The sequence below is a fragment of the Streptomyces lacrimifluminis genome (assembly GCF_014646095.1).
Lineage (GTDB): Bacteria > Actinomycetota > Actinomycetes > Streptomycetales > Streptomycetaceae > Streptomyces > Streptomyces lacrimifluminis.
Window position 1 is genome coordinate 1 of record NZ_BMMU01000008.1, and the last position, 57,671, is coordinate 57,671.

At 69.0% G+C, this 57,671-nt stretch carries 50 protein-coding genes and 3 tRNA genes (1 of these 53 running past the window's edge); 37 read left to right on the plus strand and 16 right to left on the minus strand.

Going from position 1 to position 57,671, the window contains the following annotated elements:
• The 4 genes from IEY89_RS14080 to IEY89_RS14095 all read right to left on the minus strand — a co-directional run.
• Positions 1-778, minus strand: a 778-nt coding sequence (locus IEY89_RS14080; protein ID WP_189147738.1) for a 2-oxoacid:acceptor oxidoreductase family protein, incomplete at its 3' end; no start/stop codon positions are given.
• A 199-nt stretch (positions 779-977) separates the two neighbouring features.
• A complete protein-coding gene (locus IEY89_RS14085) occupies positions 978-1,637 on the minus strand; it encodes a LuxR C-terminal-related transcriptional regulator (protein WP_308437437.1) in 660 nt (219 codons plus the stop codon).
• A 304-nt stretch (positions 1,638-1,941) separates the two neighbouring features.
• Positions 1,942-3,312 carry a sensor histidine kinase gene (locus IEY89_RS14090; protein ID WP_189147739.1) on the minus strand — a complete coding sequence of 457 codons (1,371 nt, stop codon included), beginning with the start codon at positions 3,310-3,312 and terminating at the stop codon, positions 1,942-1,944.
• A 113-nt stretch (positions 3,313-3,425) separates the two neighbouring features.
• Entirely contained in the window at positions 3,426-4,637 is a 1,212-nt protein-coding gene (locus tag IEY89_RS14095; RefSeq protein ID WP_189147740.1) for a sensor histidine kinase, read from the minus strand.
• A gap of 295 nt (positions 4,638-4,932) precedes the next feature.
• Between IEY89_RS14095 and IEY89_RS14100 the strand changes: the two genes are divergently transcribed.
• The 13 genes from IEY89_RS14100 (at position 4,933) to IEY89_RS14160 (ending at position 16,801) form a co-directional block, all read left to right on the plus strand.
• Positions 4,933-5,364 carry an NADH-quinone oxidoreductase subunit A gene (locus tag IEY89_RS14100; RefSeq protein ID WP_229695221.1) on the plus strand — a complete coding sequence of 144 codons (432 nt, stop codon included), beginning with the start codon at positions 4,933-4,935 and terminating at the stop codon, positions 5,362-5,364.
• Positions 5,355-6,002 (plus strand): NADH-quinone oxidoreductase subunit B, encoded by a 648-nt coding sequence (locus tag IEY89_RS14105; protein ID WP_189147741.1) that lies wholly within the window; start codon positions 5,355-5,357, stop codon positions 6,000-6,002. The genes IEY89_RS14100 and IEY89_RS14105 overlap by 10 nt, the downstream gene beginning before the upstream one ends.
• The gene (locus tag IEY89_RS14110) at positions 5,999-6,988 is read left to right on the plus strand and encodes an NADH-quinone oxidoreductase subunit C (protein ID WP_189147742.1); all 990 of its coding nucleotides are present in this window, start codon (positions 5,999-6,001) and stop codon (positions 6,986-6,988) included. The genes IEY89_RS14105 and IEY89_RS14110 overlap by 4 nt, the downstream gene beginning before the upstream one ends.
• The gene (locus IEY89_RS14115) at positions 6,985-7,953 is read left to right on the plus strand and encodes a complex I subunit 1/NuoH family protein (RefSeq protein WP_189147743.1); all 969 of its coding nucleotides are present in this window, start codon (positions 6,985-6,987) and stop codon (positions 7,951-7,953) included. Before IEY89_RS14110 ends, IEY89_RS14115 begins: the two co-directional genes overlap by 4 nt.
• 2 nt (positions 7,954-7,955) lie before the next feature.
• On the plus strand, positions 7,956-8,561 hold the full coding sequence (locus IEY89_RS14120; RefSeq protein ID WP_189147744.1) for a NuoI/complex I 23 kDa subunit family protein: 606 nt from the start codon (positions 7,956-7,958) through the stop codon (positions 8,559-8,561).
• Positions 8,558-9,187, plus strand: coding sequence for an NADH-quinone oxidoreductase subunit J family protein (locus IEY89_RS14125; RefSeq protein ID WP_229695223.1), 630 nt, complete (start codon positions 8,558-8,560; stop codon positions 9,185-9,187). The genes IEY89_RS14120 and IEY89_RS14125 overlap by 4 nt, the downstream gene beginning before the upstream one ends.
• On the plus strand, positions 9,187-9,561 hold the full coding sequence (nuoK, locus tag IEY89_RS14130; RefSeq protein ID WP_189147745.1) for an NADH-quinone oxidoreductase subunit NuoK: 375 nt from the start codon (positions 9,187-9,189) through the stop codon (positions 9,559-9,561). Before IEY89_RS14125 ends, nuoK begins: the two co-directional genes overlap by 1 nt.
• Positions 9,558-11,552, plus strand: a complete 1,995-nt coding sequence (locus IEY89_RS14135; RefSeq protein WP_189147746.1) for an NADH-quinone oxidoreductase subunit 5 family protein — start codon at positions 9,558-9,560, stop codon at positions 11,550-11,552. The genes nuoK and IEY89_RS14135 overlap by 4 nt, the downstream gene beginning before the upstream one ends.
• A gap of 6 nt (positions 11,553-11,558) precedes the next feature.
• The gene (locus IEY89_RS14140) at positions 11,559-13,136 is read left to right on the plus strand and encodes an NADH-quinone oxidoreductase subunit M (protein ID WP_189147747.1); all 1,578 of its coding nucleotides are present in this window, start codon (positions 11,559-11,561) and stop codon (positions 13,134-13,136) included.
• Positions 13,133-14,656 carry an NADH-quinone oxidoreductase subunit N gene (locus IEY89_RS14145; protein WP_189147748.1) on the plus strand — a complete coding sequence of 508 codons (1,524 nt, stop codon included), beginning with the start codon at positions 13,133-13,135 and terminating at the stop codon, positions 14,654-14,656. Before IEY89_RS14140 ends, IEY89_RS14145 begins: the two co-directional genes overlap by 4 nt.
• Positions 14,657-14,818: 162 nt before the next feature.
• Complete coding sequence (htpX, locus tag IEY89_RS14150; protein ID WP_189147749.1) at positions 14,819-15,682, plus strand: zinc metalloprotease HtpX; 864 nt, start codon at positions 14,819-14,821, stop codon at positions 15,680-15,682.
• Positions 15,679-16,074: a YccF domain-containing protein gene (locus tag IEY89_RS14155; protein ID WP_189147750.1), complete on the plus strand. Its 396-nt coding sequence runs from the start codon at positions 15,679-15,681 to the stop codon at positions 16,072-16,074. Before htpX ends, IEY89_RS14155 begins: the two co-directional genes overlap by 4 nt.
• A 139-nt stretch (positions 16,075-16,213) precedes the next feature.
• Positions 16,214-16,801 carry an SMI1/KNR4 family protein gene (locus tag IEY89_RS14160; RefSeq protein ID WP_189147751.1) on the plus strand — a complete coding sequence of 196 codons (588 nt, stop codon included), beginning with the start codon at positions 16,214-16,216 and terminating at the stop codon, positions 16,799-16,801.
• A 15-nt stretch (positions 16,802-16,816) separates the two neighbouring features.
• Here the strand turns inward: IEY89_RS14160 and IEY89_RS14165 are convergent, their stop codons facing one another.
• The gene (locus IEY89_RS14165; protein WP_189147752.1) at positions 16,817-18,097 is read right to left on the minus strand and encodes an APC family permease; all 1,281 of its coding nucleotides are present in this window, start codon (positions 18,095-18,097) and stop codon (positions 16,817-16,819) included.
• 172 nt (positions 18,098-18,269) lie between these two features.
• Between IEY89_RS14165 and IEY89_RS14170 the strand changes: the two genes are divergently transcribed.
• Complete coding sequence (locus IEY89_RS14170) at positions 18,270-18,536, plus strand: GlsB/YeaQ/YmgE family stress response membrane protein (protein WP_189147753.1); 267 nt, start codon at positions 18,270-18,272, stop codon at positions 18,534-18,536.
• Positions 18,537-18,613: 77 nt separating this feature from the next.
• Here IEY89_RS14170 and IEY89_RS14175 read toward each other — a convergent pair whose 3' ends face one another.
• The gene (locus IEY89_RS14175; protein ID WP_189147754.1) at positions 18,614-19,102 is read right to left on the minus strand and encodes a YajQ family cyclic di-GMP-binding protein; all 489 of its coding nucleotides are present in this window, start codon (positions 19,100-19,102) and stop codon (positions 18,614-18,616) included.
• Between the two features lie 375 nt (positions 19,103-19,477).
• Here IEY89_RS14175 and IEY89_RS40630 point away from each other — a divergent pair, with 375 nt between their 5' ends.
• Positions 19,478-19,720, plus strand: a complete 243-nt coding sequence (locus IEY89_RS40630; protein ID WP_164319099.1) for a hypothetical protein — start codon at positions 19,478-19,480, stop codon at positions 19,718-19,720.
• Between the two features lie 66 nt (positions 19,721-19,786).
• On the opposite strand, the gene IEY89_RS14180 is transcribed toward IEY89_RS40630, so the two are convergent.
• Positions 19,787-20,443: an SDR family oxidoreductase gene (locus IEY89_RS14180; protein WP_189147755.1), complete on the minus strand. Its 657-nt coding sequence runs from the start codon at positions 20,441-20,443 to the stop codon at positions 19,787-19,789.
• Between the two features lie 89 nt (positions 20,444-20,532).
• On the minus strand, positions 20,533-21,768 hold the full coding sequence (locus tag IEY89_RS14185; RefSeq protein ID WP_189147756.1) for an amidohydrolase family protein: 1,236 nt from the start codon (positions 21,766-21,768) through the stop codon (positions 20,533-20,535).
• 310 nt (positions 21,769-22,078) lie between these two features.
• Here IEY89_RS14185 and IEY89_RS14190 point away from each other — a divergent pair.
• From IEY89_RS14190 to IEY89_RS14215, 6 genes are all read left to right on the plus strand, one after another.
• Positions 22,079-22,151 (plus strand) — tRNA-Thr (locus IEY89_RS14190).
• 44 nt (positions 22,152-22,195) lie between these two features.
• Positions 22,196-22,268 (plus strand) — tRNA-Met (locus IEY89_RS14195).
• 88 nt (positions 22,269-22,356) lie between these two features.
• Complete coding sequence (gene rpmG / locus IEY89_RS14200; RefSeq protein WP_018834916.1) at positions 22,357-22,521, plus strand: 50S ribosomal protein L33; 165 nt, start codon at positions 22,357-22,359, stop codon at positions 22,519-22,521.
• Between the two features lie 164 nt (positions 22,522-22,685).
• Positions 22,686-23,138 carry a MaoC family dehydratase N-terminal domain-containing protein gene (locus tag IEY89_RS14205; RefSeq protein ID WP_189147757.1) on the plus strand — a complete coding sequence of 151 codons (453 nt, stop codon included), beginning with the start codon at positions 22,686-22,688 and terminating at the stop codon, positions 23,136-23,138.
• 3 nt (positions 23,139-23,141) lie between these two features.
• Positions 23,142-23,591, plus strand: coding sequence for a MaoC family dehydratase (locus IEY89_RS14210; protein ID WP_189147758.1), 450 nt, complete (start codon positions 23,142-23,144; stop codon positions 23,589-23,591).
• A 189-nt stretch (positions 23,592-23,780) separates the two neighbouring features.
• Positions 23,781-24,836 carry a UDP-N-acetylmuramate dehydrogenase gene (locus IEY89_RS14215; RefSeq protein WP_189147759.1) on the plus strand — a complete coding sequence of 352 codons (1,056 nt, stop codon included), beginning with the start codon at positions 23,781-23,783 and terminating at the stop codon, positions 24,834-24,836.
• Positions 24,837-24,849: 13 nt separating this feature from the next.
• Here IEY89_RS14215 and IEY89_RS14220 read toward each other — a convergent pair whose 3' ends face one another.
• Both IEY89_RS14220 and IEY89_RS14225 read right to left on the minus strand, forming a co-directional pair.
• Positions 24,850-25,881, minus strand: a complete 1,032-nt coding sequence (locus tag IEY89_RS14220; protein ID WP_189147760.1) for an adenosine deaminase — start codon at positions 25,879-25,881, stop codon at positions 24,850-24,852.
• Positions 25,882-26,016: 135 nt separating this feature from the next.
• On the minus strand, positions 26,017-27,243 hold the full coding sequence (locus IEY89_RS14225) for a pyridoxal phosphate-dependent aminotransferase (RefSeq protein WP_189147761.1): 1,227 nt from the start codon (positions 27,241-27,243) through the stop codon (positions 26,017-26,019).
• Between the two features lie 294 nt (positions 27,244-27,537).
• Here IEY89_RS14225 and IEY89_RS14230 point away from each other — a divergent pair.
• The 11 genes from IEY89_RS14230 to IEY89_RS14280 all read left to right on the plus strand — a co-directional run bounded on the left by IEY89_RS14230 (position 27,538) and on the right by IEY89_RS14280 (position 41,839).
• A tRNA-Trp gene (locus IEY89_RS14230) sits at positions 27,538-27,610 on the plus strand.
• A 115-nt stretch (positions 27,611-27,725) separates the two neighbouring features.
• On the plus strand, positions 27,726-28,013 hold the full coding sequence (gene secE, locus IEY89_RS14235) for a preprotein translocase subunit SecE (RefSeq protein WP_189147762.1): 288 nt from the start codon (positions 27,726-27,728) through the stop codon (positions 28,011-28,013).
• A 77-nt stretch (positions 28,014-28,090) separates the two neighbouring features.
• Entirely contained in the window at positions 28,091-28,993 is a 903-nt protein-coding gene (gene nusG, locus IEY89_RS14240) for a transcription termination/antitermination protein NusG (RefSeq protein ID WP_229695224.1), read from the plus strand.
• A gap of 167 nt (positions 28,994-29,160) precedes the next feature.
• A complete protein-coding gene (gene rplK / locus IEY89_RS14245; RefSeq protein WP_006383482.1) occupies positions 29,161-29,595 on the plus strand; it encodes a 50S ribosomal protein L11 in 435 nt (144 codons plus the stop codon).
• An 85-nt stretch (positions 29,596-29,680) separates the two neighbouring features.
• A complete protein-coding gene (rplA, locus tag IEY89_RS14250; protein WP_189147763.1) occupies positions 29,681-30,406 on the plus strand; it encodes a 50S ribosomal protein L1 in 726 nt (241 codons plus the stop codon).
• Between the two features lie 136 nt (positions 30,407-30,542).
• Positions 30,543-31,454: an SCO4651 family lipoprotein gene (locus tag IEY89_RS14255; RefSeq protein WP_229695225.1), complete on the plus strand. Its 912-nt coding sequence runs from the start codon at positions 30,543-30,545 to the stop codon at positions 31,452-31,454.
• Between the two features lie 57 nt (positions 31,455-31,511).
• Positions 31,512-32,360, plus strand: a complete 849-nt coding sequence (locus tag IEY89_RS14260; RefSeq protein WP_189147765.1) for an SCO4651 family lipoprotein — start codon at positions 31,512-31,514, stop codon at positions 32,358-32,360.
• Positions 32,361-32,737: 377 nt separating this feature from the next.
• Entirely contained in the window at positions 32,738-33,268 is a 531-nt protein-coding gene (gene rplJ / locus IEY89_RS14265; RefSeq protein WP_020132671.1) for a 50S ribosomal protein L10, read from the plus strand.
• 111 nt (positions 33,269-33,379) lie between these two features.
• Entirely contained in the window at positions 33,380-33,763 is a 384-nt protein-coding gene (gene rplL, locus IEY89_RS14270) for a 50S ribosomal protein L7/L12 (RefSeq protein WP_189147766.1), read from the plus strand.
• Between the two features lie 596 nt (positions 33,764-34,359).
• The gene (gene rpoB, locus IEY89_RS14275) at positions 34,360-37,842 is read left to right on the plus strand and encodes a DNA-directed RNA polymerase subunit beta (protein ID WP_189147767.1); all 3,483 of its coding nucleotides are present in this window, start codon (positions 34,360-34,362) and stop codon (positions 37,840-37,842) included.
• 97 nt (positions 37,843-37,939) lie between these two features.
• Complete coding sequence (locus tag IEY89_RS14280; protein WP_189147768.1) at positions 37,940-41,839, plus strand: DNA-directed RNA polymerase subunit beta'; 3,900 nt, start codon at positions 37,940-37,942, stop codon at positions 41,837-41,839.
• Between the two features lie 113 nt (positions 41,840-41,952).
• On the opposite strand, the gene IEY89_RS40635 is transcribed toward IEY89_RS14280, so the two are convergent.
• The 6 genes from IEY89_RS40635 to IEY89_RS14310 form a co-directional block, all read right to left on the minus strand.
• Positions 41,953-43,575 carry a M48 family metalloprotease gene (locus IEY89_RS40635; protein WP_229695226.1) on the minus strand — a complete coding sequence of 541 codons (1,623 nt, stop codon included), beginning with the start codon at positions 43,573-43,575 and terminating at the stop codon, positions 41,953-41,955.
• Positions 43,576-43,621: 46 nt separating this feature from the next.
• Entirely contained in the window at positions 43,622-44,170 is a 549-nt protein-coding gene (locus IEY89_RS14290) for a Pycsar system effector family protein (protein WP_189147769.1), read from the minus strand.
• Positions 44,167-45,927 carry a hypothetical protein gene (locus IEY89_RS14295; RefSeq protein ID WP_189147770.1) on the minus strand — a complete coding sequence of 587 codons (1,761 nt, stop codon included), beginning with the start codon at positions 45,925-45,927 and terminating at the stop codon, positions 44,167-44,169. Before IEY89_RS14295 ends, IEY89_RS14290 begins: the two co-directional genes overlap by 4 nt.
• Positions 45,928-45,962: 35 nt before the next feature.
• Positions 45,963-48,296, minus strand: coding sequence for a hypothetical protein (locus IEY89_RS14300; RefSeq protein ID WP_189147771.1), 2,334 nt, complete (start codon positions 48,294-48,296; stop codon positions 45,963-45,965).
• On the minus strand, positions 48,293-49,189 hold the full coding sequence (locus IEY89_RS14305; RefSeq protein ID WP_189147772.1) for a hypothetical protein: 897 nt from the start codon (positions 49,187-49,189) through the stop codon (positions 48,293-48,295). Before IEY89_RS14305 ends, IEY89_RS14300 begins: the two co-directional genes overlap by 4 nt.
• A 460-nt stretch (positions 49,190-49,649) precedes the next feature.
• Positions 49,650-50,363, minus strand: a complete 714-nt coding sequence (locus tag IEY89_RS14310) for a Crp/Fnr family transcriptional regulator (RefSeq protein ID WP_189147773.1) — start codon at positions 50,361-50,363, stop codon at positions 49,650-49,652.
• Positions 50,364-50,775: 412 nt separating this feature from the next.
• Here IEY89_RS14310 and rpsL point away from each other — a divergent pair, with 412 nt between their 5' ends.
• The 5 genes from rpsL to IEY89_RS14335 form a co-directional block, all read left to right on the plus strand.
• Complete coding sequence (gene rpsL, locus IEY89_RS14315) at positions 50,776-51,147, plus strand: 30S ribosomal protein S12 (RefSeq protein WP_003948652.1); 372 nt, start codon at positions 50,776-50,778, stop codon at positions 51,145-51,147.
• Positions 51,148-51,149: 2 nt separating this feature from the next.
• A complete protein-coding gene (gene rpsG / locus IEY89_RS14320; protein WP_005481264.1) occupies positions 51,150-51,620 on the plus strand; it encodes a 30S ribosomal protein S7 in 471 nt (156 codons plus the stop codon).
• 39 nt (positions 51,621-51,659) lie between these two features.
• On the plus strand, positions 51,660-53,786 hold the full coding sequence (fusA, locus tag IEY89_RS14325; protein ID WP_189147774.1) for an elongation factor G: 2,127 nt from the start codon (positions 51,660-51,662) through the stop codon (positions 53,784-53,786).
• Between the two features lie 142 nt (positions 53,787-53,928).
• Positions 53,929-55,122 (plus strand): elongation factor Tu, encoded by a 1,194-nt coding sequence (tuf, locus tag IEY89_RS14330; RefSeq protein WP_189147775.1) that lies wholly within the window; start codon positions 53,929-53,931, stop codon positions 55,120-55,122.
• Between the two features lie 205 nt (positions 55,123-55,327).
• A protein-coding gene (locus IEY89_RS14335) for a glycosyl hydrolase 115 family protein (protein WP_189147776.1) crosses the window boundary here: on the plus strand, positions 55,328-57,671 show its 5' portion. It continues 755 nt past the right edge of the window; only the first 2,344 of its 3,099 coding nucleotides appear in the window; it begins with the start codon at positions 55,328-55,330; the stop codon falls past the right edge of the window.

Genomic DNA, 57,671 nt, shown 5'->3' on the forward strand with positions numbered 1-57,671 from the left:
CCGGCGCGACCTCATAGCTGACGGCGAAGTCCTCCGTGGTCTCCCCGAAGTTCCAACCGGCTCTGAACGCGGCGATGTTGGCCGCCGCGATGTCGGGCTTCTTGGCGAACTTGGCCTTCAGGAACTTCTCGGTGCCCTCCGTCGGCCGGTGGTACATCCAGCTCAACAGGCCCAGCGCGAACATGTTCTTGCTGCGCTCGGCCTCCTTGCGGGAGAGCGCGAACTCCTTGAGTGCCTCGACGGTCAGGGTGGTCAGCGGCACCGGGTGGAGGCTGTATCCGTCGAGCGAGCCGTCCTCCAAGGGCGAGGCCGCGTACCCCACCTTCTGCATGGCCCGCTTGGTGAACTCGTCGGTGTTGACGATGATCTCCGCACCGCGCGGCACATCCGCGATGTTCGCCTTCAACGCGGCCGGATTCATCGCGACGAGCACATTGGGCGCGTCCCCGGGCGTGAGGATGTCGTGGTCGGCGAAATGCAGCTGGAACGAGGAAACGCCCGGCAGGGTTCCTGCGGGCGCTCGGATCTCGGCGGGGAAGTTCGGCAGAGTGGACAGATCGTTCCCGAAGGACGCGGTCTCGGAGGTGAAGCGGTCACCGGTGAGCTGCATACCGTCACCGGAGTCTCCCGCGAACCGAATAATCACCCGATCGAGGCGGCGTACGTCCTTCACGCCCGCCGGGTTGCGCTGCTCTCCGACGACGGCTCCGACGGCTCCGACGTCTGAGCCGGCCTTCTCCGCTGGACTCTCCGCTGGACTGCTGACCTGGCTGGTCACTGAACTGGACCTCCTTCGAGGCGGCGGCTGGGACCGGCCCTCCCGGGGGCCCTCCCACGTTCAACAGTACGTCGGTAAGGGTGGCCTTCCCGGGACCGATCGCATGATGGACGCCATTTTGAGACGGTACGGCGCCCCGACTTGTCATGATTTCCTGCCCTCGAACCTGACAGGATGTCAGGTGCCAGATGTCGAACGGTCAGGTGTTGAGGTAGGTCAGAACAGCCAGTACGCGCCTGTGATCACCGTCGCTTGGTGAAAGCCCCAACTTCAGGAATATGTTGCTGACGTGCTTCTCGACGGCACCGTCACTCACGACGAGCTGCCGCGCGATGGCCGAATTCGTCCGGCCCTCCGCCATGAGCCCCAGCACCTCGCGCTCCCGGGGGGTGAGCCCGGCGAGCACGTCCTGCTTACGGCTGCGGCCCAGCAACTGGGCCACGACCTCCGGGTCGAGCGCGGTACCCCCCTGCGCCACCCGCACCACCGCGTCCACGAACTCCCGCACCTCGGCGACCCGGTCCTTCAGCAGATACCCGACACCCCGGCTGGACCCGGCGAGCAGTTCGGTCGCGTACCGCTCCTCGACGTACTGTGACAGCACGAGCACGCCCAGTCCCGGATGCGATTTCCGCAGCTGTACGGCGGCCCGGACCCCTTCGTCGGTATGGGTGGGCGGCATCCGCACATCCGCGACGACGACGTCCGGGAGCTCGTCCTGCGCGGCGAGCTCGGTAATGGTCTTGATCAGCGCGACCCCGTCACCCACACCGGCGACGACATCATGCCCACGGTCGGTCAACAACCGGGTCAGGCCCTCTCTCAGCAGCACTGAATCCTCGGCGATGACCACCCGCACCCTGTCCTCCACGATTCCCGGCTCCCCACCCCGTCCGAACACCAGGCTCAAGCATCCCAGTATTCGGACGAGGAGGGGGTTGTTGTCGACGGGTTTTCCCACCCGGGGGTCACAAGCGTGAGGCTGCTGCCGCCCAGTCCCCTCCAGCGCCGCCCGGCATTTCCAGCCTGTCCGGGGCCCCCTCTGGGGGAGTTTGAGGACAAGGCCCGTTCAGGGCCGGAGGGGGTCTGGGGGCGCAGCCACCAGGAACAGGACGGGACGGGTAGGTGCGGTGGGGGCGAAACGAGCCCGCCCCCACCGCACCTCACCCCCGCCAAGGCAACTCCGCAGTCACCCGGGTAGGCCCACCCACCGGCGAATCCACCACCAGAATCCCGTCCACCGCATCGAGCCGCCCCGCCAGCCCCGCCAACCCGGACCCGCCGGAGGCATCCGCACCCCCCACCCCGTCATCCACCACCTGCAGCATCAACCGGTTCTCCACCCGCCACACGTCCACCGACGCCTCCGTCGCCCGCGCATGCTTGCTGATGTTCTGCAGCAGCTCCGAGACCGTGAAGTACGCGATCCCCTCGATCGCCGCGGCCGGCCGTTCCACCAGGTCCACCTCGACCCGTACCGGCACCACACACCGAGAAGCCACCGCGGACAACGCCGCGTCCAGCCCCCGGTCCGTCAGCACCGCCGGATGGATCCCGCGCGCCAGGTCCCGCAGCTCCTGCAACGCCGTCTTCACCTCACCGTGCGCCTCGTCCACCATCCGCGCCGCGGCCTGCGGATCCTCCGTGAGCTTCTCCTTCGCGAGCCCCAGATCCATGGCGAGGGCCACCAGCCGCGCCTGGGCCCCGTCATGCAGGTCCCGCTCGATACGCCTCAGGTCGGCCGCCGCGGTGTCGACGACGACCCCCCGGTCGGACTCCAGCTCGACGACCCGCGTCGCCAGCCGCGTCGGCCCGAGCAGCCCCTTGACCATCACCCGGTCCACGAGGGTCAGTGCCCGCACGATCCAGGGCGTGGCCATGGTGAACAACAGCCCGACCAGTGCGGTCATCGTGATCTCGAACGGGTTGTCGAGATAGACGCTGTGGGTCTCGTCGCCGTACAGCTGGAGGCCGTCCTGTCCGCCGTACATGGGGAAGAGCCAGAACCACACCGGATACGTGAGCAGCGCCCACCCGTACACCCAGAAGATCACCGACACCACGAACGAGAACATCGCCCACGGCAGATGCAGCACCGAGTACAGCAGATGCCGCCACGAGGTCCCGCTCTTGAGCACGGCCCCCATCCAGGCCGCCGCCCCGGGCTTCCGTCCCCGCGCCGGCTCCGGTTCGGCGACGTCGAGCCCGAGCAGCCCGCGCGCCATCTTCCGCTCCAGCACACCGAACCCCCGGCAGCCCGCCAGACACACGGCCAGCACCGGAATCCCGAGGAAGGTGATGAGCAGAAGCGAGCCGGTGAAGGCCAGGGTCACGGCGTACGTGAACACCAGCACGCTGACCGGCAGGCTCAGCAACACATACCCGAACTCCCGCCAACTGCGCGCCTCGACGGGCGCCCGCAACGCGGCCGGCAGCCGAGGCCGCCGCTCCCCGGCGCCCCCGCCGGCCGTCCCGTGGAATCCGGCCCCGGGGCCGCCCCGCTGCCCGTACCCCTGTCCGTACTCCATGGCCATCGATCCCGTCCGTTCCTGTCGCAGGTGTCCTGCTCGTCTGGCATCAGCCTGCTCGCACCGGACGCCACGGACCATGGAGCACGTAGGCGTCTTCCCCCGGGGGTTTTCCCTACCTACGCGTCAACCCGTTCCCGCCAGGGCAGTTCGGCCGTGACCGTCGTGGGGCCGCCCTCGGGCGAGTCGATGACGAACAGCCCGTCCACCGCGCCCAGCCGGTCCGCGAGCCCCGCCATCCCCGTACCACCGTCGAGCCGCGCACCGCCGCGCCCGTCGTCCCAGACCTGGATCAGCAGCCGGTCGTCGGTGCGCCAGACGTCGACGGAGGCGTTCCGGGCCCCGCTGTGCTTGCTGATGTTCTGGAGCAGCTCGGAGACCGTGAAGTAGGCGATGCCCTCGATGGCGGCGGCAGGCCTGGCCGGCAGATCGGCGCTCACCTTCACCGGCACGGTGCACCGCGAGGCCACCGAGGACAGCGCCGCGTCCAGCCCGCGGTCGGTCAGCACGGCCGGATGGATCCCGCGCGCCAGGTCGCGCAGCTCCTGAAGCGCGAGCTTCACCTCGCCGTGCGCCTCCTCGACCATCGCCGCCACGTGTTCGTCGGCCCGGCCCTCCAGAAGCTTCTCCTTGGCCAGCCCGAGTCCCATCGCGAGGTTCACGAGCCGGGCCTGCGCCCCGTCGTGCAGATCGCGCTCGATGCGCCGCAGGTCGGCGGCGGCCGTGTCGACCACGACCCCCCGGTCGGACTCCAGTTCGGCGATACGGCGTTCCAGCTCGTCGGAGGGCGACAGCAGCCCGCGCACCATCGCCCGGTCCACGTTCGTGAGCCCCCGTGCCAGGAACGGCAGTACGGGCCACAGTACGAAGAGCGACACGAGCATGAGGGTGAAGGTGAGGATGCCCCAGGGCAGCCTGATGAAGTCGTACAGGATGGTGCGCCAGCCGACCGGGTCCTTCAGCGCCAACATCATCTGCCCGAAGAACCCGAGCTGCCGGCCGCGGGTGCCCCGACCGCCACCCAGCGGCAGCGGACTCGGCTCGTCCACCCGCACCCCGAGCAGCGCCCTGGCCCGCGCCCGCTCGAACCGGCCCAGCAGGCGCGCGCCCATCAGCCCGGCGGCGAGCATCGGAAGGCCGATCACCGTGAGCGCGAGGAAGGAACCCACGCTCACCACGGTCACCACGTAGACGAAACCGAACAGTGCCATCGGCAGGTTGGCCAGGAGATGGGCGATCTCCTTCCAGGTGCGCGGATCGAGGGCGAAACGGACAGGGGGCAGTCGGTCGCCCTCGGCTTCCGCGCGGGTGGCGGTGATACGTGCGGTCATGCCCGCCAGCCTGCCCGCCGCCGCGCCACGGCGCCATGAGGCGGACCGCCCGGCGACCCGGGGGAAAACCCCACCTTGCACACCAGTCGGGCATGGCCATGTGTGACGGGCTGCTTACGGTCTCTTTAGCAGGCCCTAGACTCCCGTCCGTACGGATCTCCGACAGGCCAGGGAGCGAGGGACGGACATGCCGGTACCGACCGCCGTAGCCACGACGGAGCACATCGCGGCGTCACACCACATCGCGGCACCGCACCACATGGCAACGTTGAACGACATGGCAACGTTGAACGACATGGCAACGTTGAACGACATGGCGGCGTCGCATCACACGGCGGTGCCGCAGTACATCGCGGCGTCGGAGTACTTCCGGTCCTACTCCGTCGTCGGACTGCTCGCCGCCGTCGGCGTGCTCTTCGTCGCGGTCGCCTTCGGAGCCGGACGCCTGCTGCGTCCCGTCGTCCCGACCCCCGAGAAGCTCCTGACGTACGAGTGCGGTGTCGACCCCGTCGGCGAGGGCTGGGCCCACACGCAGGTCCGCTACTACGTCTACGCCTTCCTCTACGTCATCTTCGCCGTCGACTCGATCTTCCTGTTCCCCTGGGCGACCGTCTTCGCGGCTCCCGGCTACGGCGCCGCCACCCTCGTCGAGATGTTCATCTTCCTCGGCTTCCTGGCCGTGGGCCTGCTCTACGCATACAAGAAGGGCGTCCTGACATGGACGTGATGCCCGAAGCGAATTCGTCGGCGCCGGTACCTGGTCCTGTGTCAGCGCCGGTGCCCGTGCCCGTGCTGCTGCCGGAGCCCAAGCGGCTGGGCGCCCTCGCCCGGCTGGCCCCCGAGCCGATGAAGGTGGTCCTGAACTGGGGCCGCCGCTACTCGCTCTGGGTCTTCAACTTCGGCCTCGCCTGCTGCGCGATCGAGTTCATCGCCGCGTCCATGGCCCGCCACGACTTCATCCGCCTCGGCGTGATCCCCTTCGCCCCGGGGCCGCGCCAGGCCGACCTGATGGTGGTCTCGGGCACGGTCACGGACAAGATGGCCCCGGCGGTACGGCGCCTGTACGAACAGATGCCCGAGCCGAAGTACGTCATCTCCTTCGGCGCGTGCAGCAACTGCGGCGGCCCCTACTGGGACTCCTACTCCGTGACGAAGGGCGTCGACCAGATCATCCCGGTCGACGTCTACGTCCCCGGCTGTCCGCCCCGGCCCGAGGCGCTGCTCCAGGGCATCCTCAAGCTCCAGGAGAAGATCGCCCGGGAGTCCCTGGGCGAGCGGTACGCGTCCGGCCGGGCGACGCGCCCCTCACCGGCCGCGCTCCAGAGCCCCCTGGTGCAGCCGCCGACTCCGGGGGAGAAGAAATGACGGCGACCGGCTGGCTGCCCGCCCCCACCGAGGAACTCTTCGGTACGGAGGCCACGGCCGAGGAGTCGTACGACGTCCTGACCGTCGACGTACCCCCGACATCCTGGACCGCCGCGCTGGAGACAGCACGCGACCGTCTCTCCTGCACCTACTTCGACTGGCTCAGCGCGGTCGACGAACCGGGCACGGGCTTCCGCGTCGCCGCCCACGTGGTCGCCCTCTCCCCGGTCCGTCGCCTCCTCGTACGGACGACGGTCCCGCACGATTCCGCCGTACTCCCCTCCCTCGTCCACGTCTACGCGGGCGCCGCCTGGCACGAGCGCGAGACGCACGAGATGTTCGGCGTACGTTTCGAGGGCCACCCGGGACTGGACCACCTCCTGCTCCCGGAGACCTTCGAGGGCCACCCCCTCCGCAAGGACTTCGTGCTGGCGGCCCGCGTCGCCAAGGCCTGGCCGGGCGCGAAGGAACCGGGGGAGTCGGAACACGGCGGGCCCAAGCGCCGCCAGATGCTCCCGCCAGGCGTCCCCGACCCCAACGAATGGGGCCCCCTGAAGGGCCAGCTCCCTCCGGCCCCGGCCCGCCCGGCCCGCGCCGCCGTCGGCCGCGCGACCGGCGACCGCCCGGTACGCCGCACCCGCACGGCATCGGAGGGCTCCGCAACCCAGTCCCCGGCAGACGAGTCCCGGGCAGGTCGGCCCACGGCACCGGAGGACACCTCCACGGAGACCCCGCCGGCCACGCAGCCCCCGACGGCCGCACCCCGCCGAGCGCGCAGCGCGAGCCAGGGCTCCGCCTCGCAGCGCCCACAGACACCGGCGACCGAGACCCCCGAGCCACCACCTACGGCGGACGCCCCCTGGCACCACGCCCGCCCGGCCTTCGACGAACCCACGAAGACCCCCGAGCCGACCGAACCCCCCACCTCCGAGAAACCCACCTCCGACAGCCCCGCGCCCGAGAACCCCTCAGGAGGCTCGCAGTGAACGACGCGCTCGACGTCGCCCTGCGACTCCTGATCGTCTTCGTCGTCTTCCTCACCTTCCCCCTGATCGTCGGTCAGGCCGAGCACAAGGTGATGGCCCACATGCAGGGCCGCCTCGGCCCGATGTACGCCGGCGGCTTCCACGGCTGGGCCCAACTGGTCGCCGACGGCGTGAAGTTCGCGCAGAAGGAAGACATCGTGCCCGCGGGCGCGGACCGCCGTATCTTCCAGCTCGCCCCCGCCGTGGCACTTCTCCCGTACCTCCTCGTCCTCCTCGCCATCCCGATCGGCCCGGGCGAGGGCGCCGTCGGTGAGGTCGTCGACGCGGGCATCTTCTTCGTCCTCGCCGTCATGGGTGTCGGCGTCCTCGGCTCGCTCATGGCCGGCTGGGCGTCGGCCAACAAGTTCTCCCTCCTCGGCGGTCTGCGCACCGCCGCACAACTCCTCGCCTACGAACTCCCGATGCTCCTCACCGCCGCCTCGGTCGCGATGGCCGCGGGCACGGTGTCGCTCCCCGGCATCCTCGACGCCTTCGAGTGGTGGTGGCTGCCCTGGCAGATCGTCGGCGCGGTCGTCTTCTTCGTGGCCGGCCTCGCCGAACTCCAACGGCCGCCCTTCGACATGCCGGTGGCCGACTCGGAGATCATCTTCGGCGCCTACACCGAGTACACCGGCCTCCGCTTCGCCCTCTTCCTCCTCGCCGAGTACGCCGGGATCGTCGTCCTGTGCGGCCTGACCACCGTCCTCTTCCTGGGTGGCTGGCACGGCCCCTGGGCAACCGACGGTCTCGGCTGGGTCTGGACCCTCCTGAAGACGGCGGTGCTGGCCTTCGTCGTGATCTGGCTGCGCGTCACCTACCCCCGCCTGCGCGAGGACCAGCTCCAGAAGCTCTCCTGGACCCTCCTCGTCCCCCTCTCCCTCGCCCAGATCGCCCTCACCGGCATCGTGAAGGTGGTGATCCAGTAACCATGGCTCCGATTTTCGGCAGTGGCCTGGCCAAGGGCCTGGCCGTCACCCTCCGCACGATGACGAAGAAGACCGTCACCGCGCAGTACCCGGACGCCCAGCCCGACCTCCCGCCCCGCTCTCGTGGAGTCATCGGCCTCTTCGAGGAGAACTGCACGGTCTGCATGCTGTGCGCCCGCGAGTGCCCGGACTGGTGCATCTACATCGACTCCCACAAGGAGACCGTCCCGGCCGCCGCCCCCGGTGGCCGCGAGCGCAGCCGCAACGTCCTCGACCGCTTCGCCATCGACTTCTCCCTCTGCATGTACTGCGGTATCTGCATCGAGGTGTGCCCCTTCGACGCCCTCTTCTGGTCCCCTGAGTTCGAGTACGCCGAGACCGACATCCACGAACTCACCCACGAACGCGACAAGCTCCGCGAGTGGATGTGGACGGTCCCGGCCCCGCCCGCCCTCGACCCAGCCGCCGAGGAGCCGAAGGAAATCACCACGGCTCGCAAGACGGCGGAGAAACTGGCAGCCACCCAGGCCACCCAGGCCGAGCCGAAGGCACCGACCGAGCCCACCGAGCCCACCGAGCCCACCGAGCCTCAGGAGGGAACGTCGTGACCCTCGCCGCCGCAACCCACGGCTTCCTCTCCCCGACCGGCGTCGAGATCGCCTTCCTCCTCGTCGGCCTCGTCACCTTCGGCGCCGCGCTGGTCACCGTCACCACCCGGCAACTGGTGCACGCCGCCCTGTGGCTGGTGGTGACCCTCGGCGGCCTCGCCGTCGAATACCTCCTCCTCACCGCCGAGTTCATCGCCTGGGTACAGGTCCTCATCTACGTCGGTTCCGTCGTCGTCCTCCTCCTCTTCGGCCTGATGCTCACCAGGGCCCCCATCGGCCGCTCCCCGGACGCCGACTCCGGCAACCGCTGGGCAGCTCTCGCCGTGGCCCTCGCCTCGGCAGCCGCCCTGGTCTGGGTCGTCGTCGACGCCTTCCGCACGACCTGGATCGACCTGGACGGCGCCGCCGCGGGCTCCACCGCCGTCACCGGCGCGAGCCTCTTCCAGAACTGGGTCCTCCCCTTCGAGGCCCTCTCCGTTCTCCTCCTCGCCGCCCTGGTCGGCGCGATCGTCCTCTCCCGCAAGGCGAAGGCGAAGGCGAACGCGGCCACGGCCGCCGAGACCGCTGCCGAGGCCGCCGTCAAGGACACCAAGGACGCCAAAGCCGGCAAGGAAGGTGCCCTCTGATGCACCTCGCCTATCCCGCCGTACTCTCCGCCCTCCTCTTCTCCACCGGCCTCTACGGCGTCCTGGCCCGCCGCAACGCGATCCTGGTCCTGATGTCGGTCGAGCTGATGCTCAACGCCGTCAACCTCAACCTCGTCGCCTTCGACGTCTGGCTCAGCAGGACCACCCGGGAGACCCTGCACTCCGGCCAGGCCCTCACCCTGTTCACCATCGCCATCGCCGCCGCCGAGATCGGCATCGGCCTGGCGATCGTGCTCGCCGTCCACCGCAACCGAGGCACCGCGGACATCGACAAACTCCGCGACACCGCCGAGCCGAACGGCCCCGACGAAGCCACCCTCACGGAAGACGAGAAGGCTGAGGCCACCGCGTGACCACGACCACCCTCGCCGTCCTCGTCCCCCTCCTCCCGTTCCTGGGCGCCGCCGCCGGCCTGCTCCTGGGCCGCACGGCCCCCGGCTTCGTACGCCCCCTCGCCGTACTGCCGCCCCTCACGGCGCTCGTCCTCGCCGTGGTCGTCGCCGTGCGCCAGGGTGGCGACCGGGCCGTCGACGCCGCTACCGAGCTCACGCCCACCGGCTCGGTCCCCGTCGAACTCGCCCTGCACATCGACGGCTTCGCCGCCCTCGTCGCCGTCCTGGTCGCCCTGGTCGCGACCTGTGTGCAGATCTACTCGACGGGCTATCTGCGCGACGACCCGCGCTACCCCTCGTACGCCGCTCTCGTCTCCCTCTTCACCTCCGCGATGCTGCTCGTCGTCTACTCCGGCGACCTGATGGTGCTGTTGGTCGGCTGGGAGATCATGGGCATCTGCTCCTACTTCCTGGTCGGCCACTACTGGGAGACCCCGGAGGCCCGCGCCGCCTCCCTCAAGGCCTTCCTCGTCACCAAACTCGGTGACGTCCCCTTCCTGATCGGCCTGTTCGCGCTCGCCACCGACGCCGGGTCCTTCCGGATCACGAAGATCCTCGGCACCGTCGCGAGCGGCGGACTCGACCATCCGACGCTGGTCGCCCTGCTGCTCCTGGCCGGCGTGGCGGGCAAGTCGGCGCAGTTCCCGCTGCACACCTGGCTCCCCGACGCGATGGCGGGCCCCACTCCCGTCTCCGCGCTGATCCACGCCGCGACGATGGTCGCCGCCGGTGTCTACTTCATCGCCCGGCTCCTCCCGGTCTTCGCGGCCTCCTCGGCCGCACTGGTCGTCCTCGCCGTCATGGCCGCCGTGACGATGGCCGGCTCCGCCCTCGCCGCGCTCGCGCAGGACGACATCAAGCGCGTCCTCGCCTACTCGACGATCGGCCAGCTCGGCTACATGACCGGCGCCCTCGCCGTCGGCGACCGCGGTGCCGCCGTCTTCCACCTCCTCACCCACGGTGCCTTCAAGGCGCTGCTCTTCCTCGCGGCGGGCGTGATCATCCACGCCTCCGGCACCAACTCGCTGGCCGCCATGTCCCGCATGGGCAACCTGCGTGCCCGCATCCCCGACGCCTACTGGACGATGACCGTGGCGCTCCTCGCGCTCGCCGCGATCCCGCCCTTCAGCGGCTTCTTCTCCAAGGAGTCCGCCCTCGGCGCCGCCGAACACGTCGTCACCGGCCACGCCGAGGGCATCCCCGGCGCCGCCGGCTGGATCGTCCTCGTCGCCGGCCTGGTCTCGGCCCTGCTCACCGCCGCCTACGCGACCCGCCTGTGGGTGCTCGCCTTCCGGGGCCGGGGTGCCGACGCCCCCGACCACGGCAGGCAGCCCATCGCGATGACCGCGGTGCTCTGGGTGCTCGCGGTCCCCTCCCTCGCCCTCGGCGGGCTGGCCTACGGCAGGCTGCCCGACTGGTTCGACGGCCACGACCTGACCCCGACCCTCACCACCTCAGTCCTCGGCACGGGAATGGCTTTGGTCGGCGGCCTCGTCACCTATGGAGCCTGGCGCCAGACCACCGCCCTGGCGGCCCGCGTCCCCCTGGGCGCGGTCGCGGCCCACCCGGACGCGGACGGCGGTCTCGTCGAGGCCGAGGCCATCGCCACCCACACCCCCGCCTACGGAGACATGGCCGGCGCACCCGACCCGGCGGACCCCGGACGCCTGCTGCTCGGCCCGCTGCACCGTCACGCGGCCGTCGGTTTCCACCTGGACGCCCTGTACACGACCCTGTTCGTCCGCCCGGTCCAAGCCGGCGCCACCCTCGTCCGGTTCCTCGACCGAGAGGTCGTCGACACCTACGTACGCGGCGCTGGCGCCGTGCCCCGACTGCTGGGTTCCGCCGTACGGCGCGCCCAGACCGGCAACGTACAGACCTATGTGAGCGCGTTGCTCGCCGGCACCGTCGTCCTGGTGGTCGCCGTCCTCCTCGTCGCCGCGGGAGCGTGAGCAGCCGTGATCGATATCAACGAGTCAGTGATGCAGTTCCTTCTGGCATTCCTCGTCGTAGGTCCGCTGATCGGCGCTGTCGCCGCTCTCCTGCCGGCCCCGCCCGGGCTGAAGGGGAAGTCGCCCGAGCAGGCCGTGCTGCGGCACGGCGTGACCGTCACCGGAGCGGTGCTCATCGCCGCGATCGTCCTGGCGCTCGGCTTCGACCACCGCCACCCCTCGAAGATGCAGGCCACGACCGACATCAGCTGGATTCCCGCACTCGACGTGCGGATCCACCTCGGCGTCGACGGCATTTCCCTCCCCCTTCTGGTTCTGAGCGCGCTCCTGACCTTCCTCTGCGCGCTCTACTCCTCCTTCAAGCTCCCCGCCGGCCCCTCCCCGAAGGCCTTCGTCGCACTCCTCCTCGTCCTGGAGTCCGGCACCCTCGCGACCTTCGCCGTCCTCGACCTGCTGCTGTTCTTCCTCGCCTTCGAGATGGTGCTCATCCCGATGTACTTCCTCATCGCCCGCTGGGGCGGTGAGCAACGGACCCGGGCGGCCTGGAAGTTCATCCTCTACACCCTGCTCGGATCCGTGGTCATGCTGCTGGGCCTGCTTCTGATCGGGATCAAAGCGGGCACGTTCGACATCTTGGCACTCGCCACTGACAACGGCTCGGGGCTGACCACATCCGTGCAGGTCACGGCCGCTTTGGCGATCGGGATCGGGCTCGCGGTCAAGACGCCGATGTGGCCGCTGCACAGCTGGCTGCCGGACGCCCACACCGCCGCCCCGACCGTCGGCTCGGTGCTGCTGGCGGGCGTCCTGCTCAAGATGGGCACGTACGGGTTCGTGCGCATCCTGCTGCCGGTCACGCCCGACGGATTCCGGACGTTCGCGCCCTATCTCGGCGCGTTCGCCGTCGTCGGGATCATCTACGGCTCCCTGGCCTGCCTGGCCCTCGCGCGGCACGGCGCGAAGGGTGACCTCAAGCGGCTCATCGCCTACTCCTCCGTCGGCCACATGGGCTTCGTCCTGCTCGGCATCTCCACCATGACCCCGACCGGCGTGAACGGCGCGCTGTTCGCCAACATCGCCCACGGCCTCATCACCGGCCTCCTCTTCTTCCTGGTCGGCGCGCTGAAGGACCGCACGGGCACCACCGACCTCGACACCCTCGCCGACCGCACCGGCGCCGCCCTCTACGGCCGCGCCCCGCGCCTCGGCGGCCTCGTGGCCTTCGCCGCCGTCGCCTCGCTCGGACTGCCCGGCCTCGCCGGGTTCTGGGGCGAGATGCTGACCCTGTTCGGCGCGTTCGATCCCGCAGACGACCTCAACCGCCCCGCCTTCCTCACCTACACGGCGATCGCCGCCTTCGGCACCCTGCTCACCGCCGCGTACATGCTCGTCGTCGTACGCCGCGTCTGCATGGGCGCCGCCCCGCAGCCGGACGCCCCCCAGCTCGCCGACGTACAGACGTACGAACTCGCGGCCTGGACCCCGCTTGTCGTCCTCACCGTCGTCGCCGGCCTCTGGCCGAAGATCCTCCTCGGTCTGACCGACCCGGCCGTGCAGCAGCTCCTCCCAGGAGGCCCCCGATGAGCTCCGTGGCCCAGTCCGCAGCTCAGTCCGTCGTCCAGTCCGTCGACTGGCTCGCCATCGCGCCGCCCACCGTCGCGGCCCTCGTGGGGCTCGCCGTGCTGGTCGCAGACCTGTTCATCGGCGACAACAGGAAGGCACTCCTCGGCTGGATCTCGGTCGCCGGCCTCGCCGCGTCCGCACTCCTCCTGCTGCCCCTCCTGGACGGCGACCGTTCCACCTTCTGCCTCACCGGCAGCACGGACGTCTGCAGCTACACGGCAGACCGCTTCACCCTCGTCATCCAGTTCCTGGTGCTCGGCGGCGCGCTGCTCGCCGCCCTCCTCTCGGTCACCGCCCTCAAGGACGCCGACCGGGGACTCCCCGAAGGGGAGTACTGGTTCCTGCTGCTGTCCTCAGCCGCCGGCGCGGCCCTCCTGCCCGCCTCCCGCGACCTCGCGACCCTGATCGTCGCCCTGGAGGTCGCCTCTCTGCCCGCCTTCGCCCTTGTCGGGATCCGGCACGGCGACAGGAAGTCCTCCGAAGCGGCCTTGAAGTTCTTCCTGTCCTCCGTCACGGCGACCGCGGTCAGCCTCATGGGCATCAGCTTCGTGTACGCGTCCACGGGCACCCTCCATCTCACCGAGATCGCCGATCGCATCCAGCACGTCGACCCGCAGCTCCACACCCTCACCCAGGCAGGCGTCGTCCTCACCCTCATCGGCTTCGCCTTCAAAACGGCGGCCGTGCCCTTCCACTTCTGGGTACCCGACACCTACGTGGGGGCGCCTCTGCCGATCGCCGCCTATCTGTCGGTCGTCGGCAAGGCCGTCGGCTTCTCCGGCCTGATCCTCGTCACCGTCGTCGCCTTCCCGTCGTACGCCGACGTCTGGGGCCCGGCGCTGGCAGCCCTGGCCGCGCTCACCATGACCGTCGGCAACGTCGGTGCCCTGCGCCAGCAGGCCACGCGCGCGTACAGCGCGGTACGCCTGCTCGCCTGGTCCTCTGTCGGCCAGGCCGGCTACCTCCTCGTACCGATCGCCGCCGCCGCGTACTCCGACGACGCCCAGAAGTCGATCGGCTCCACCGTCGCGTACGCCCTCATGTACGCGGCCGTGAACCTCGGCGCCTTCGCGGTGGCGGCTCTGGTGGCCCGTACGAAGCCCCTGAACCGCGTCAGCGACTACCGCGGCCTCTACGCCACCCGCCCCCTGGCAGCGCTCGTCCTGGGCTTCTTCCTGCTGTGCCTCGCCGGACTGCCGCCAGGCATCATCGGCCTCTTCGCGAAGGTCACCGTCTTCTCCGCGGCCGTCGACGCCGGACTCGGCTGGCTGGCCGTGATCATGGCCTTCAACGTGGTGATCGCCCTCTACTACTACCTCCAGTGGACGGCCCTGCTCTTCCGCGCCCCCGAGGGAGCCGAGGAGCACCACCGCGCCCCGGCCCCCCTCACGGCCGCGATCGCCCTGACCGCCGTCCTCGGCGTCGTCCTGTCCGGCGCACCCCAACTGGTCCTGCGCTTCGCCGGCACCGGACTCTTCTGACCCCCGACGACCGCACGCGCGCGTGGCCCTCACCCGGACGGCTCACGTGCGCCTCCGCGTGCGCAAGGGAACTGCGAATCCCCGCCTGGCGTTGACCAGTACAGAAGGGTCCACTGGACCTGACACCAGGGTTCCCCTGCCGCACCACTAGGAGGGCGTACCGTGCACCGCCGGCACAACGGGCTCAGGACAGCCCTGCTCCTCGGGGGACTGTCCGCACTCATCATCGTCATCGGCAGCTTCTTCGGCCGTACGGGCCTCGTGATCGCGCTCGTCATCGCGATCGGCACCAACGCGTACGCGTACTGGAACAGCGACAAGCTGGCTCTACGCGCGATGCGTGCCCGCCCGGTGAGCGAATTCGAGGCCCCGGCCCTGTACCGCATGGTCCGAGACCTCTCCACCCAGGCCCGCCAGCCCATGCCACGCCTGTACATCTCGCCCACCGAAGCACCGAACGCGTTCGCGACGGGCCGTAACCCGCGCAACGCGGCCGTGTGCTGCACCGAAGGCATCCTGCGCATCCTGGACGAGCGCGAACTGCGGGGCGTCATCGGCCACGAGCTGAGCCATGTCTACAACCGCGACATCCTCATCTCGTCGGTCGCCGGCGCCCTGGCCTCCGTGATCATGTTCCTGGTCAACTTCGCCTGGCTGATCCCGATCGGCCGCTCCAACGACGACGACGGTCCCGGCATCCTCGGCATGCTGATGATCATGATCCTGGGACCGCTCGCGGCCACGGTGATCCAGCTCGCCATCAGCCGTTCCAGGGAGTACGAGGCCGACGCGTCCGGGGCCCAGCTCACCGGCGACCCACTGGCCCTCGCGAGCGCCCTGCGCAAACTGGAAGCGGGCACGAAGCAACTCCCGCTCCCCCCCGAGCCGCGTATCGAGACCGCGAGCCACATGATGATCGCGAACCCCTTCCGCCCAGGCCAGGGACTCTCCAAGATGTTCTCTACGCACCCGCCGATGGCGGAGCGCATCGCCCGGCTCGAAAAGATGGCAGGTCGCCACCAGTGAAGACAATCCTCAACGTCATTTGGCTCGTCCTGAGCGGCTTCTGGCTGTTCCTCGCATATCTGGCGGCCGGTGCGCTGCTCTGCATCACGATTATCGGAATTCCGTTCGGTGTTGCGGCCTTCCGGATCGGTGTGTACGCCCTGTGGCCCTTCGGCCGTACGACAGTTGAGCGGCGCGACGCGGGCGCCCCCTCCTGTGTCGGCAACGTCCTGTGGCTGGTCCTCGCCGGCTGGTGGCTCGCCCTGGCCCACGTCGTCACCGGTGTTCTTCTCTGCATCACGATCATCGGCATCCCGTTCGGCATCGCCAACTTCAAGCTCATCCCCGTCTCGCTGCTGCCGCTGGGCCGCGAAATCGTGCCGACGGACCAGCCGTTCAGTTCTCGCTGGTAGCACGGCCGGAGAATCGGGCGGGAGAGTCGGCGTCCCCGCCCGCCCGTTTTTCCACAGCCTGCGGGCGGCATCGCACCCCGGGCCGGAGGGTTGTCCACAGGCCGCCGCGATTGTCAGTGGCGGCCTGCATGATGAATCCATGACCGAGATCGAGCAGTTGCTGACACGGGTGGCCTTCGCGGCGCGCAACACCCGTCCGTGGGGCTGGCCCTCACTCCCCGCCCCCGTGGACGCGGCCACGCTCGACCGTGCCGAGACCGCCCTCGGCTTCCCCCTGCCGCCGCTGCTCGCCGAGCTCTACCTCCGGATAGGGGACGGCGGATTCGGACCGTCCTACGGTCTGCTGCCTCTCCTCGACAGCCCGCCCGCCGGTGAGCCGCCCGTCGTGGCCCAGTACCTCGCCAACCGGGAGGAGGCCCGCAAGGACCCGGACTGGCCCTGGCCCGAGGGCATCCTGCCGATATCCCACTGGGGCTGCGGGATGTACGCGTGCGTGGACTGCCGTACGCCGGAAGGCACCGTCCTGCTCTTCGAGCCGAACGCCGACGACGCCGACCACGCGTGGTACACCGACGCCCCGGGCCTCGCGGACTGGCTGCACACCTGGCTCGACGGCTCGGGCTGGTACGAGGAGTCCAACGACGGTACGGACCTGGAACCCTGGCCCGAATTCCGCATACGTACGGCGACAGCGACGCCCCCGGCGTCCCGGGTTCAGGCCTCGTAGCCGACGCCGGTTCCGTCAGCGCCGAGTCCCGGCGGACGACCGAGAGGCCGACCACCACCGTCGTACGCCGTACGCGACCGCCCCCAAGCCCAGCACGCCCGTGCCCACGACCACCGACAACCCCGGCAGTGCGAACGCCAGCGTCACACAGCCGAGGAGCCCCACCGCCGGCACCACCCGCGACGCCGGAGCCGAACTCAGTGTCCAGGCGGAGGCGTTGGCCACCGCGTAGTAAGCCAGAACGCCGAAGGAGGAGAACCCGATAGCGCCCCGTACGTCCACCGTCGCCGCGAGCACAGCGACCACCGCGCCCACGGCCAGCTCGGCCCGGTGCGGCACCTGGAAGCGCGGATGCACGGCGGCCAGGGCGCCGGGCAGATGACGGTCACGGGCCATGGCCAACGTCGTCCGTGAGACACCCAGGATCAGGGCGAGCAGCGAGCCGAGCGCGGCCACCGCGGCACCGGCCCGGACGACCGGCGCCAGCCCCGGTACGCCCGCCGCCCGTACCGCGTCGGCCAGCGGGGCGGTCGCGTGGCCGAGCCCGCCCGACCCCAGCACGGAAAGGACAGCCACCGACACCGCCGCGTACACCACCAGCGCGATGCCCAGGGCCGTCGGGATCGCCCGTGGGATGGTGCGCGCGGGATCCCGCACCTCTTCGCCGAGGGTCGCGATCCGGGCGTAGCCGGCGAACGCGAAGAACAGCAGCCCGGCCGCCTGAAGCACTCCGCCCCCACCCCCGGAGGCCCCGACCTCCAGCCGGCCTGCATCGGCGGCATCGGAGGTCAGACACACCACCACCACGGAAGCGAGGACGCCGAGGACCACTGCCACGATCGCCCGCGTCAGCCAGGCGGACTTCTGGACGCCGCCGTAGTTCACCGCGGTCAGCGCCACCACGGCCGCGACGGCTACCGCGTGCGCCTGACCCGGCCAGACGTACGTGCCCACGGTGAGTGCCATCGCCGCACAGGAGGCCGTTTTCCCGACGACGAAGGACCAGCCCGCGAGATAACCCCAGAAGGCGCCGAGCCGCTCACGCCCGTACACGTAGGTGCCGCCGGAGGCGGGATAGAGGGCCGCCAGCCGGGCGGACGACATGGCGTTGCAGTAGGCGACCACGGCCGCCGTGGCGAGCCCGAGCAGGAGCCCGGACCCCGCCGCGCGTGCCGCGGGTCCGAGGGCCGCGAAGACACCGGCCCCGACCATCGAACCGAGCCCGATCACCACGGCATCCCCGACGCCGACGGTGCGTCGCAGTTCAGGGGGCGATGGGGCACCGGGCTGTGTCATGCGCCGCACCCTACTGACCGGTGCAACCGCCGGGCACCGCGTTGATGTCGTGTACAGCAACGCGACCCGAACAACGCGCCAACCCGAGCGCGCCGACACGGCGAGGCCGACAACGTCGCAAGTCACAGCGCCGGGACAGTTCGAGCACAGTACAGAGGGGCAGGTTCAGGACATGAGCATCATCGGCTGGATCATCCTGGGGCTGTTGGCCGGGGCCATCGCCAAGTTCCTGCTGCCGGGGCGCGACCCGGGCGGTCTCATCGGCACGACCGTCATCGGTGTCGCGGGCGCGTTCCTCGGTGGCTGGATCTCGACGCGCTTCCTGGACCACCCCGTCAGCAAACAGTTCTACGACGGCACCACGTGGGCGGCGGCGATCGGCGGCTCACTGGTGCTGCTGATCGCGTACCGCATTCTGTTCGGCAACTCGCGCGACTGAGCGCTCCCTGATCCGCAGCCGGCAGAGGGGAGGGGAGGGCACCGCAGGGCGCCCACCCCTTTCCAGCCACCCATGGACTACCGGTAGTTCACGAACTGCAGTGCGAAGTCGAAGTCCTTGCCCTTGAGGAGGGCGATGATGGCCTGAAGGTCATCACGGCTCTTCGAGCTGACGCGCAGCTCCTCGCCCTGAACCTGGGCCTTCGCGCCCTTCGGGCCCTCGTCGCGGATGATCTTCGCGACCTTCTTCGCGTTCTCCTGGGAGATGCCCTCCTCGATCGAGGCGAAGAGCTTGTACTCCTTGCCGGAGAGCTGGGGCTCGCCCGCGTCCAGGCACTTCAGCGAGATGCCGCGCTTGATCAGCTTGGTCTCGAACACATCGAGGACCGCCTTGACCCGTTCCTCGGAGTTCGCCTCCATGAGGATCTTCTCGCCGGACCACGAGATCGAGGCACCCACGCCCTTGAAGTCGTAGCGCTGGGAGATCTCCTTGGCGGTCTGGTTGAGGGCGTTGTCGACCTCCTGCCGCTCGACCTTCGAGACGATGTCGAAACTGGAGTCGGCCATGTCCTGTGGCTCCTTGTATGGGGTGCTTGTCGGAATCTGGGGGATGCGTATCGGCATGCGTGGGGACAGCAGCCGAGCCCGGCGTACGTCCCGGGCCGCATCCGCCTAAGCGTAGCCACCCCCTCCCCTCCAAGCGCCGCTCAATCGGGTGGCGAAGCACCCCTGTACATCAGGTATCGTTTACGTCGTTGCCAAGGAGTACCGCCGAAAAGCGGTTCGAAAGGGCAGCAAACCCTGGCGGTGTGGCTCAGCCTACCCAGGTTCGAACCCTGGCGCCGCCACATGGGAGAGGCCCTCTTGTCTCTGCGAATTCGCAGAGACAAGAGGGCCTCTTCGTTGCGGGCGCACACTGAGGCCATGAGGGAGAGTGACCCCATGTCATCGCTGTCACGGCCGTCTTTCGTGTCATCGTCCCGTCGCCGGAGCTGTCCCGAGTGCCGGCGGGAGATCGCTGTCGTCGCCGGGAGGTTCGCGCGGCACGATCCGCAGGGAGCCCGGGGGAGTGGCGAGCTCGTTTCGTGTCCTGGGTCGCGGCGGCAGGCGGAACTCGGGGCGGCTCAGCCGTCGTTGGACGGGTACGTCCAACCCGAATTCCCCGGCCAGCTGCCCCTCTTCTAGCCCCTCTTCTAGCCCCTGTTCCAGCTACTGCCGATCTTCTGGCCGCGGCACCTCGACCGTTCGCCCTCAGTTCCCCGCCACTGATTTCACCGCCACCGAAACCGGCGTAGAACCGGCGATCAGCTCCAGCGTCAGGCCCGCCGTCGCCGGAGTGTCCAGCAGTTCGGTGAGTACGGCGGCCACATCGTCGCGCGGGATCGCGCCGCGCCCCGTGTCGGCCTCCAGGCGTACGCGGCCCGTGCCGACGTCGTCGGTCAGGGCGCCGGGACGCAGGATCGTCCAGTCGAGCGCGTTCAGGCCGCTGACGTACGCGTCGGCCTCGCCCTTCGCCCGCTGGTAGACGTCGAAGACGTCGTCGCCCCGGTGGGCCGGATCCGCGCCCATCGACGACACGACGACATGCCTGCGTACTCCCGCCCGAACCGCCGCGTCCGCGAACAGCACCGCCGCTCCCCGGTCCACCGTGTCCTTGCGGGCCGTCCCGCTGCCCGGGCCCGCGCCCGCCGCGAAGACCGCCGCGTCGGCATCCCGCAACAGCTCCGCGACCTCCTCCACCGACGCCGACTCCAGGTCGCACACGACCGGTTCAGCTCCGGCCGCCCGCAGGTCGTCGCCCTGTTCGGGGCGGCGGATGATGCCCACGACCTCGTCACCGCGCGCGGCGAGCAGACGCTCCAGCCGCAGCGCGATCTGACCATGACCTCCAGCGATGACAATGCGCATGCCTTCGACCGTACGCCCCGCCGAACCCGTTCGCCGCACAGCCCGTACGACGTCCGTCCGCGACGCCGAAGCCTCAGCGTCGCCTCACCTCACGACTGCCCCGTACGCCCCTGCCGTGGCAGGTCCAGCGCTGCCACTGCCGGGGTGTTGCAGTACTCCCGTACCGCGCTCGTCCGTGCCACAACGCGCCCCCTGTGCACCACGATCCGGCTGTAGGCGAGGGACAGCGCGCCGGCCAGGCGATCGCCCCGGACCGCCAGCAGCTCCGCCGGGAAGCCCGCCTCCACCCGGACCTCCGGCAGGCCGAGCACCGACCGCGCCGACGCGCTCACGGCGTCGTACGCCTCCTCCGGGCGCAGGCCGTGCCGGGACGCGAGCAGATACGCCGCCTCCAGGGGGTCCCCGCGGCCCACCGGGTTCGACACGTCCCGCAGCGCGCCGCTGCCCGCCGCCACCCGCACCCCGGCTGCCCGCAGCAGTCGTACCGGAGCCGTGGCGCGGCGTTCCGCGCCGCCGCAGCCGCCCTGCGGGAGGCATGTCACCGTCACGCCCGCCGCGGCGAGCTGGTCCGCGGCCCGCGAGGCCACCTCGGCGGGCAGTCGGCCGAGGCCACCGCAGGGGCCGATGGTCACACCGGGGCGCAGACCGCCCGCCATCGCCGCAAGGCGGGCCAGCCGGGCCGGGTCGTCACCGTCCGTGTGCAGGTCGACGGGGCAACCGTGCTCCGAGGCGACCTCCAGGACCGCCTCCACGTAGCCGGTCGGATCGGGGTCGCGGTCCGGGCAGCCACCCACCACCGACGCGCCCATCTTGACGGCGTCCCGCAGCATCGCCAGACCGTCCGCCCCGGCGGCACCGGTCAGCACGCGCGGCATCGCCACCGCCGCCAGATCGGCGAGGCCGCGCAGCGCCCGCCGCGCCTGCAGCACGGCGGCCAGGGCGCCCAGCCCCGGTACGTCGCCGATGCGGACGTGCGAGCGCAACGCGGTCGCCCCGTGGCCGAGTTGGAGCAGCGCGGCCTCGGTGGTCCGGCGCTGGACGTTCTGGGGGTCGTACGAGACCGGGCCGTCGGCGGACAGGGCCGTGTCGCCGTGCGCGTGCGGTTCGGCGGGGGCCGGCAGGAGGAGGTAGCCGCTGAGGTCCACGCGGGCGGCGTACGCGCTGAGGCTGCCGACCGTGCCGACCGCCTCGATACGGCCGCCGCCCAGCCGCACGTCCACGGTCCGGCCGTCGGTGAGACGGGCCCCACACAGGAGGAGCGCTGCCGGGTCCCCCGAAGAAGCGGGCGACGAGGAGTGGGGCGGCTGCGGCTGGCTGTCGGGCATCGCGCTCCTGTGCTCGGGGGCGGCTGCGCGCAAGCGGGGACACAAGATCACGCAGAGTGAGTCGAGCCTAGGGCGGGCGTCCGCCCCTGTTGCGGAGGAGCGCAATAGTCGTACCGGTGTGGTCCGCCGGATGGGAAAGATCGCTGGCGAGGGGGTGCGGGAGCGGTTGCGGGAGGGGACTTCGAGGCCGCTGGGGAAGGGGGTTTCCGGGCGCGGGCGGAGCGCGGAACGGAGGCCGGAACAGGCCTGGACGGGTGCCGCGAAACGGATTTGGGTGAACGGTGGCGAGCGTGTAATGTCTTCATCGCTCGCCCCAATAGCTCAGTCGGTAGAGCGTCTCCATGGTAAGGAGAAGGTCTACGGTTCGATTCCGTATTGGGGCTCTGGTGTGAGAGGTCCCGTCGCAAGGCGGGGCCGATCGCATCACAGCGGTGTAGCTCAGTCGGTAGAGCAAGCGGCTCATAATCGCTGTGTCACCGGTTCAAGTCCGGTCACCGCTACTGACAGTAGCCGATTGCGGGGTCGGTCCTTCGATCGGCTATTCTGTTATGCGTTCAACGTCCCATCCGTTCGTCAAGGAGCACTCCTGTGGCTGCCACCGACGTCCGCCCGAAGATCACGCTGGCCTGCGTGGAGTGCAAGGAGCGGAACTACATCACCAAGAAGAACCGGCGTAACAACCCGGATCGAATGGAGATGAAGAAGCACTGCCCGCGTTGCAATGCGCACACCGCGCATCGCGAAACGCGATAAATCAGGCTCGTACGTCGAGGCCGTCCCCTGTTGGTTGGGGGGCGGCCTCGCGTCGTTACAGCGGCACACCAGCGCACCGGCGCATCATCACCCCGTACGTCGGCCGCGCACCTCGCGGCCACGCGACCAGTGCGATCCACTTCGATTCAGGAGGTGCCGAGTCCATGGCGCTCGACCAGTCCTTCGTAGGGCGGTCCTATCCGCCCACCGAGCCCTATGAGGTCGGCCGGGAGAAGATCCGCGAGTTCGCGGAGGCGGTGGGAGACACCAACCCCGTTTACACGGACCCCGAGGCCGCCAAGGCCTTCGGCCACGCCGACGTGATAGCCCCGCCGACCTTTGTGTTCGCGATCACATTCAAGGCTGCGGGAGACGTCGTGGCGGACCCGGGCCTCGGCCTGGACTACAGCCGAGTGGTGCACGGCGACCAGAAGTTCGCCTACGTCCGCCCCGTCCGCGCGGGCGACCGGCTCACCGTCACCTCGACCATCGAGGCGATCAAGTCCTTGGCGGGCAACGAGATCATCGACATCCGCGGCGAGGTCCACGACGAGTCGGGCGAGCACGTCGTGACCGCCTGGACCAAGCTCGTCGCCCGCGCGGCCGAGGAGGGCTGACCTATGACGGCCAATTCCGTGAACGGTTCCGCGAAGATCTCCTACGCCGACGTAGAGGTCGGCACCGAGCTGCCCGCCCAGACGTTTCCCGTGACCCGCGCCACGCTCGTCCAGTACGCGGGCGCTTCCGGGGACTTCAACCCCATCCACTGGAACGAGAAGTTCGCGGTCGAGGTCGGTCTGCCCGACGTCATCGCGCACGGCATGTTCACGATGGCCGAGGCGATCCGCGTCGTCACCGACTGGGTCGGCGACCCGGGAGCTGTCGTCGAGTACGGCGTCCGCTTCACCAGGCCGGTCGTCGTCCCCAATGACGGCCAGGGCGCCACCATCGAGGTCAGCGGCAAGGTCGGGGCCAAACTCGACGACAACACGGTCCGCGTCGACCTCCTCGCGATGTGCGCGGGGCAGAAGGTGCTGGGCATGTCCCGGGCTGTCGTCCGCCTGGGCTGAGTACGGCAGTTCGAGGAATTCCCGTTCTGGGTAAGGGGCGTTCGCCATTGGCGGGCGCCCCTTACCCGTCCTCCCGGAGGCTTCCGGCAGCAGGGGCCGCCGGGCCCGGACCTCGGATCACGGACAGGATGCGTGGTGAACGAACTCGCGCCCGCCCGGTCCACGGGAACGGTCTCGTAGTCTTGGCGCGTGCAGGAAATCCACGACGCGCCCCTCGCCCCGCTGACCACCTTCCGGCTCGGCGGTCCCGCCGACCGGCTGATCACGGCGACGACCGACACCGAGGTCATCGCCGCAGTCCGCGAGGCCGACGACTCCGGAACCCCGCTGCTGGTCATCGGCGGCGGCTCGAACCTGGTCATCGGTGACAAGGGGTTCGCGGGGACGGCTCTGCGGATCGCCACGACCGGCGTAGACCTCCACGGCACCGGGCTTGAGCTGGCCGCCGGCGAGGTGTGGACCGATGCCGTCGCACGCACGGTCGAGGCCGGGCTCGCCGGGATCGAGTGCCTCGCCGGGATCCCCGGTTCCGCGGGCGCGACGCCGATCCAGAACGTGGGCGCGTACGGGCAGGAGGTGTCCTCGACGATCACCGAGGTCGTCGCCTACGACCGGGTCGCCCGCGAGACGGTCACCCTCACGGGCGCCGACTGCGCCTTCTCGTACCGCCACAGCCGCTTCAAGGCCGACCCCGAGCGCCATGTCGTCCTGCGCGTCCGCTTCGCCCTGGAGGACGCGGACGGGCTGTCGGCGCCCCTGAAGTACGCCGAGACGGCCCGCGCCCTCGGTGTCGAGCCCGGCGAGCGGGTGCCGCTGGACGCGGCCCGCGAGACGGTCCTCAAGCTGCGCGCGGGCAAGGGCATGGTCCTGGACCCCGAGGACCACGACACCTGGTCCGCCGGGTCCTTCTTCACCAACCCGATCCTCACGGACGCCGAGTTCGCCGCGTTCCACGCGCGCGTGGCGGAGCGGCTCGGCAGTGATGCCGTTCCGCCCGCCTACCCGGCAGGAGAGGGCCGCACCAAGACCTCGGCGGCCTGGCTGATCGACAAGGCCGGCTTCACCAAGGGGTACGGCACCGGGCCCGCCCGTATCTCCACCAAGCACACCCTGGCCCTCACCAACCGCGGCCGGGCCACCACGGAGGACCTGCTCGCCCTCGCCCGCGAGGTCGTCGCCGGGGTCCGGGACGCCTTCGGGGTCACCCTCGTCAACGAACCGGTGACGGTCGGCGTCAGCCTCTAGGAACCCTCCGGGGCTACGAGGTCAGCCAGTCGTCGATCCCTGCCAGCAGCTTTGTCTGTACGCCCTCCGGCGCCGCCGAACCGCGTACCGACTGCCGGGCCAGCTCGGCCAGTTCCGCGTCCGTGAAGGCGTGGTACTGGCGGGCGATCTCGTACTGGGCCGCAAGCCGTGAGCCGAACAGCAGCGGGTCGTCGGCGCCCAGCGCCAGTGGCACGCCGGCCTCGAAGAGCTTGCGCAGCGGCACGTCCTCGGGCTTCTCGTACACGCCCAGGGCGACGTTCGACGCCGGGCACACCTCGCAGGTGATCTGGCGGTCCGCGAGGCGCTTGAGCAGGCGCGGGTCCTCCGCCGCCCGCACACCGTGGCCGATCCGGGACGCGTGCAGGTCGTCCAGGCAGTCGCGGACCGACGCCGGGCCTGTCAGCTCACCGCCGTGCGGGGCCGACAAAAGACCGCCCTCGCGCGCGATGGCGAAGGCCCGGTCGAAGTCCCGGGCCATGCCCCGCCGCTCGTCGTTGGAGAGCCCGAAGCCCACGACACCCCGGTCCGCGTACCGCACGGCGAGGCGGGCCAGTGTGCGCGCGTCCAGCGGGTGCTTCATGCGGTTCGCCGCCACCAGGACCCGCATCCCGATCCCCGTCTCCCGGCCGGCCGTCTCCACCGCGTCCAGAATGATCTCCAGCGCCGGAATGAGACCGCCCAGGCGAGGGGCGTACGACGTCGGGTCGACCTGGATCTCCAGCCAGCCCGAGCCGTCCTTGGCATCCTCCTCGGCGGCCTCGCGGACCAGCCGCTGGATGTCCTCGGGCTCCCGCAGACAGGACCGGGCCGCGTCGTACAGCCGTTGGAAGCGGAACCAGCCCCGCTCGTCGGTCGCCCGGAGTTTCGGCGGCTCGCCACTGGTGAGGGCGTCGGTCAACGCCTCGGGCAGCCGCACACCGTACTTGTCGGCCAGTTCCAGCAGGGTCGCGGACCGCATCGACCCGGTGAAGTGCAGGTGCAGATGGGCTTTCGGCAGTTCAGAGACATCACGTACGTGCTCCATTCTCGGATCCTGCCGTACGTCCGGCTCGTATCGGTAGCGCTTTCCCTGAACGTGGTCTTGCTCGCACTGACGCTCGTACCGGGAGACGAAAGAAGGCCGCCTCCCGAAGGGAAGCGGCCCACTCACTCACACGGTTCAGTCCGTCGCCTCGGCCAGCAGCTTCTGCACGCGGCTGATGCCCTCGACGAGGTCCTCGTCGCCCAGGGCGTACGACAGGCGCAGATAGCCCGGTGTGCCGAACGCCTCACCGGGTACGACGGCCACCTCGACCTCGTCCAGGATCAGCGCGGCCAGCTCGACCGAGTCCTGCGGGCGCTTGCCGCGGATCTCCTTGCCCAGCAGGGCCTTCACCGACGGGTAGACGTAGAAGGCGCCCTCGGGCTCCGGGCAGACCACGCCGTCGATCTCGTTGAGCATGCGCACGATGGTGTTGCGGCGGCGGTCGAAGGCCACGCGCATCTCCGCGACGGCGTCCAGGTTCCCGGAGACGGCGGCGAGGGCGGCGACCTGGGCCACGTTGGACACGTTGGACGTGGCGTGGGACTGGAGGTTGGTCGCGGCCTTGACGACGTCCTTCGGGCCGATGATCCAGCCGACCCGCCAGCCCGTCATGGCGTACGTCTTGGCGACGCCGTTGACCACGATGCACTTGTCGCGCAGCTCGGGGAGGATCGCGGGGAGCGAGGTGAACTTCGCGTCGCCGTAGACGAGGTGCTCGTAGATCTCGTCCGTCAGCACCCACAGACCGTGCTCCACGGCCCAGCGGCCGATCGCCTCGGTGTCCTCGGCGCTGTAGACCGCGCCGGTCGGGTTGGAGGGGGAGACGAACAGGACGACCTTCGTCCGCTCCGTGCGGGCCGCCTCCAGCTGCTCCACGCTGACCCGGTAGCCGGTGGTCTCGTCCGCGACGACCTCGACCGGGACACCGCCGGCGAGACGGATCGACTCCGGGTACGTCGTCCAGTACGGGGCGGGGACGATGACCTCGTCGCCCGGGTCGAGGATCGCGGCGAACGCCTCGTAGATGGCCTGCTTGCCGCCGTTGGTCACCAGGACCTGGGAGGCGTCCACCTCGTAGTTCGAGTCGCGGAGCGTCTTGGCGACGATCGCGGCCTTCAGCTCGGGCAGACCGCCGGCCGGCGTGTAGCGGTGGTACTTCGGGTTCGAGCAGGCCTCGACGGCGGCCTGGACGATGTAGTCCGGGGTCGGGAAGTCCGGCTCACCGGCGCCGAAGCCGATCACCGGGCGCCCGGCGGCCTTCAGGGCCTTGGCCTTGGCGTCCACGGCGAGGGTGGCGGACTCGGAGATCGCGCCGACTCGGGCGGAGACCCGGCGCGCGGTGGAAGGGGTTGCAGCGCTCATGGACCCCATCGTTTCAGACCGGAAACCTCCCGGGCACACGGGTTTCACGGATTGGTCAGACCGGACCCCCGGCGGGACGCCGGAAGGGCGCGGGGCCGGGCGGGCGGCTGAACAAGCGTCCGGATCCGGCGCCTGGGCTGGGCGATCTTCCGCCCGCGACGGCTGGGCGGGCGCTTTCTGTTCGACGACCGGCTCCGAAGCACGTACACTCTCACCTCGTTGGCCTTCAGCGGCCCGCGCTTATCGGTGCACACCGAGCATCCGGACGAGTACGGTACGTTGGAGTAACCACAAAGGGTCGTAGCTCAATTGGTAGAGCACTGGTCTCCAAAACCAGCGGTTGGGGGTTCAAGTCCCTCCGGCCCTGCTACACACGCCTTTCACCAGGCGGTGTGCGCATGCACCATCTGCATTGCTTATGCATCGCCGTGCGGCTCAGACCGGGCGCGGCACGGCCACGACCCGGGAACAGGTGAGGACGAATGGCGGACGCCGTGGGCTCCATCGATATGCCTGATGCCCAGGATGAGGCGCCCGAGTCGGACAAGAAGACTCGTAAGGGCGGTAAGCGCGCCAAAAAGGGCCCGCTGAAGCGTCTCGCGGTCTTCTACCGTCAGATCGTCGCGGAGCTCCGCAAGGTCGTCTGGCCTACGCGCAACCAGCTGACGACGTACACGACCGTGGTGATCGTCTTTGTGGTCATCATGATCGGCCTGGTGACTCTGATTGACTTTGGCCTCGACAAAGCCGCCAAGTACGTCTTTGGCTGAGCCAAGAGCGAAGGGCGCCGGGTGCGGCGCCCCTTTCGCATGTTCCACCCACATGTATCCAGGAAGAAGCAGCCACCGTGTCTGACACTGACCCGAACCTGAACGACGCCATCGTGCCGGACGAGTCCGTGGATGACGAGCTCGACATCGTCGAGGGCGTTGACGAGGTCGAGGACGAGGTCGACGCTGCGGACGCCGCCGTGGGGGAGCCCGCCGAGGAAGCAGCCATCCACGTCGAGGACGAAGACGGCGATGTCGTCGAGGCCGTCGCCGACGAGGACGAAGAGCTCGTCGAGGCCGATGCCGAAGACGCCGTCGAGGCCGATGCCGAGGCTGAGGAAGCCGAAGAAGAGGCCGAGCCCGTCGACCCCGTCGCGGCCCTCCGCGAGGAACTGCGCACGCTCCCCGGCGAGTGGTACGTCATCCACACGTACGCCGGTTACGAGAACCGTGTGAAGACCAACCTCGAACAGCGTGCCGTCTCGCTCAACGTCGAGGACTTCATCTTCCAGGCCGAGGTGCCGCAGGAAGAGGTCGCCCAGATCAAGAACGGCGAGCGCAAGACGGTCCGCCAGAACAAGCTTCCCGGCTACGTTCTCGTCCGCATGGACCTGACGAACGAGTCCTGGGGCGTCGTCCGCAACACTCCCGGTGTCACCGGCTTCGTGGGCAACGCGTACGACCCGTACCCGCTGACCCTGGACGAGATCGTCAAGATGCTCGCCCCGGAGGCCGAGGAGAAGGCCGCCCGTGAGCTCGCCGAGGCCGAGGGCAGGCCGGCTCCGGCCCGCAAGCTCGAGGTCCAGGTGCTGGACTTCGAGGTCGGCGACTCGGTCACCGTCACCGACGGCCCGTTCGCGACGCTGCAGGCGACCATCAACGAGATCAACGCCGACTCGAAGAAGGTCAAGGGCCTCGTCGAGATCTTCGGCCGCGAGACCCCGGTCGAGCTGTCGTTCGACCAGATCCAGAAGAACTAGCACTTCTGGAACAGATGCCTCCGACCAGGTCAGACAGGCTCTCACAGCCGGTCTGACCTGCTCGGTTTTTGGCCGCACATGGATACCCGTTATCGTTGTGCGGTATGCCTCCGTCCGGATGATCCGGAGAGGGGGCTGAAAACTCTCACTAGGACCCGGAGAGAGCAATGCCTCCCAAGAAGAAGAAGGTCACGGGGCTCATCAAGCTCCAGATCAACGCCGGAGCGGCCAACCCCGCCCCGCCGGTCGGGCCCGCGCTCGGCCAGCACGGCGTCAACATCATGGAGTTCTGCAAGGCCTACAACGCCGCGACCGAGTCGCAGCGTGGCTGGGTGATCCCGGTGGAGATCACGGTCTACGAGGACCGCTCCTTCACCTTCATCACCAAGACGCCGCCGGCCGCGAAGATGATCCTCAAGGCCGCGGGTGTCGAGAAGGGCTCCGGCGAGCCGCACAAGACCAAGGTCGCCAAGATCACTCAGGCGCAGGTCCGCGAGATCGCCACGACCAAGCTTCCCGACCTGAACGCCAACGACCTGGACGCCGCGTCGAAGATCATCGCCGGCACCGCCCGTTCGATGGGCATCACGGTCGAGGGCTGAGCCCTCACCTCGTAAGCCTTAGCAGTGCGTGGCAGGACCTGCTCGGTCCGTACCACGACTCCTCAGAACAACATCAGGAGCAGTAGTGAGCAAGCGCAGCAAGTCTCTCCGCGCTGCGGACGCCAAGATCGACCGGGACAAGCTCTACGCCCCGCTCGAGGCCGTCCGTCTCGCCAAGGAGACCTCCACGAGCAAGTTCGACGGCACCGTCGAGGTCGCCTTCCGCCTGGGTGTCGACCCGCGCAAGGCCGACCAGATGGTCCGTGGCACCGTGAACCTCCCGCACGGCACCGGTAAGACCGCCCGGGTCCTGGTCTTCGCGACCGGTGACCGTGCCGAGGCCGCGACCGCCGCCGGCGCCGACATCGTCGGCTCCGACGAACTGATCGACGAGGTGGCGAAGGGCCGTCTGGACTTCGACGCCGTCGTCGCCACCCCGGACCTCATGGGCAAGGTCGGCCGCCTCGGCCGTGTCCTCGGCCCGCGTGGTCTGATGCCGAACCCGAAGACGGGCACCGTGACCCCGGACGTGGCCAAGGCCGTGACCGAGATCAAGGGCGGCAAGATCGAGTTCCGCGTCGACAAGCACTCGAACCTGCACTTCATCATCGGCAAGACGTCCTTCGAGGACGACAAGCTGGTGGAGAACTACGGCGCCGCGCTGGAGGAGATCCTCCGTCTGAAGCCGTCCGCCGCCAAGGGTCGCTACATCAAGAAGGCCGCCGTCAGCACGACGATCGGCCCCGGCATTCCGGTTGACCCCAACCGCACCCGCAACCTCCTCGTCGAGGAGGACCCGGCCGCCGTCTGAGCCTCCCGCTCACTCCGGTAGCCGCGCGTACGCGTTTCGTACGACGGGCCCCGCAACCTTTCGAGGTGCGGGGCCCGTTGTCGTACCGAGGGGTTAGCGTGAAGATCACGGGGTGTACGAGGGGGTTGGGGACCGGATGAGGGACAGCGGTATACGGGGTATACAGGGTCTGCGGCGGGAGGTCCGGCCGGTCGCGGCGACCGCCGTGCTGGTGGCGCTGGGTGTGGCGATGTCGGCGTGCAGTCTCTCCGGTGCACCCGACGACGGGGACACCGGGCAGACCCGGGGCGCCGACCGCCTCGACACCCGTACGGCCGCCGCGCTGCACGCCGTCGAGAAGGCCACCGACCGGGCCGGTTCCGCCCGGGTCAGCTCCTCCTCCGTCATGGGCGACCTGCTCTCCATGCGGACGGCCGGCGTCCTCGGCTGGGCCGGTGAGCCGGTGGGCAGGCTCAGCATCACCTACACCGGGGGAGAGCTGGCCGAGTCCATGCGGGCGCTCAACAGCTCCTCCATGGAGGCCCGGCTGCTGCCCGACGCCTACTACGCCAAGGTCGGCGACAAGTTCGCCGCCCGGATGCAGGGCAAGCACTGGATCAGGTACGACTACGACGACCTGGCCGACCTGCCCGGCGGGTCGGGGACGTATCTGAAGGACCAGTTGCGCAACACCGCCCCGATCCAGCCGGTCAAGCTCCTGCTGGCCTCCGGTGACGTCCGCAGGGCCGGGACGGAGACGGTGCGCGGGGAGCGTACGACGCACTACTCGGGCGCGGTGGAGGTGGCCGCCCTCGCCGACTCCGCCCTCAAGGATCAGCTCGTCCAGGCCGGTGTCACCACCGAGACGGTCGACATCTGGGTCAACGACCGGAACCTGCTGGTCAAGAAGGTCGAGCGGGGCGAGCTGTCGAGTGGGCGGATGTCCTCGACGGCGTACTACAGCGAGTACGGCGTGAAGGCGGCGGTGACGGCACCGGAGGGCGGGGACACCGCGGACTTCAAGGACCTGTTGGGGAATTCAGAAGCCTCGTCGGCCCCACCGGGTTAGGCTCACGGTCGTTTCTGTGAATCGACCGTGTGTTCACAATGTTCCATGGGGGAAATCATGGCTGCTTCTGTTGTACGTGTGGGAACCGTGGGCCTCGCTGTGCTGCTCGTCGGCGCGGGTGCTGTCGCCTGTTCCAAGGGGGCGTCGGAGGAGTCGCCGAAGATGACGCCGGCGGCGGCTGTCGCCAAGGCGGCGAAGAACGTGGACGACATCACCTCCCTCAGCTACCGGATGACCGGCAAGACGCCCGAGGACGGCCGCGTCAAGGCCGACGCCAAGATGCGCCTCAAGCCCGACGTGGCGATGAGCATGAAGATCACCGCCCTCGACCAGGGCGCCGACGGCACGGCCGAGATCCGTCTCGTCGACAAGGCGTTGTTCATAGGCGGGGGCGCGGCAGCCGCCAAGGAGATGGACGGCAAGAGCTGGATCAAGTTCGACATGGCCGCGCTGGGCGGCGCGGATGGCGCGGGTGGGTCCCTCGGGGCCGCCGGGCAGGCCGACAAGAACCCCGCCCAGGAGTCCACCTTCCTCACCGGCTCCAAGGACGTGAAGGAGGTCGGCGAGGAGACCGTGGACGGGGTGAAGACCACCCACTACCGGGGCACGGTCACCCTCGAGCAGTTCCGCGACTCCCTCAAGTCCCAGGGCAAGGCGACCCGCGAGCAGCGCGAGAAGAGCCTTGAGCAGTACGAAAAGATGGGCATCGACAAGTTCACGATGGACATGTGGATCGGCGAGGACGAACTCACCAAGCAGTTCCGGATGCGCGGCCAGGCCGACAAGGGTCCGCTCGACATGACGATCACCTTCGACGACGTCAACAAGCCGGTGAGCATTGCCGCGCCTGCTGCGAAGGATGTCGCGGACCTGGCGGAGATGATGAAGGGTGCGCAGGAGGGCTGAGCGTTCCGCTGGATGCGCGGTCCCTTTGCCGCGGGCCGGTGAGGGCTGGTCGCGCCCACGCGGCAAAGCCGCACATCGATACAGCCCCGCGCCCCTTGCAGGGCGCGGATTTGCTTGGCGGGGACGCCCTCACGTACTCTCGTCCAGAAGCCAAAGACCGCTGGTCGTTGCCTTGTGCTCGTAAGAGGACTTGGTGGCCGAAGGATCCGCTGAACTGCGGACGACCTGCGCAGGTGTGACTGTGGATGTGCTCCCGGACGAAATCCGCTCACGGAATTCGGTTGGTCGAGCTCACGCCCCGTGCGCCTGCGCCGGGGCGTTTCGTTTTCCCAGTCTCCTTTTGAGCGGTCCTCATCACCCGGAAGGAGGCCACGCTTATGGCAAGGCCCGACAAGGCTGCCGCGGTAGCCGAGCTCGCGGACCAGTTCCGTAGCTCGAACGCCGCTGTGCTGACCGAGTACCGGGGTCTCACCGTGGCGCAGCTCAAGACGCTGCGTCGTTCGCTCGGTGAAGACGCCCAGTACGCCGTGGTGAAGAACACGCTGACCAAGATCGCGGCCAACGAGGCCGGGATCTCCACGCTCGACGACCTGTTCAACGGTCCGACGGCGGTTGCCTTCATCACCGGTGACCCGGTGACGTCGGCGAAGGGTCTTCGTGACTTCGCCAAGGACAACCCGAACCTCGTCATCAAGGGCGGTGTCCTTGACGGTAAGGCGCTGTCCGCCGACGAGATCAAGAAGCTTGCGGACCTCGAGTCCCGCGAGGTTCTGCTCGCCAAGCTGGCGGGCGCCATGAAGGGCAAGCAGTCGCAGGCTGCCTCGCTGTTCCAGGCGCTCCCGTCGAAGTTCGTCCGCACCGCGGAAGCGCTTCGCGTCAAGCTGGCCGAGCAGGGCGGTGCCGAGTAACTCGGCTCGCACTCTGACCGCCGCCTGACGCGGTGGTCGACGCGGGCCGAACGTACGCCCGCCGACATGTACATCCGGCACCTGCCGAATTGACTGGAAGGATCGCCCATCATGGCGACGAAGCTGTCCCAGGAAGAGCTGCTCGCGCAGTTCGAGACCCTCACCCTCATCGAGCTCTCCGAGTTCGTCAAGGCCTTCGAGGAGAAGTTCGACGTCACCGCCGCCGCCGCGGTCGCCGCTGCCCCGGCCGGCCCGGCCGCCGCCGCTGAGGTCGCCGAGGAGCAGGACGAGTTCGACGTCGTCCTCACCGGCGCCGGCGAGAAGAAGATCCAGGTCATCAAGGTCGTGCGTGAGCTGACCTCGCTGGGTCTCAAGGAGGCCAAGGACCTCGTGGACGGCGCCCCGAAGCCCGTTCTCGAGAAGGTCGCCAAGGAGGCCGCCGAGAAGGCTGCCGAGTCCCTCAAGGCCGCTGGCGCCTCCGTCGAGGTCAAGTAACTCGACTTGCGGCTGACACAGGGCTACTCGTAGCCCTGTAACGCTGACGCAGTGAAGAGCGATCATCCATCTGGGTGGTCGCTCTTCGGCGTTCGAGGGGTCGGGTCGTGGCTGCCTTGCAGGCTTGGTGACGGCGAGTAAGGTGATCTTCGTCGTGCCTCCCGAACGCCCCTGATGCTGTGCCGCACGTGACGATGGCAGCACCGGGTTTGGGTATGGAGGCCTTGACGAACCGCACGGAGCGCGCAATTCTCAGGACGCGTCGTCACAACGATCCGAATCCGAGGCATGGATCGGTGGCGAAGAGGGCAGTATCGATGTGGCATCGAGGGCGTGGCTTGCAGCAGGGGTTGAGAGCAACGAGGGTCTTCAAAAACCCGGACTGGACATCAGTGGGCCTACTGGCTACACTGACCCTTTGCGCTGCCTGTTAGCTGCCTCCTGCCCGTCACCAGGGGCATGCCCTCGCTTGAGCATCGACGATCGGACCTTCTCCGACCTGGCCTTTTCCGGCTGGTCGTGGAGCGCCCGTCTCTGTGCCCCAGTGGGGAGCCGGTACGCGCGTAGTGAGTCCGAGCCCTCGGAAGGACCCCCTCTTGGCCGCCTCGCGCACTGCCTCCGCGAATACGAACTACGGCGCCAGCACCGCCCCGCTGCGCATCTCCTTTGCAAAGATCAAGGAGCCTCTCGAGGTTCCGAACCTCCTTGCGCTGCAAACCGAGAGCTTCGACTGGCTGCTCGGTAACGCCGCGTGGAAGGCTCGTGTCGAGGCGGCTCTGGACAGCGGACAGGACGTCCCCACCAAGTCCGGTCTGGAGGAGATCTTCGAGGAGATCTCCCCGATCGAGGACTTCTCCGGGTCGATGTCCCTGACGTTCCGCGACCACCGCTTCGAGCCTCCGAAGAACTCGATCGACGAGTGCAAGGAGCGCGACTTCACGTACTCCGCGCCCCTCTTCGTCACGGCCGAGTTCACCAACAACGAGACCGGCGAGATCAAGTCCCAGACGGTCTTCATGGGCGACTTCCCGCTCATGACCAACAAGGGCACCTTCGTCATCAACGGCACCGAGCGTGTCGTCGTGTCGCAGCTGGTCCGTTCGCCGGGTGTCTACTTCGACTCCTCCATCGACAAGACGTCCGACAAGGACATCTTCTCCTCCAAGGTGATCCCCTCCCGGGGTGCCTGGCTGGAGATGGAGATCGACAAGCGCGACATGGTCGGTGTCCGCATCGACCGCAAGCGCAAGCAGTCCGTGACCGTTCTGCTGAAGGCTCTCGGTTGGACGACCGAGCAGATCCTTGAGGAGTTCGGCGAGTACGAGTCGATGCGCGCCACCCTGGAGAAGGACCACACCCAGGGCCAGGACGACGCGCTGCTCGACATCTACCGCAAGCTCCGTCCGGGCGAGCCGCCGACCCGTGAGGCCGCGCAGACGCTTCTGGAGAACCTGTACTTCAACCCGAAGCGCTATGACCTCGCCAAGGTCGGCCGTTACAAGGTCAACAAGAAGCTGGGTGGCGAGGCCCCGCTGGACGCCGGTGTGCTGACCGTCGAGGACATCATCTCGACGATCAAGTACCTGGTGAAGCTGCACGCCGGTGAGACCGAGACCGTTGGTGACAACGGCACGACGATCGTCGTCGAGACCGACGACATCGACCACTTCGGCAACCGTCGTCTGCGCAACGTCGGCGAGCTCATCCAGAACCAGGTCCGTACGGGTCTGGCGCGTATGGAGCGAGTCGTCCGTGAGCGCATGACGACCCAGGACGTCGAGGCGATCACGCCGCAGACCCTGATCAACATCCGGCCGGTCGTCGCCTCCATCAAGGAGTTCTTCGGCACCAGCCAGCTGTCGCAGTTCATGGACCAGAACAACCCGCTGTCGGGTCTCACCCACAAGCGCCGTCTGTCGGCTCTTGGTCCGGGTGGTCTCTCCCGTGAGCGGGCCGGCTTCGAGGTCCGTGACGTGCACCCCTCGCACTACGGCCGCATGTGCCCGATCGAGACCCCTGAAGGCCCGAACATCGGTCTGATCGGCTCGCTCGCCTCCTACGGCCGGGTCAACGCGTTCGGGTTCGTCGAGACCCCGTACCGCAAGGTCGTCGAGGGTGTCGTCACCGACGACGTCGACTACCTGACGGCCGACGAGGAAGACCGCTTCGTCATCGCGCAGGCCAACGCGATCCTCTCCGACGACATGCGCTTCGAGGAGTCCCGCGTACTCGTCCGCCGCCGTGGCGGCGAGATCGACTACATCCCCGGCGACGACGTCGACTACATGGACGTCTCCCCGCGCCAGATGGTGTCCGTCGCGACCGCGATGATCCCCTTCCTGGAGCACGACGACGCCAACCGTGCCCTCATGGGCGCGAACATGATGCGCCAGGCCGTGCCGCTGATCACCGCCGAGGCTCCCCTCGTCGGTACGGGCATGGAGTACCGCTGCGCCGTCGACGCCGGTGACGTCATCAAGGCCGAGAAGGCGGGTGTGGTCCAGGAGGTCTCCGCGGACTACGTCACCGTCGCCAACGACGACGGCACGTACACCACGTACCGCATCGCGAAGTTCTCGCGCTCCAACCAGGGCACCTCGGTCAACCAGAAGGTTGTCGTCAACGAGGGCGACCGGGTCGTCGAGCACCAGGTGCTCGCCGACGGTCCGGCCACCCAGGAAGGCGAGATGGCGCTGGGCAAGAACCTGCTCGTCGCCTTCATGCCGTGGGAGGGTCACAACTACGAGGACGCGATCATCCTGTCGCAGCGCCTCGTCCAGGACGACGTCCTCTCCTCGATCCACATCGAGGAGCACGAGGTCGACGCCCGTGACACCAAGCTCGGCCCCGAGGAGATCACCCGGGACATCCCGAACGTCTCCGAGGAGGTCCTCGCCGACCTCGACGAGCGCGGCATCATCCGCATCGGTGCCGAGGTCGTCGCCGGTGACATCCTCGTCGGCAAGGTCACGCCCAAGGGTGAGACCGAGCTGACCCCCGAGGAGCGCCTGCTCCGCGCGATCTTCGGTGAGAAGGCGCGCGAGGTCCGCGACACCTCGCTGAAGGTGCCGCACGGCGAGATCGGCAAGGTCATCGGCGTCCGCGTCTTCGACCGTGAGGAGGGCGACGAGCTGCCGCCGGGCGTGAACCAGCTGGTTCGGGTCTACGTGGCGCAGAAGCGCAAGATCACGGACGGTGACAAGCTCGCCGGCCGCCACGGCAACAAGGGTGTTATCTCGAAGATCCTTCCGATCGAGGACATGCCGTTCCTCGAGGACGGAACTCCGGTCGACATCATCCTCAACCCGCTGGGTGTGCCGTCCCGAATGAACCCGGGACAGGTGCTGGAGATCCACCTCGGCTGGCTCGCCAGTCGCGGCTGGGACGTCTCCGGGCTCGCGGACGACTGGGCGCAGCGCCTCCAGTCCATCGGGGCCGACGTGGTCTCCCCCGGCACCAACGTCGCCACCCCCGTCTTCGACGGTGCGCGTGAGGACGAGCTGGCCGGTCTGCTGAACCACACCATCCCGAACCGCGACGGTTCGCGCATGGTGCTCCCGACCGGCAAGGCGCCGCTGTTCGACGGCCGCTCCGGCGAGCCGTTCCCGGAGCCCGTCTCCGTCGGTTACATGTACATCCTCAAGCTCCACCACCTGGTCGACGACAAGCTCCACGCCCGTTCGACCGGTCCGTACTCGATGATCACCCAGCAGCCGCTGGGTGGTAAGGCCCAGTTCGGTGGCCAGCGATTCGGCGAGATGGAGGTGTGGGCGCTGGAGGCATACGGCGCCGCGTACGCCCTCCAGGAGCTGCTGACCATCAAGTCCGACGACGTGACCGGCCGCGTGAAGGTCTACGAGGCCATCGTCAAGGGCGAGAACATCCCCGAGCCCGGCATCCCCGAGTCCTTCAAGGTGCTCATCAAGGAGATGCAGTCTCTCTGCCTCAACGTGGAGGTGCTGTCCAGTGACGGTATGTCCATCGAAATGCGTGACACCGACGAGGACGTCTTCCGCGCGGCGGAGGAGCTCGGCATCGACCTGTCCCGGCGTGAGCCGAGCAGCGTCGAAGAGGTCTGACGGGAGTTCGGCGGGCCTTGAGCGATCAAGGCCCGCCGGCCCCAGGACCCCCGTATCAGACCCCATGACTTACAACCCTGAGAGGGATTGACGCATAGTGCTCGACGTCAACTTCTTCGACGAGCTCCGGATCGGCCTGGCTACGGCGGACGACATCCGTCAGTGGAGCCACGGCGAGGTCAAGAAGCCCGAGACGATCAACTACCGCACGCTCAAGCCCGAAAAGGACGGACTCTTCTGCGAGAAGATCTTCGGTCCGACCCGGGACTGGGAGTGCTACTGCGGCAAGTACAAGCGCGTCCGCTTCAAGGGCATCATCTGTGAGCGCTGTGGCGTCGAGGTCACTCGCGCCAAGGTGCGCCGTGAGCGGATGGGCCACATCGAGCTCGCCGCTCCCGTCACCCACATCTGGTACTTCAAGGGCGTTCCGTCGCGTCTTGGCTACCTGCTCGACCTCGCCCCGAAGGACCTGGAAAAGGTCATCTACTTCGCGGCGTACATGATCACGTACGTCGACGACGAGCGCCGTACCCGTGACCTGCCCTCGCTGGAGGCGCACGTCTCGGTCGAGCGGCAGCAGATCGAGAACCGCCGCGACTCCGACCTCGAAGCCCGCGCCAAGAAGCTGGAAAGCGACCTGGGCGAGCTGGAGGCCGAGGGCGCCAAGGCCGACGTACGCCGCAAGGTGCGCGAAGGTGCCGAGCGGGAGATGAAGCAGCTGCGGGACCGTTCGCAGCGCGAGATCGACCGCCTCGACGAGGTGTGGACCCGGTTCAAGAACCTCAAGGTCCAGGACCTGGAGGGCGACGAGCTGCTCTACCGCGAGCTGCGCGACCGCTTCGGGACCTACTTCGACGGTTCGATGGGTGCCGCGGCGCTGCAGAAGCGCCTGGAGTCCTTCGACCTGGAGGAGGAGGCCGAGCGCCTCCGCGAGATCATCCGTACCGGCAAGGGCCAGAAGAAGACCCGTGCGCTGAAGCGGCTGAAGGTCGTGTCCGCCTTCCTGCAGACCTCCAACAGCCCCAAGGGCATGGTCCTCGACTGCGTCCCGGTCATCCCGCCGGACCTTCGCCCGATGGTGCAGCTGGACGGTGGCCGCTTCGCGACCTCCGACCTGAACGACCTGTACCGCCGTGTGATCAACCGGAACAACCGTCTGAAGCGGCTTCTCGACCTCGGTGCTCCCGAGATCATCGTGAACAACGAGAAGCGCATGCTTCAGGAGGCCGTCGACGCGCTGTTCGACAACGGCCGCCGTGGCCGTCCGGTCACCGGTCCCGGTAACCGCCCGCTGAAGTCCCTGAGCGACATGCTCAAGGGCAAGCAGGGTCGTTTCCGTCAGAACCTGCTCGGCAAGCGTGTGGACTACTCCGCGCGTTCCGTGATCGTCGTCGGTCCGCAGCTGAAGCTGCACCAGTGCGGTCTGCCGAAGGCGATGGCGCTGGAGCTCTTCAAGCCGTTCGTGATGAAGCGGCTCGTGGACCTCAACCACGCGCAGAACATCAAGAGCGCCAAGCGCATGGTCGAGCGTGGCCGCACCGTCGTGTACGACGTCCTCGAAGAGGTCATCGCCGAGCACCCGGTGCTGCTGAACCGCGCGCCCACGCTGCACCGCCTCGGCATCCAGGCCTTCGAGCCGCAGCTGGTCGAGGGCAAGGCCATCCAGATCCACCCGCTCGTCTGCACCGCGTTCAACGCGGACTTCGACGGTGACCAGATGGCCGTCCACCTGCCGCTCTCCGCGGAGGCGCAGGCCGAGGCCCGCATCCTGATGCTGTCCTCGAACAACATCCTCAAGCCCGCCGACGGCCGTCCGGTGACGATGCCGACCCAGGACATGGTCCTCGGTCTGTTCTTCCTCACCACCGACGGTGAACTGCGTGACGTCAAGGGCGAGGGCCGCGCGTTCGGCTCCACCGCCGAGGCGACCATGGCGTTCGACAACGGCGAGCTCGCGCTGCAGTCGGCGATCGACATCCGCTTCCCGGTGGGCACCATCCCGCCGCGCGGCTGGACCCCGCCGGCCCGTGAGGAGAACGAGCCCGAGTGGCAGCAGGGGGACACCTTCCGCCTGCGCACCACCCTGGGCCGCGCGCTCTTCAACGAGCTGCTGCCCGAGGACTACCCGTTCGTCGACTACTCGGTGGGCAAGAAGCAGCTCGGTGAGATCGTCAACGACCTCGCCGAGCGCTACCCCAAGGTCATCGTGGCGGCGACGCTCGACAACCTGAAGGCGGCGGGCTTCTACTGGGGCACGCGCTCCGGTGTCACCGTGGCCATCTCCGACATCGTCGTTCCCGAGGCGAAGAAGGAGATCGTCAAGGGCTACGAGGCGCAGGACGAGAAGGTCCAGAAGCAGTACGAGCGCGGTCTGATCACCAAGGACGAGCGCACGCAGGAACTCATCGCGATCTGGACCAAGGCGACCAACGAGGTTGCCGAGGCGATGAACGCGAACTTCCCCAAGACGAACCCCATCTTCATGATGGTTGACTCGGGTGCCCGAGGAAACATGATGCAGATGCGGCAGATCGCCGGTATGCGTGGTCTGGTGTCGAACGCCAAGAACGAGACGATTCCTCGTCCCATCAAGGCGTCCTTCCGCGAGGGCCTGTCCGTGCTGGAGTACTTCATCTCCACCCACGGTGCCCGTAAGGGTCTCGCCGACACCGCCCTGCGTACCGCCGACTCGGGTTACCTCACCCGTCGTCTGGTGGACGTCTCGCAGGACGTCATCATCCGCGAGGAGGACTGCGGCACCGACCGTGGCCTCAAGCTGGCGATCGCCGAGCGCGACGAAGCCGGTGTGCTGCGCAAGACCGAGAACGTCGAGACGTCGGTGTACGCCCGTGCGCTGGCCGAGGACATCACCATCGACGGACGCGTGCTGGCCCCGGCCAACACCGACCTCGGTGACGTCCTCATCGACGAGCTGGTCAGGCACGGCGTCGAGGAGGTCAAGACCCGCTCGGTCCTGACCTGCGAGTCCGCCGTCGGCACCTGCGCCATGTGCTACGGCCGTTCGCTGGCCACCGGCAAGCTGGTCGACATCGGTGAGGCGGTCGGCATCATCGCCGCACAGTCCATCGGTGAGCCCGGTACCCAGCTGACGATGCGTACCTTCCACACCGGTGGTGTGGCCGGTGACGACATCACCCAGGGTCTGCCCCGTGTCGTCGAGCTCTTCGAGGCTCGTACGCCCAAGGGTGTCGCCCCGATCTCGGAGGCGGCCGGCCGCGTCCGTATCGAGGAGACCGAGAAGACCAAGAAGATCGTCATCACCCCGGACGACGGCAGCGACGAGACGGCGTTCCCGATCTCGAAGCGCGCCAAGGTCATGGTGCGTGAGGGTGACCACGTCGAGGTGGGCCAGAAGCTCACCTTCGGTGCCACCAACCCGCACGACGTGCTGCGGATCCTCGGTCAGCGCGCGGTCCAGGTCCACCTGGTCGGCGAGGTCCAGAAGGTCTACAACTCGCAGGGTGTGTCGATCCACGACAAGCACATCGAGATCATCATCCGGCAGATGCTCCGCCGCGTGACGATCATCGAGTCCGGCGACGCCGAGCTGCTGCCCGGCGAGCTGGTCGAGCGTGGCAAGTTCGAGACCGAGAACCGTCGTGTGGTCCAGGAAGGCGGCCACCCGGCCTCCGGCCGTCCGCAGCTGATGGGTATCACCAAGGCCTCGCTGGCGACGGAATCCTGGCTGTCGGCCGCCTCCTTCCAGGAGACGACCCGAGTTCTGACGGACGCGGCGATCAACGCCAAGTCCGACAGCCTCATCGGCCTCAAGGAGAACGTCATCATCGGTAAGCTCATCCCGGCCGGTACGGGTCTGTCCCGCTACCGCAACATCCGGGTCGAGCCGACCGAGGAGGCCAAGGCCGCGATGTACTCGGCCGTCGGCTACGACGACATCGACTACTCGCCGTTCGGCACGGGCTCCGGCCAGGCCGTTCCGCTGGAGGACTACGACTACGGTCCGTACAACCAGTAAGCGGGCAGTTCGGCTTGTTCGACCTGTTTGATCCGTTTGACTGCTTGATCTGAAGGGCGGTCACCCCCGTTGGGGGGTGGCCGCCCTTCGGCGTGTCCGGGCACCTTTCACGCTCAGCGCTGTTGTTGCAGGTACGGCTGGAGGTGGTGCAGCCGGGTGTGGTGGTCCGGGTGCGAGGAGAGCAGCTTGCTCAGCGGGCTCTCCTGCGGTGCCACCCCGTTGTTGAGCGCCGTGAGCGCGGCCGTCTGCCGCTGTTCCTCCTGGTGCAGCTTGTCGAGTACGGAGGCCAGCATCGGGGCGAAGCCGAGGGCCGCCGCGTGCTCGTCGGCGCGGAGTTCTGCGCGGCGGCCTACTGCGGCGAGCGCGTACGGCACGCCGAGGATCAGCAGGGGCAGGCCGTACAGGGTGCTGACGGTCGCCATGGCGATGCCGCCGAGGACGAGCACGACGAAGCCGACGCCGAAGCAGGAGAAGGCGCGGGACACCTTGAACACGATCACGGAGAAGGCGCGCAGGAACCGCCAGGCGAGGCGGCCGGGCTGCGCGTACCAGTAGCCGAGCAGCCCCGACCAGGCGTGGCCGCCGACGTGGTGGCCCAGCTCGTGTGCCATGACGGCGGCGAGTTCGCCGTTGGGCAGCTCGTTCATGGCGAAGCGGGTGACGCCGACGATGTGGCCGGCCGCGGCGACCGCGTTCAGGCCGTCGCTGTCCTCGACCCAGAGCTCGTAGTTGCGGCCCTCGACACCCGCGCGGGCGGTGACCTCACGCCAGACGGGTTCGAGTTTGGCTCGTTCTTGTGGAGTGGGGTGGCGCAGGTGGAGCAAACGGCGCGCGAGGGCGCTTTCGGTGGGCCTGTGGAAGACGAGTGCGCCGCTCAGTATCCAGACGATGATCACGAGGACGGCGAGGTCGCCGAAGAAGAGGGAGAACATGCTGACGACGAGGAGGCTGCAGAGGAAGTTCGGCAGGTAGAGGAGGAGGTTGCCCACGGCGGTGGCGTCGGTACGACGCTGCTGGGAGGAGATGTGGACGCGCCCGCGGTCGGTGGAGATGTGGTGGGGGTGCGTGGCGGCGTCCGCCGGGGCTGGAGGAGAGGTGGGGCTCGCCGCGGGGGGCGTGAAGGGAGAGGTGGGTGTGGTCGGGGGTTGCTGCGGGGGAGCGTACTGCGGGGGGATGGGCTGGGCGGTTGCCTGGGGGTAGGGCGGGGGCTGGTTCTGGGCCGCGCCGGGGTAGGTGGGCGGCTGAGGCTGGTTCGGGGTCGTGCCCGGGTAGGTCGGGGGCTGGGCGGTGCCGGGGTACGGGGGTGGTGCGGTCGCGCTGGGGTGGGCCGGGGGTTGGGAGCTGTCCGGGTACTGGGGTGGTGCGGCTGCGCCCGGGTAGGTTGGGGGCTGGGCGGAGCCCGGGTACGTGGGCGGCTCGGTCGCGCCCGGGTAGGCCGGGGGCTCGGTGAAGCGCGCGTGCTGGGGCTGTTGGGCCGGGCCGGGGTACGAGGGCTGTTGGGCCGCCGGGGCAGGGTACGCGGGTGGTTGGGGCGAGCCCGGGTAGGCCGGAGTCTGAGCGGTGCCCTCGTACTGGGGTGGTTGTCGCGTGTCCTGCGGGTACGGGGGCGCGGGGTGGCCGGGGTACTGCGGTGGGGGCGAGGGCGGGGTTGCTGTCTGCTCGGGGTATGTCGGCGGGAACAGGGGCTGCTCGGAGGGCTCGGGGTATTCCGGTGGTGACGAGGGTGGCTGGGGCATGGTCTTCCTTCACCTGCGGGGACGGCGACTGAGCGGTCCGTTGTGTTCAGCCGATGAGCAGTGAGGCGGGGAGGAGCAGCGTGCCGGTGCAGAAGGAGATCAGGCCGGTACGGATCCACTGGTGCTTGCGTGCGGCGATGCGGCTCGTCTCGCTGAGCGCCGAGGTGAGCGCGGCCGTGGGGTCGCGCTGGGTGTCGGCGAGTGCTGCCTCCAACTGGCCGAGCCGCACGGCCTGTTGGATGTCGCCGAAGTAGGAGAGGGGCTGGCCCGGAGCCCACGGTTCGGAGCGGTAGCGGGGCAGGACGGCGAGGAGCAGCGAGAACAGGGACAGCACCAGGGACGCGACCCCGAGGGCCCAGACGACGGTGCCGAAAGTGGTGAGCGCTGCCGGGTTCCAGTCGCGCGCGGCGAGCAGCCCGCTGGACACACCGGCGGTCATTCCCAGAGCGGCGACCAGCACGGACGCCTTGGTGTCGGCGCGGGCGATCTCCGTACGGAGGTCCGCGAGGAGGCGCTCGCAGAGCTGGGTCTGGTCGGCGGGCGTGGTGGCCGGTGGGGGCGGTGCCGGGGTGGGGCGGGGGTCGAGCGTCGTCATGTGGCGCTGCCTGCCCTGTCCTCCTTGGCGCCGGCATCCGGGCCCTCGGCGGGCTCGTCCGGCGCCGCGTTCTGCTGGTCGGGGAGGGTCGGGGTGCTGCCGTAGCCCGGTGGCGGCTGCCAGACGGGGGCCGCGGGAGTGCCGTAGGCGCCCGGTGACGGGGGAGCGGAGTACGGCTGCTGGTACGGCGGGGGAGTGGGCGGGACCGGCGGGGCGTAGCCGGGCGTCGCGGGGAGCGTGGGAGCCCCGGGGAAGCCGACGGGGCCCGGGGCGTCGTACGCGGAGGCGGCTCCGTAGGGCGTGGTGGGGCCCGGGGCGGGCGCGGGTGGCTGCGGGGCGCCCTGGTACGGGCTCGGCGGGGGCTGGGTCTCCTGGGTCCCCTGGACGGCCGGGGTGGCCGTCGGCCACGCGGGCGAGGCGCTCGGCGGTGGCGTCGGCGGCTGGGTCGCCCGGGCCGGGGGCGCGTCGCTCGGGGGCTGGTCGGTGGGCTCGGTGTGGCCGGGGTGCGCGTACGCGGGGTCGGGTCGGGCCGGGCCGGATCCCGGTTGCCCGGGGACGAAGCCGGGCTGGGCGGGCGCCCCCTGGCCGTAGCCCGCGTACGGGTCGCCCAGGGCCGGGTCGCCGCCCGGGAGTGGGGGAGGTGTCTGGGGGACGCCCGGGAGGCGTTGGGTGAGGATGTCGCTGACTGTGCGCAGGGCCAGTTGTTTGGGGCCCTCCAGCTCGAACTTCTCCGCGTTGTCGCCGTGCAGCAGGTCCTTCACCAGGTCCATCTGGGCCTGGATCATGCGGAGTTGGTCGTCGCGCATGCTCGTCATGACCATGCGGGAGTCCTCCGGGTGCTGGGCCAGATGGAGGGCCCACTGCTGGACCCCGCCCTGGGACAGGTGCCACTGGTAGTAGGCGATCTTCTCCGACTCGATCCTCTGCAACTCCAGCTCCTGGTGGCCCTGTTGGATGGAGATCTGGTGCTGCTGGCCGCTCTGCAGGGCCGCCTGCTCGTATGCCCAGCGCTGCTGCTGGAGGGCCAGGTGCTGATTCTGGGCGCCGTACGCCATCGCGCGTTCGATCTGGAGGGCGTCCTGCCCGCGGTTGCGGCGGTCCACCTCCACGTCGATCTCGGAGCCGCGCTGGGCCGCCCGTACCTGCTCGGTCGCCGAGTGGTCGATGGCCTGCAGGCGGCGCTGGTGGTCGATGTTCTCCTGGTCGCGCCGCAGGCGCAGGGTCCAGGTGGCCTGGAGGCCGGCCGGGGCGCCCAGCGGGCCCAGGACGTTGATCGCCTGGAGGAGCTCCCCCTCCGCCGCCGCGCTGTCCGTGATCGGGAAGCGCCGGCTCACCGGGCGTGCCGCGCGCTGGAGTTCGCCGATGAGCAGGCCCGGTACGTCCCGGTGGCCGCTGCCCACGAACCGGGCCGGGTCGATGACCTGCCAGGACATGTCGATCTCGGCCGAGAACTCGAACGCGTCGTTGTCGCTGGGGAGCGTGAGCGTGCCGGAGAACGGGTGCACGCCCATGTCGACCTCGTACACCGCCGTGTAGTGCCGGGCCGCGATCTCGCTGCGTGTCGGGCGGCGGGGCGGGAGATAGGCCTCGTAGCCGCCCTTGGCGGTAGAGAAGACGAGCGCGTGGTCGATGCGGACCGTCGACTTCAGGGAGAGTTCGAAGCGCGACAGCTGGCGGACCGTGAGTACGGGGTCGATCAGCTGGGTGTGCCGGTCGGCGGACTGCTGCCACTCGGGCGGGCGGTGGAAGACGGGCATCGTGCGTCGCTCCTCGGTGGGCGGGGACGTGGCTGCTAGCGGACGGGAAGCGTCGTCAGGAGGCGGGCCGCCACCGCGGGCGGGGGCGCGCCGTCCTCGCCCGGCATCGTCCGCAGGAGGTGGCCCAGGCGCTGGTACTCCGCCGGGGTGGTGACCAGGGCCGGGAGAAGGGCCGCCAGGGCCCACTCCGTGGCCGTGGAGCGGTCGGCGATGAGGATCCACTCGCGCAGGACGTCCAGGGCGGGCCGGGTCGCGTTCGGGTCGCCCAGCGCCGCCCGCCACAGGAACGGGATGTCGCGGGCGGCGGCCGAGCCCTCGGTGGCCGCCTGTGCGTACCAGCCGAGGACCAGCGGATGGCCGTACCGCTCGTCGTCCTGGGTGTGGCGGCAGGCGCTGACGAAGCCGCCGACGGTCAGGTCGTGCACCGGGCGGTCGTCGGCGAGGTGTGCGCGCAGTTCGGCGAGGACACGGTCGCCGGCCTCGGAGAGGAGCAACAGGGCGACGGCCTCGGCGAGTTCGCGGGCCATCTCGCGGTCGGAGTCGTCCGGGTCGGCGAGGTCCCGGCGCAGGCCGCGGGCAGCTGTGCGCAGCGCGGCGAGGGCCTGTTCGGGGCGTTCGGCGCCGATCAGCGCGTACGCCCGGACGGCCACCCAGCGCAGTCGCCGGTTCTCGCCCCTGGACCACTCGTCGAGGATGCGCGGGATGTTCGGCGTGTCGATGAGGTGGGCGAGGGTGAGCGCGTTGACGGCCACCAGGCGGTGCCGGAAGCGCTGGGAGGTCGCCCAGGGTTCGATGACCAGGGCCATGGCCGAGGGGAGGTCCGTGCGGGCCAGGACGGCCACTGTGGACGCGGCCCGGGTGCGGACGAGAGGACGGCCGTCGTCGGCCAGGCGGCGCAGCCAGTCGATCAGCGCGGGGCGCGCCGAGGGGTGGCCCGTCCAGACCTCGCGCAGCAGTACGAGGGAGGCGCGGTCGTCGGTGAACCGGGCCTTCTGCTGGGTCACCGGGCCCCACTCGGTGTGCTCGTCGTCCTCGTACCGCTCGGCACGGGCGAGTTGGAGGCGTTTGCCGATGTGGGTGCCGAAGACGGGGACCTCGGGGACGCCCGCCGGGTTCTGGGTCCGCTGGAGGAACCGGTAGAGCAGATCGCTGAGTTCGGCGGTGAGGGCGTAGGGGCCGTCGTCGAACGCGGCCAGCGCGACCAGGAACGCCTTGTCACGCAGATGGATCGACGCCTCGTCCTCCTCGAACCACTCCTGGACCTGGTTCTCCAGGGAGATCAGGGAGAACTGGGCGACGGCGTTCTCGGTGACCTCGCCGGCCGCGTACCGGCCGAGCAACTGGGCGAACGCGGCGACCTCGCGGAGCTGGTGGCTGCGACTCAGGAACGCGGTGACGTCCGGAAGCTCGAGCAGCTTCGCCGCAGTCGCCTCGTCGTCGACCCGGGTGCGGAGGTGGGCGGCCAGGACGTCCGCCGTCCGCGGCGGCTGCCAGTTGACGACCGGTACGTCCTCCAGGACGGCCGTCGGACCGACGGTGACGACGAGGTACGCGTCCCGCGCGGTCAGACGGTCGCGGGCGGCGAGGAGGTGGTGCTCGCGGAGGGGGCGGTCGCGGCGGGTGACGAGGTCGGCGAGGACGTAACCGCGGGGGCGGGCTGTGCCTACGCCGTTGGTGTCTCCGGTGGCTTCGCCGTTGGTTTCTCGGGTGGTCTCTCCGGCGGTTCCGTCGGCTGTTCTCTCGGCGGTTCCGACCGGTGTGGTGAACCTGTCCGCCAGGGCCCCCGGGTTCGTGTCGCGGTCGAGCGTGTGTACGGGGGCCGCCCCGAGCCGGTGCAGGAGCATCAGGGCGGCCGTGTGTCTGCCGGTGAAGCGGGCGCCCGACAGGACGAGGACGCGGTCCCTGCGCAGGCGGGCCAGCAGGGCCTGGACGGTCGAGTCGGCGGCGACGAACGAGGCGGCGAGCCGGTCGAGCGTGCTCTGCGGGACCTCACCGGAGGCGGAGGCGGCGGCGGACGGGGCGGAGAACCCGGGTATCGACCACTGGTGGATCTCGGTCTTGCTGCCCATGATCACGTCACCCGCGACCTGACCGCCGCTGACGCCGTGCTGGCTGCCGCCGACCACGCTGCCGCCGAAGCGGGAACGGTCGCCGACGTTCATGGTCCTGGGGCTGTGGTCGATCAGGTCGCGCCGCGCCGACCAGGCGGTCTGGGGCTGCTCGCGTTCCTCCGATCCCTCGGAGCCCTCGGCTTCCCCGGACTCCTTCGAGTCCTTGGCGGCGCCGTCTCTGCCGTCCTTGCCGTCGGCGGAGGCGGACGGGTCCGCCGGCCCGGGGCGGGCGGCCTCCGCCGCGTCCGGGGTGCTCATGAGCCGTCACCCCCGTTGCGGCCACCCAGGTTGACGTCTCCGGTGACCTGGCCGCCACTGACGCCGTGCTGGTCGCCCGTCACCACGCTGCCGCCGATGTTCACGGCGCCGTTGAAGTTGAGGACGGGGCCCGGGGCGGGACGGCTCTCGGGGGAGGCGCCCTGCGCGGGGACTCTCGGTGCCGCCGTCGCTTCCTCCGGCGTCGGTGGGGTCCGTGGCGCCGGGCGGTCCCCCGGACCGCCCGGCGCCTCCCCCGCCCCCGTGTCACGGTGGTCCTGGTCGGCCGGGCCGACGCTGCCGGCCGGGGCTGCCTGGTGGCCGCTGGGCAGCGGGCCGTGCAGCCAGGCCCTCATCGGGCCGTTCTTGGTGTCGACCCCGACCGGGTGGAACTCGGCGGCCGGGATGCCGCGGTGGTCGTGCCGTACGACGCCGGTGTACAGGGCGTCCGACACGATCAGGGCGAAGTCCTGGGGGCGTTCGCGCAGGGCCGCCCGCAGCAGCTGGGCGTCCAGCAGCCGACAGGCGTTGTTCAGGTCGGTGCCGACCCAGCCGTCGTGCTCGTCCACGGCCACGTACCCGGTGGCGACGACACCGCGCAGCCGGATCTGGGCCGAGCTGGACGCCATCCGGTTGACGGCCCACAACTGCGCCGGCACCTCCACGAGCAGGGCGCGCAGCAGGGCGGTGACCGGGGCGTTCGCGTCGATGAGCTCCATCACGGAGTCTCCGCGGTCGGCGCGCAGGCGACGGGTCTCGTCGATGCCGGCGCTTTCGAGTGCGCGGTCGGTGATGTCGTAGAGCATGCGCCGCAGGTACGCCTGTTCCACGTCGTCCCGGTCGCTGAACCTCTCTATGTCCAGCAGCAGGATCGTGCGGCTCACGGGGTCGGTCATGGTCGCCCTTCGACACGGGGTTGCTTGCAGCAGCGTGGCGGGTGGGGGCGGGGGTGTGTGAGGGCGGATGACGCAGTCGGAGTGTGACGGGGTACACAGAAGGGGTGTTCGAGACTGAGGTCGGCTGGGGTTGCCGTCTGCTGGGGGCGCTGCCCCCAGACCCCCGTTCGCGCTGAACGCGCTCGTCCTCGATCGCCGGACGGGCTGGAGATGCGGGCCGGTGCTTGAGACGCCGAGACCGGCGGCTGAGACGCCGAGAGCGGCAGAGGATGCCCAGGCCGACGGCTGAGGTACAGAGACCGGCAGCGGATGCCAAGGCCGACGCCGGCGATGCCAAGGCCGGCGGCTGAGATGCCGAGGCCTGTGCTGAAGGGATGCGGCGAACGGGTCGGCGGCGGGGAACGCGCGGGCTGGGATGCATCGGCCGCGTCTGTTGGAGCGCCGGATGCGCTGCACCCCGTCATCCCTCGGCGGAGGCGATCCTTCGCAGGATGTCCGGTCGGCGTATCAGCAGCGCTCGCCTTCCCGTTTCCACGGCTTCCTTCTCGCGCAGTTCGCGCAGCAGGCGCTGGACCATCTCCCGGGAGGCGCCCACCGAGCCCGCCAGTTCCTGTTTGCTCAGGGGGACGGAGAGTTCGATGCCCTCGGGGGTGCGGCGGCCGTGGGTGCGGGCGAGGTCGAGGAGGAGTATCGCGAAGCGTTCCCGTACGTTCATGGAGGCGAACTCCAGGCGGCGGCGGTCCGCGGCTCGGGTGCGGTCGGCCGTGAGGCCCAGCAGGGCGAACGAAACAGCTGGTGAACGGCTCAGGAAGTCGGTGAAGCGGGCGTGTTCCACGACCACCGCCCGCACCACCTCCAGCGCGGTCACCGTGGCAGACCGGGGACGCCCGGTGAGTGCCGCCGACTCGCCGACGATGTCGCCGGGGCCGCGCAGCGAGAGGAGTGCCTCGTAGCCGTTGGCGGCCGACGCGGTGACCTTTGTCCAGCCCTGGACCAGGAAGAGGACGTGGGAGGAGGGCTCGCTCTGGTGGATCAGGGTCACCCGGGTGGCGAAATTCAGCTCGTGGCCCAGGGACAGGAGGGCCGTGCGGTCTTCCTGTTCAAGGCGGGCGAGGAAGGGCACCCGGTCGTCCAGGCCCCCGTCGTCCAGTGAGTACACGGCCGTCCCGATCACGCTCAGCCCCCGAATTGTCGCAGCGGACGGATCAAGGTACTGAACGGGTGGCGTCTCAGGGCTGTAAAGGGCGCGATTCAGCCACCTTGGCTCGCAACCGGCCAAAGGTTGGCGGACGATGTCACAAGCGGTCAAAGGAGGGCTCGTGGGCCGTCCGAAGCCCGGCGTGTCGTACCGCTCTCCATTTGTTTTGACCGAAGTCGTTGAGGTAGGTACGCTCAGACCTTGTGCCTGGGGTGTGCCCTGGCCCTCGTGCGTGCCTTCGAACCGCGCGGGGAGCCGTAAGTGACCACCGCAATCTGCGCCCTTCCCGCCTCGCGGCGGGGATCTGCAGTATTCGACACACCCGACCGCGTGGGTCGGCGATGTTCCAGGTTAGCTTCACCATCGGCACACAGAAACCGGAGAAGTAGTGCCTACGATCCAGCAGCTGGTCCGGAAGGGCCGGCAGGACAAGGTCGAGAAGAACAAGACGCCCGCGCTCGAGGGCTCTCCCCAGCGCCGTGGTGTCTGCACGCGTGTGTTCACGACCACCCCGAAGAAGCCGAACTCGGCCCTGCGTAAGGTCGCGCGTGTGCGTCTGACCAGCGGGATCGAGGTCACCGCTTACATTCCGGGTGAGGGACACAACCTGCAGGAGCACTCCATCGTGCTCGTGCGTGGTGGCCGTGTGAAGGACCTGCCCGGTGTTCGCTACAAGATCATCCGCGGCTCCCTTGACACCCAGGGTGTCAAGAACCGCAAGCAGGCCCGCAGCCGCTACGGCGCCAAGAAGGAGAAGTAAGAATGCCTCGTAAGGGCCCCGCCCCGAAGCGCCCGGTCATCATCGACCCGGTCTACGGTTCTCCTCTTGTCACGTCGCTGATCAACAAGGTGCTGCTGAACGGCAAGCGCTCCACCGCCGAGCGCATCGTGTACGGCGCCATGGAGGGCCTGCGCGAGAAGACCAGCAATGACCCGGTCATCACGCTGAAGCGCGCGCTGGAGAACATCAAGCCGACCCTTGAGGTCAAGTCCCGCCGTGTCGGTGGTGCGACGTACCAGGTCCCGATCGAGGTCAAGCCCGGTCGTGCCAACACGCTCGCGCTGCGCTGGCTGGTCGGTTACTCCCGCGCCCGTCGCGAGAAGACCATGACCGAGCGTCTGCTCAACGAGCTTCTCGACGCTTCGAACGGCCTCGGCGCGGCCGTCAAGAAGCGCGAGGACACCCACAAGATGGCCGAGTCGAACAAGGCCTTCGCGCACTACCGCTGGTAGTCGCTCCCCCCATCGAGACCGAGAGAAGACCGAAGCCTTATGGCTACCACTTCACTTGACCTGGCCAGGGTCCGCAACATCGGGATCATGGCCCACATCGACGCGGGCAAGACGACCACCACCGAGCGGATCCTCTTCTACACCGGCGTCAGCTACAAGATCGGTGAGGTCCACGACGGCGCTGCCACCATGGACTGGATGGAGCAGGAGCAGGAGCGTGGCATCACGATCACCTCTGCTGCCACCACCTGTCACTGGCCGCTCGAGGACGACGACTACACGATCAACATCATCGACACCCCCGGGCACGTCGACTTCACCGTCGAGGTGGAGCGTTCGCTCCGCGTCCTCGACGGCGCTGTCACGGTGTTCGACGGCGTCGCCGGTGTCGAGCCGCAGTCCGAGACGGTGTGGCGTCAGGCCGACCGTTACGGCGTGCCGCGTATCTGCTTCGTCAACAAGCTCGACCGGACCGGCGCGGAGTTCCACCGCTGCGTCGACATGATCAAGGACCGCCTCGGTGCGGTGCCGCTGATCATGCAGCTTCCGATCGGTGCCGAGATGGACTTCAAGGGCGTTGTGGACCTGGTCCGCATGAAGGCGCTCGTGTGGTCCGCCGAGGCGGCGAAGGGCGAGATGTACGACGTCGTCGACATCCCGGCCACGCACGCCGAGGCTGCCGAGGAGTACCGCGGCAAGCTGGTCGAGGCCGTCGCCGAGAACGACGACGAGATCATGGAGCTGTTCCTGGAGGGCCAGGAGCCCACCGAGGAGCAGCTGTACGCCGCGATCCGTCGCGTCACCATCGCGTCCGGCAAGTCCAACGGCGTCACGGTCACCCCGGTGTTCTGTGGCACCGCGTTCAAGAACAAGGGCGTCCAGCCCCTGCTCGACGCGGTCGTCCGCTACCTGCCGACCCCGCTCGACGTCGAGGCCATCGAGGGCCACGACGTGAAGGACCCCGAGCTGGTCGTCAAGCGCAAGCCGTCCGTGGACGAGCCGCTGTCGGCGCTGGCGTTCAAGATCATGAGCGACCCGCACCTCGGCAAGCTCACGTTCGTGCGTATCTACTCCGGACGCCTGGAGACCGGCACCGCGGTGCTGAACTCCGTCAAGGGCAAGAAGGAGCGCATCGGCAAGATCTACCGTATGCACGCGAACAAGCGTGAGGAGATCGAGGCGGTGGGCGCCGGTGACATCGTCGCCGTGATGGGTCTGAAGCAGACCACGACCGGTGAGACGCTCTGTGATGACAAGAACCCGGTGATCCTGGAGTCCATGGACTTCCCGGCGCCGGTCATCCAGGTCGCCATCGAGCCCAAGTCCAAGGGTGACCAGGAGAAGCTGGGTGTCGCCATCCAGCGTCTCGCGGAGGAGGACCCCTCCTTCCACGTTCACTCGGACGAGGAGACGGGCCAGACCATCCTCGGCGGTATGGGCGAGCTGCACCTTGAGGTGCTGGTCGACCGTATGAAGCGCGAGTTCAGGGTCGAAGCCAACGTCGGTAAGCCGCAGGTCGCGTACCGTGAGACGATCCGTAAGGCCGTCGAGCGCGTGGACTACACCCACAAGAAGCAGACCGGTGGTACCGGTCAGTTCGCCAAGGTGCAGATCGCGATCGAGCCCATCACGGACGGCGACGCGTCGTACGAGTTCGTGAACAAGGTCACCGGTGGCCGTATCCCGCGGGAGTACATTCCTTCGGTGGACGCCGGTGCGCAGGAGGCCATGCAGTTCGGCATCCTCGCCGGCTACGAGATGACGGGCGTCCGCGTCACGCTTCTCGACGGTGCCTACCACGAGGTCGACTCCTCCGAGCTCGCGTTCAAGATCGCCGGATCGCAGGCCTTCAAGGAGGCCGCGCGCAAGGCGAGCCCTGTGCTCCTGGAGCCGATGATGGCCGTCGAGGTCACCACGCCCGAGGACTACATGGGTGACGTCATTGGCGACATCAACTCCCGCCGTGGTCAGATCCAGGCCATGGAGGAGCGTGCCGGTGCCCGCGTCGTGAAGGGCCTCGTGCCCCTCTCGGAGATGTTCGGCTACGTCGGTGACCTCCGCAGCAAGACCTCGGGTCGCGCAAGCTACTCGATGCAGTTCGACTCCTACGCCGAGGTTCCCAGGAACGTCGCCGAGGAGATCATCGCGAAGGCCAAGGGCGAGTAACGCACCCGGTTTACACGCTTTAGGCTTGACCCGACCGCCGGGGGAAACCCGGGAGGGAAAACCCCGGCGGGCGGCATCCCAGCAAAGATCACCTGGCGCCGATGAGTAAGGCGTACCAGAACCACTCCGCAGGAGGACCCCAGTGGCGAAGGCAAAGTTCGAGCGGACTAAGCCGCACGTCAACATCGGCACCATCGGTCACATCGACCACGGTAAGACGACCCTCACGGCCGCCATTACCAAGGTGCTGCACGACAAGTACCCCGACCTGAACGAGGCCTCGGCCTTCGACCAGATCGACAAGGCTCCTGAAGAGCGTCAGCGCGGTATCACGATCTCGATCGCGCACGTCGAGTACCAGACGGAGGGTCGTCACTACGCCCACGTCGACTGCCCGGGTCACGCGGACTACATCAAGAACATGATCACCGGTGCCGCGCAGATGGACGGCGCGATCCTGGTCGTGGCCGCCACCGACGGTCCGATGCCGCAGACCAAGGAGCACGTGCTCCTGGCCCGCCAGGTCGGCGTGCCGTACATCGTCGTCGCGCTGAACAAGGCCGACATGGTGGACGACGAGGAGATCCTGGAGCTCGTCGAGCTCGAGGTTCGTGAGCTCCTCTCCGAGTACGAGTTCCCGGGCGACGACCTGCCGGTCGTCAAGGTCTCGGCGCTCAAGGCGCTCGAGGGCGACGCCGAGTGGGGTCAGTCGGTTCTCGACCTCATGGCCGCCGTCGACGAGGCGATCCCGACCCCCGAGCGTGACGTCGACAAGCCGTTCCTCATGCCCGTCGAGGACGTCTTCACGATCACCGGTCGCGGTACGGTCGTCACCGGCCGTATCGAGCGTGGTGTCCTGAAGGTCAACGAGACCGTTGACATCATCGGCATCAAGCAGGAGAAGACCACCACCACGGTCACCGGCATCGAGATGTTCCGCAAGCTGCTCGACGAGGGCCAGGCGGGCGAGAACGTCGGTCTGCTCCTCCGTGGCATCAAGCGCGAGGATGTCGAGCGCGGCCAGGTCATCATCAAGCCCGGCTCGGTCACCCCGCACACCTCGTTCGAGGCGCAGGCCTACATCCTGTCCAAGGACGAGGGCGGCCGTCACACGCCGTTCTTCAACAACTACCGTCCCCAGTTCTACTTCCGCACCACGGACGTGACCGGTGTCGTTACCCTCCCCGAGGGCACCGAGATGGTCATGCCGGGCGACAACACCGAGATGAGCGTCGAGCTCATCCAGCCCATCGCCATGGAAGAGGGCCTGAAGTTCGCCATCCGTGAGGGTGGCCGGACCGTGGGCGCCGGCCAGGTCATCAAGATCACCAAGTAGTCCTTGGTGGCTTGACAGCCTGACCTCGGTATCTCTCGCGAGCTGCCTGAAGAGGCCCGTACGACTTCGGTCGTGCGGGTCTCTTTGCTTTTCCCGCTTTGCTGTTACGAAAATATTCGGCGCGTACGACCCATTGTTCACTCCGCGCACCCGCCCCCACATTTGTCATGCCACTGACCAAATTCGGCGGAGGGGTGGGTGCGTCATGTCTGGGGCCGTCAGCCGTAGAGCTGTCCTTGGGGCCGGTCTCGCGGCGGTGCCGGTGCTGTCGGGGGTCGCGTGGGCGGGGGAGGGCGCGGTGCGCCGCACGGACTCCGGTGCGTACATCTCGTTCACCGGCGGCGCGTTCGCGGTCGTCGGGGCGCCGGTCGTCGTCAGCGCCGAGGACCATCCCGGCGTCGTACGGGTCGCCGGTGACCTGCGGGACGACATCGAACGCGTCACGGGTGTACGTCCGGCCGCGACCGTCGCCCGTGAGGTGATCCTGGTCGGCACGATCGGCCGCAGCCCGCTGATCGACGGTCTGATCCGCGCCGGCAAGCTGAACGTCAAGGGCATCGCGGGCCGCTGGGAGACCTCGCTCCAGACGGTCGTGGAGCATCCGATGCCGGGCGTCGACCGGGCGTTCGTCATCGCGGGCAGTGACCCACGCGGCACGATCTTCGGAGCGTACGACGTCTCGTACGGCATCGGGGTCTCGCCCTGGTACTGGTGGGACGACGTACCGCCGGTCCACCGGGACGCGGTGTACGTGCTGCCGGGGAGGCATACGCAGGGCACCCCGGCCGTGAAGTACCGCGGGATTTTCATCAACGACGAGAATCCGGCGCTGGGCACCTGGGCGCCGAAGTTCTTCGGCCCCGGGAAGGCTCCCGGCCACCCCGGAGGCTTCAACGCCGCCTTCTTCGAGCGGGTCTTCGAGGTGCTGCTGCGCCTGAAGGCGAACTACCTCTGGCCGGCCGTGTGGGGCAGGGCGTTCGCCGAGGACGACCCGGAGAACCACGCGAGGGCGAAGGCGTACGGCATCGTCATGGGCACGTCCCACGAGGCGCCGATGATGCGGGGCATCGAGGAGTGGAACCGGCACGCGGTGCCGGCGGTGCGCGACAGCGCGGGGAATGTGGTGACTCCGGGGCGGGACCCCTACGGGGGTACGGGCGAGTGGTCGTACCGTCGCAACGCGGAGGCTGTCCGGGCGTACTGGCGTGACGGCATCCGGCGGATGGTCGACGAGGACTTCGAGGGCGTCGTCACCCTGGGCATGCGCGGCAACGGCGACACCAGCCTGCCGGACGGCGACGGCATCGAGCTGATGCGGGAGATCATCGAGACGCAGCGGGGGATCATCGCGGAGGTGACCGGGAAGCCGGTCGAGGAAACCCCGCAGGTGTGGACCCTGTACAAGGAGGTCCAGCGGTACTGGGACCGCGGGTTGAGGGTGCCCGGCGACGTCACCGTCGTGCTGACCGACGACAACTGGGGCAACATCCGCAAGCACCCGGACCCGGCCGAGCCGGCGCGGAGCGGCGGATACGGCCTGTACTACCACTTCGACTACGTGGGCGTCGGCCGCAACTACAAGTGGGTGGACACCGCCAACCTCCAGAACCTCTGGGACCAGCTCCACCAGGCCCACGCGTACGGGAACCACGGCCTGTGGGTGGTGAACGTCGGAGACCTGAAGGGGAACGAACTCCCCGCCGAGTTCTTCCTCGACTACGCCTGGAATCCAGCCCGTTGGGACCTCGCGAACCTGGAGGAGTGGGAACGGCGGTACGCCCGCCAGAACTTCGGCGCCGAGCACGCGGCGGCGATCGCCTCGGTGCTCGCCGGGTACGGGCAGTTGCAGGCCCGTCGCAAGCCCGAGTTGCTCAACCGCCGCATCACGCTCAACCCCGCGAAGGACCCGACGAAGGACGAGTCGGCGATCGTGTACGACGACCAGGAGACCCCTTTCTCCTTCGGTCACCGGGAGTTGGAGCGGGTGACGGAGGAGTGGCGGGGGTTGGCGAGGAAGGCGGAGCGGGTGCGCGGACGCCTGCCCGCCCGGGTGCAGGACGCGTGGTACGAACTCGTCGGGTACCAGGTGGAGGCGACCGCCAACCTCTACGCCCTGCGCGAGGCCGAGTTCGAGAACCTCCTGTACGCGGCCCAGGGGCGCGCGGCGACCAACGACAGCGCGGCACGGGCGGAAGCCGGTCTGGAACGGGACTTCGCGCTCGCCGACCGCTTCAACCACCAGGTGGCGGGCGGCAAGTGGGAGGGCTTCCAGTCGCAGCCGCACATCGGCTACGGGGACGTGGAACGCTACGGGCCCAACGCGCCCTGGCAGCAGCCGGAGAAGGACCATGTGGCGCTGCCGGATGTGCTGTTCCCGGCCGTGCGGCGCGTGCAGCTGCCGGTGGGCGGGGAGTTGGGGGTGGCGGTCGACGGGGCCGAGGACTCGGGGGAGTGGTGGCCGGGGGGCGCTACCAGGGGTGCCGTACTGCCGGTGTTCAGCCCGTACCAGACGCGGCCCGACCAGTACGTCGAGGTGTTCAACCGGGGGC

Bases quoted from the DNA above. Each gene is read 5' to 3' on its own strand.
- IEY89_RS14090 (WP_189147739.1), bottom strand. From the start codon at position 3,312: ATGGCCATGGAGTACGGACAGGGGTACGGGCAGCGGGGCGGCCCCGGG.
- IEY89_RS14095 (WP_189147740.1), bottom strand. From the start codon at position 4,637: ATGACCGCACGTATCACCGCCACCCGCGCGGAAGCCGAGGGCGACCGA.
- IEY89_RS14100 (WP_229695221.1), top strand. From the start codon at position 4,933: ATGGCAACGTTGAACGACATGGCGGCGTCGCATCACACGGCGGTGCCG.
- IEY89_RS14105 (WP_189147741.1), top strand. From the start codon at position 5,355: ATGGACGTGATGCCCGAAGCGAATTCGTCGGCGCCGGTACCTGGTCCT.
- IEY89_RS14110 (WP_189147742.1), top strand. From the start codon at position 5,999: ATGACGGCGACCGGCTGGCTGCCCGCCCCCACCGAGGAACTCTTCGGT.
- IEY89_RS14120 (WP_189147744.1), top strand. From the start codon at position 7,956: ATGGCTCCGATTTTCGGCAGTGGCCTGGCCAAGGGCCTGGCCGTCACC.
- nuoK (WP_189147745.1), top strand. From the start codon at position 9,187: ATGCACCTCGCCTATCCCGCCGTACTCTCCGCCCTCCTCTTCTCCACC.
- IEY89_RS14145 (WP_189147748.1), top strand. From the start codon at position 13,133: ATGAGCTCCGTGGCCCAGTCCGCAGCTCAGTCCGTCGTCCAGTCCGTC.
- IEY89_RS14160 (WP_189147751.1), top strand. From the start codon at position 16,214: ATGACCGAGATCGAGCAGTTGCTGACACGGGTGGCCTTCGCGGCGCGC.
- IEY89_RS14165 (WP_189147752.1), bottom strand. From the start codon at position 18,097: ATGACACAGCCCGGTGCCCCATCGCCCCCTGAACTGCGACGCACCGTC.
- IEY89_RS14170 (WP_189147753.1), top strand. From the start codon at position 18,270: ATGAGCATCATCGGCTGGATCATCCTGGGGCTGTTGGCCGGGGCCATC.
- IEY89_RS14175 (WP_189147754.1), bottom strand. From the start codon at position 19,102: ATGGCCGACTCCAGTTTCGACATCGTCTCGAAGGTCGAGCGGCAGGAG.
- IEY89_RS40630 (WP_164319099.1), top strand. From the start codon at position 19,478: ATGTCATCGCTGTCACGGCCGTCTTTCGTGTCATCGTCCCGTCGCCGG.
- IEY89_RS14180 (WP_189147755.1), bottom strand. From the start codon at position 20,443: ATGCGCATTGTCATCGCTGGAGGTCATGGTCAGATCGCGCTGCGGCTG.
- IEY89_RS14185 (WP_189147756.1), bottom strand. From the start codon at position 21,768: ATGCCCGACAGCCAGCCGCAGCCGCCCCACTCCTCGTCGCCCGCTTCT.
- IEY89_RS14205 (WP_189147757.1), top strand. From the start codon at position 22,686: ATGGCGCTCGACCAGTCCTTCGTAGGGCGGTCCTATCCGCCCACCGAG.
- IEY89_RS14210 (WP_189147758.1), top strand. From the start codon at position 23,142: ATGACGGCCAATTCCGTGAACGGTTCCGCGAAGATCTCCTACGCCGAC.
- IEY89_RS14220 (WP_189147760.1), bottom strand. From the start codon at position 25,881: ATGGAGCACGTACGTGATGTCTCTGAACTGCCGAAAGCCCATCTGCAC.
- IEY89_RS14225 (WP_189147761.1), bottom strand. From the start codon at position 27,243: ATGAGCGCTGCAACCCCTTCCACCGCGCGCCGGGTCTCCGCCCGAGTC.
- secE (WP_189147762.1), top strand. From the start codon at position 27,726: ATGGCGGACGCCGTGGGCTCCATCGATATGCCTGATGCCCAGGATGAG.
- rplK (WP_006383482.1), top strand. From the start codon at position 29,161: ATGCCTCCCAAGAAGAAGAAGGTCACGGGGCTCATCAAGCTCCAGATC.
- IEY89_RS14255 (WP_229695225.1), top strand. From the start codon at position 30,543: ATGAGGGACAGCGGTATACGGGGTATACAGGGTCTGCGGCGGGAGGTC.
- IEY89_RS14260 (WP_189147765.1), top strand. From the start codon at position 31,512: ATGGCTGCTTCTGTTGTACGTGTGGGAACCGTGGGCCTCGCTGTGCTG.
- rplJ (WP_020132671.1), top strand. From the start codon at position 32,738: ATGGCAAGGCCCGACAAGGCTGCCGCGGTAGCCGAGCTCGCGGACCAG.
- rplL (WP_189147766.1), top strand. From the start codon at position 33,380: ATGGCGACGAAGCTGTCCCAGGAAGAGCTGCTCGCGCAGTTCGAGACC.
- IEY89_RS40635 (WP_229695226.1), bottom strand. From the start codon at position 43,575: ATGCCCCAGCCACCCTCGTCACCACCGGAATACCCCGAGCCCTCCGAG.
- IEY89_RS14290 (WP_189147769.1), bottom strand. From the start codon at position 44,170: ATGACGACGCTCGACCCCCGCCCCACCCCGGCACCGCCCCCACCGGCC.
- IEY89_RS14295 (WP_189147770.1), bottom strand. From the start codon at position 45,927: ATGCCCGTCTTCCACCGCCCGCCCGAGTGGCAGCAGTCCGCCGACCGG.
- IEY89_RS14300 (WP_189147771.1), bottom strand. From the start codon at position 48,296: ATGAGCACCCCGGACGCGGCGGAGGCCGCCCGCCCCGGGCCGGCGGAC.
- IEY89_RS14305 (WP_189147772.1), bottom strand. From the start codon at position 49,189: ATGACCGACCCCGTGAGCCGCACGATCCTGCTGCTGGACATAGAGAGG.
- rpsG (WP_005481264.1), top strand. From the start codon at position 51,150: ATGCCTCGTAAGGGCCCCGCCCCGAAGCGCCCGGTCATCATCGACCCG.
- fusA (WP_189147774.1), top strand. From the start codon at position 51,660: ATGGCTACCACTTCACTTGACCTGGCCAGGGTCCGCAACATCGGGATC.